The organism is Alloalcanivorax xenomutans, assembly GCF_900217905.1.
GTDB classification, from domain to species: Bacteria; Pseudomonadota; Gammaproteobacteria; order Pseudomonadales; family Alcanivoracaceae; genus Alloalcanivorax; species Alloalcanivorax xenomutans.
Window position 1 is genome coordinate 57,450 of record NZ_OBMO01000001.1, and the last position, 56,373, is coordinate 113,822.

Here is a 56,373-nt window from a genome sequence, read left to right on the forward strand (position 1 = left end):
TGCGTGGTTTCCCCTTCGCTTTTCCAGTAATCACGAACGGAACCAGTGAAATACATCGCCCCCAAACCGGCGCCCAGGGTCTGATTCACGGTGAGCTGGAATTCACTGCGCTGACGACGCACCGCATCGAAGCCCAACTGACGATCTTCGTAATCGTGGGCGATGATGGCGTCACGCAACCCGAGGTAACCGGAGGTGGAATAGCGGTAGGCCGCCACCGTCACATTGGTGCCGGTATCGGGCATGAATTTGCTGTAGCCCAGTTTGTAGCTCTGGCCATTGCGATCGCCATAGCGATCGAAGCCGGTACGGGCATGGGTGACATCGGCGGAGAAGGCGCCAACGGGCGTGCCCACCGCGACACCGGCCAGATAAGCCTGGTAGTCATCACTGAACGTGGCCCCGGTGTAACCCGTCAGCCGGTTGGTCAGGCCCTTTTGGTAGGTGGCCTGCATCAACCAGGGATCATCATCCAGGCTGGTTTCGCGCACCTTGCCGGCGGTGACGCTGTACCGGGATATGCCCGGACGCAACATCTGCGGCACGGAGGCGAAAGGCAGACTGAATCGACGAATACGGCCATCCGCTTCGGTAACGGTGACCTCCAGGTCGCCGCCATAACCGGTGGGGTACAGATCATCGATGACGAAGGGCCCCGGCGGCACCGTGGCCTGATAGATCACCTGACCGTTCTGGCGTACTTCCACCACCGCGTTGCTTTCCGCCACGCCACGAACGGTGGGCGCATAGCCGCGCAATGAATCCGGCAGCATGCGATCATCGGACGCCAGACGGGCTCCACGGAAGCCCATGGAATCGAACAGGTTGCCTTCAGTGTAAGCGTCGCCCACGGTCACCATGCCACGGATCGACGGAATCGGCCGGCGCAGATAGGTAGCGGTGTTCTGCCAGTCAGTGCCCTGCCCATCACGGCGTGACACATTGGAATCATGCCGCAATTGCCAGGCACCGATGTTGATGCCGCTGTTGAGCATCAAGTAGGCATTGTCGTAGGTGCTGTCATTACCGCCGTAATGGGTTTCGGTACGCAGCGCGTTGAAGTTGTAACTCAGGAAACCGGCATTGATACCCGGATCCCAGAATGCCGGATCCACATAGCCACGCGCGCTGCGGCGCATATTGGCTTGCGGGATACTGATATCCAGACGCATGTTGCTGCTGTCGAAACGGGCCTGGGCGCCCGGCAACCAGCCTTCCAGGGAACGGCACTCATCGCTCAGCGCGTCACCGACCCCCTCAATGGTGCTGACGTCCACGCCATAACCGGACAGCATGCTCAGGGTAAAACAGGTGTGCGCGTTGATTTCACCGGGGGCGGCTCGAAACGCCAGTTCATTACGGCCCTTCCAGGAACCGTTGACGTAGACATCCAGATAGTAGTCACCCGCCAGCGTCGGATTGCCCTGGGCATAACGGGAAACGTCCATATCCTTGGCGGCACCGCGAAGGAAATCACTGTTGAAGGAGGCCGCCGCCACCTGAGTCCCGGTTTGAGCCAGCACGGCCTGCGTCCAGGTCAGCAGAGCCAGACCACCAAGCAATTGGACACCGGCACTCAAACTGACCGTCCGGCGTGACACAACGCACTTTTGATTCATGAGACACCCCGCGTCCATGGTTTTTTTGTTCAGGCGTTTTTTGATCAACGGCCCACCGGCACATCCCGAGCCACCCGACCACCGAAGTCATTGATAGTGGTCATACGTACCTGGCCAATCGCGGCCGGCGCATTAGCGGGCAAGGGGAATTCCAGGCTGCCACCGGGGGCGATCATGCCTTCGTCCACGGGCACCGGGACCAGCGCGCTTTCTCCACGGAGGATTTCCAGACGGCTGACGGTGACGTGGTAAGGCGTGGGGTTTTTTGCTTTGAGTACCGCTTGTCCGCCGGAGCGGGACAGATACCATTGCAGTTTTTCCGGAGCGTCGTTGGCTTTACCGCTCAACCCCTTGGGCCGGTAAAACAACTTGATGCGCGAGCGAACCGCCAACTGCAGGAAATTCTGGGGAATCCCTTCTTCGGCTTTCGGTGCCGGCGGAATGTCGAGCACATTCAACCAATACACGGACTCGCGGTCTTCCGGCGGCATCTTGCCACCGGTAAAGGAAATTCGAAGAACCTGACCGCTGCCGGCTTCCACACGGGAAATCGGCGGCAGCACGATGAAAGGCACATCGCTTTGTTCCGGAGCGGCGTCGGCGTCGCCGGCGTCGATCCATACTTGCACCAGGGCCGGGTTTTCGCCGTCATTGGTCAGTTGCACCGAGACTTCACGATCGCCACCGGGATAAATCACCCTGGTACCGCCGATCACCACGGCGGCCTGCGCGGCTACACCCGCGGCCAGCAATGTGAATGACAACAAGCAAAGGAGAAAACGCTGCATAGCCACCACCCGAAACCTGGAAGGACAAACAAGAAAGTGTCCGGGGCCGGCAAGCCGGCCCGCGGAAACCATGGGGATTACTGATAGATAATGGTGTACTGAACGCTGGTGGAGACGTCGCCAGCGCCAGCGGCGGCGGTAGCGTAGTACTCGGCGTAGTAGTTCAGGTCAGCGCCGTCACCTTCGTTGGCAACCGTCACCCACTGGGAGTTGGTTTGCGCACCGTTGGCACCAGCGGCCAGCACCGGCAGGAAGCCGTTGTTCTCACCCAGCAGCTGGATTTGAACGTTGGTGGCACCATTGCTGGCGGCGTCGATCTGGTTGTTCAGACGGCCGGTGTTGTAGTCCACGGTGGGACCCGGTTCGAAATAGGTCGCCACTTGCCCGGCGGAGCAGTTGGACAGGTTGATGGCGAAAGGAGTACGACCAGCAACTTCACCGGCGGCGGCCAGCGTCTGAGCGGACACGGTCGGCAGGGTTACGGTGAAATCGGTGCCACCCGGGGTGGTGATTTCACAGGTTTGGTCGGTGATTTTACCGTTGAAGGTAATGGTGCCGTCCGCGGCGAGAGCGGAACCAGCACCGGTCAAGCCGAAAACTGCCAGAGCAATAGCGGTTTTATTCATTTTCATAACAGATGCATCCCATCCTGATAACGTATTTTGGGACCGGCACGCCTGTTCGGGAGCCGTTCCGCGGCCTTGCGGCCTACCGCCCTGGCACCTTGCCCACTGGGCCCGGCATCAGATGCCGCCAAGAAATGCGATTGTGTGACGGGGTCGGTAGACTACGGGGAAGGAGAATGGCGAGGAGCTAACAAACAAACAACAGTCCGAAACCATTGTTCATATTCCGTTGACAGTTATTTTATATTTTCCACCAAAAGTACGACCAAATGACCAAAACCGTTAATTTATTTAATACTTTTACATTAGACAAATTGTCTTCATTTATTTAAATAAGCACGAAATGCGTTAACAATTTTTGCCTTATCGTGGATGACTTTGCCGGTTCACCGCCCTAACATTCCGCCCGGGCAAAGGCGCCCCGAACACGCCTGATCCCGCCCTGCCGCGAAGCGCGGCAAAAGGGCGCGGATGCAAAACATTAATAAAAATAACGTTCCGATTCCCCCGCCGCGGCCCGGGTCGGATAACAATCCGTACAGGCGTGCCGGAAATTTTGTCAACGCCTTGGAAACATGACTCCATAAAACAATGCGCCGTGTCACTTGAGAGGGAACTGGGACCATGCATATCGCCATACTGGATGACGAGCCTGCCGTACTGGCCCAGGTCAGTCAGGCCCTGACTGGCCCATGGGGACGACATAAAGTCACACTGAAGATTTCCACCTTCTCCACTTGCAAGGAATTGATCCAGGCGACCAAACGCCACACCTTCGATCTGGCCATTCTCGATTGGGAATTGCCGGACGGCAGCGGGGTGGAAGTACTGACCTGGTTCACCTCCTACCTGGAGTCGCCCCCTCCGGTGATCATGCTCACCGTGCGCAATAGTGAACAGGATGTGGTCGAGGCCCTGACCAGCGGTGCTGAGGATTTCATTAACAAGCCCTTCCGGGCGCGGGAACTGAAGGCCCGGGCCATCGCCGTGCTCCGCCGCCGCAATGGCCCCTTGAGTGTGGAAAAAGGGAGAGAGGAAGACCCCAGCCACGGCAACATCGTGTTTGACGTGAATCGTCAGACCCTGCATCGCGACGGCCAATCGGTCAAGCTGACGCATCAGGAATACCGGCTGGCCTTCCTGCTGTTCAGCAATCTTGGCCGCCCATTGGCCCGGGCGTATTTATACGAGTATGTCTGGGGTAAAGACGAACAATTCTCGTCACGCACTCTGGATGTACATATTTACCGTGTCCGCCGCAAGCTGGGACTGACCCCGGACCACGGCTGGCAGCTCAATGCCGTTTACGGCTACGGTTACCGCCTGCAGGAAACCGACCCTTCTTAGCCCTGGGACAATGGCAAGCCGCTGCCTTCCCACTCCGTGTACACCAGCACCGCCCCGCCCGTCGTCAGCGCCCGCTCGAACGCGTCACGCACCGCCGGCCGGGCCTGGTGCAACTGCCCTTCGATGAGAACCCCATCCCGGGCGACAAGAACCTCGACCCACCCATGTTCCCTGGCCACCCGCTCCATGCGCGAATAGTCGTGGTATCCACAGAGACGGTATTGGCGGGAGAACACCATCAACGGCTGCCAGGCCCCCACCCAGCCCTCTTCCATCGCCTCACCGACAGCGAGAGCACAACCAATGAACACATGGATCTCGTAGGTGGAATTGGCGCCCACCATTGCTCAGCCCCTCTCTTATTATTGTTTACTGCCGGCCAGGCCGACTTTTCTATCGAAAGGGAACGGCGGCGGGAAATAAACAGCCTGAAATAAGGGGACAGATAAAAGATGCAAAATGACCCGAATGAACCGGCATCTGGGGTCCAGAGAATACAGCGGGGAGGCAACACAACAAGCGGGGCAAGAGCCCCCGCCGGTACCGCAAGCGAGACGCCATAGGGAAAGGAGATCAGAGGAAGAAGCGGCTTGCGGCGGCCGGCGGGCATTTCACTATAGGCGCCCCATCGGAGCCCCGGAAGCCCCCTGTTAGACCTATTTGGAATCAATGACGCCTGCTCATTCCCGGCCCCGGCGAGGACATTCCAGAAGCTCTCCAACTGCATTGAATTTAAAGGAAAAAACCATCCTCCCACTAACCCACGAGCTGCCTCTTGAGAATGCCTCTGAAGCGCGGGATAGTGATTGCCACGGCATCTTGTGCCAGCGTTCAATAGGCCATAATTCGCTTATCAACCATCACCGGGGAACACCATGACAAGCTATCAGGGCCGCTGCCTGTGTGGGCAGGTCCGCTTCCGGATTTCCGGCCCGTTCAAGCAGTTTCACCTTTGCCACTGCAGCCGCTGCCGGCACGCCACCGGAAGCGCCCATGCCTCCAACCTCTTTATCGGCAATGACCAGATCGAATGGCTGGCCGGCGAAGAGCGGATACAACGTTTTGACTTGCCGGAGGCACAGCGTTTCGCGCGCGCCTTCTGCCGCCACTGCGGCGCGCCGGTGCCGCATCAAAGCCGGGACGGCAACGGCTTCATCGTCCCCGCCGGCAGCCTGGATCAGGCTCCGGACCGGCAGCCGGACGACCACATTCATTTCGACAGCCGCGCTCCCTGGTATAACGGCACCTTGCAGGCCCCCCGATTCTCCGCGGCGCCGGGCTCGCCACCACCAATTGACCCGGCCTGACGCCTCCGTTAACGTTGCGCCGCCCACGGAGGAAAACGATGGCCAAGCAAGTCCCGCAATTGGAAGAATCCCTGGATAATCTGGAAGCCCTGGTGGAACGCATGGAATCCGGCGAGATGACTCTGGAAGAGTCGCTGCGCGCTTTCGAGGAAGGGGTAAAACTCACCCGCCAGTGCCAACAGGCGCTGTCCCGGGCCGAACAGAAAGTACAGATCCTCCTGGAACAGGACCCGGACGCCGAACCGGCCCCCTTCGAGACCCCCGATGGCCAATGACAATCTGGGCCTGGGGTCTTTCGCCGACGACGCCCGCGCCCGCCTGGAACAGGCACTGCACCGCTATTTGCCGGAACCCGCCGCCTGCGATGCACCGCGCCTCGCCGAAGCCATGCGCTACGCCGCCCTGGCCGGCGGCAAGCGGATCCGTCCATTGCTGGTCTACGCCGCCTGCCAGTTAAGCGGCGGCACGCCGGAACAGGCCGATGTCCCAGCTACCGCGGTGGAGCTGATCCACGCTTATTCGCTGGTACACGATGATCTGCCGGCCATGGACGACGACGACCTGCGCCGTGGCCAACCCACTTGTCACCGTGCCTTCGACGAGGCCACCGCGATTCTCGCCGGCGACACTTTGCTCACGCTGGCCTTCGAGCTGCTTGGTGACGCCGGCGATTACCCCGCCGCCACCCGGGTCGGCATGGTACGCACCCTGGCCGGGGCCGCCGGGGCCACCGGCATGGCGGCAGGCCAGATGCAGGACATGGAAGCCGAGGGCCGCTTGCAGCAAGTCAGCGCCCTGGAACGCATGCACTATCTGAAGACCGGCCGCTTGATCACCGCTAGCCTGCATCTGGGTTATCTGGCGGCGAACCGTCCGGATCCGGCCCTGGAACAAGCGTTATTGGGCTTCGGTGATGCCATCGGTCTGGCATTTCAGATTCAGGACGACATCCTTGATGTCACCGTGGATACCGCGCAATTGGGCAAACCCAGCGGTTCGGATGAAAAACAGGGTAAAAGCACCTTCCCCACCCTGATCGGCCTGGAGGCCAGCCGCGAACGGGCCCAAACCCTGTGCCAGCAGGCCCGCGGGCACTTGCAGGGTCATGGTGAAGCGGCCCGGCCGTTACTGGATCTGGCCGACTACATCGTCCGCCGCGGTCACTGACGGGGTTGCCACAACCCCGTTATAATGACGTTTTTCCGCACCCTCGGCCTGGACCGGCCGCCGGCGGCGGAACATCGCAGCTCCGTTCAGAGGCAGTTATGCCAAAGACCTTTACCGACATCCCGCTCACCCGCCCGGCCACGCCGCTGCTGGACAGCATCAACGCACCGGCGGATTTGCGCCGGCTGGCGCCACACCGGCTCGAACAACTGGTGGACGAACTGCGTGCCTACCTGTTGTTCGCGGTGGGCCGCAGCGGAGGCCACTTCGGCGCCGGCCTCGGCGTGGTGGAGCTGACCGTGGCACTGCACTATCTGTTCGATACGCCCCATGATCGTCTGGTCTGGGACGTCGGCCACCAGTGTTATCCGCACAAGATTCTCACCGGCCGCCGCGAGGCACTGACCTCCATTCGTCAGCAACACGGGCTGTCCGGCTTTCCCAAACGAAGCGAATCCCCCTATGACACCTTCGGCGTGGGCCACTCGTCCACCTCGGTCAGCGCGGCTCTGGGCATGGCCCTGGGCGCCCGTCAGGGCGATAAGGACCGGCGCACCGTGGCAGTGATCGGCGATGGCGCCATGACCGCCGGGCAGGCGTTCGAAGCCCTCAGCCACGCCGCGCACACCCGCGCCAACCTGCTGGTCATCCTCAACGACAACACCATGTCCATCGGCCACAACGTGGGCGGTCTGGCCAACTATTTCGCACGCATCTGGGCCTCCAAGACCTATATCGCGCTGCGCGAAGGGGGCAAGAAGGTGCTGTCGGCAATGCCGGCGGCCTGGGATTTCGTGCGTCGTACCGAGGAGAGCATGAAGAACATGGTGAGCCCGGACATGCTGTTCGAGGCCATCGGTTTCAACTACATCGGCCCCATCGACGGCCACGACCTGGACGAGCTCACCGCCACCCTGGAGAACATGCGCGACCTGGAAGGGCCGCAGCTTCTGCACGTGTACACCACCAAGGGCAAGGGCTTCGCTCCCGCCGAGGCGGACCCGGTGGGCTACCACGCGCTCAACAAGATCGAACCCAAAGCCAAGGTGGAAGTAGCCAAACCGGCCAAGGCCAAGGGCCCGAAGTATCAGGACGTGTTTGGCCAGTGGCTGTGCGACATGGCCGAGCGAGATCCGCGCGTGGTGGGGATTACCCCGGCCATGTGTGAAGGCTCGGGCATGGTGGCGTTCCGTGACCGTTTCCCGGACCGCTATCACGACGTGGCGATCTGCGAACAACACGCGGTGACGTTGGGCGCCGGTCTCGCCTGCGAAGGTCAGAAGCCGGTGGTGGCGATCTATTCCACCTTCCTGCAGCGGGGCTACGACCAGTTGATCCACGATGTCGCCCTGCAAGAGCTGGATGTGACCTTCGGCCTGGATCGCGCCGGCATCGTCGGTGAGGACGGCGCCACCCATGGCGGCGTTTTCGATCTGGCCTACCTGCGCACCGTGCCCAATATGGTGATCGCCGCGCCCAGCGATGAAAATGAATGCCGGCAACTGCTCTACACCGCCTGGCTGCACCAGGGGCCGGCGGCGGTCCGCTATCCACGCGGCACCGGCCCCGGCGCCGTCATTGAAGACACCATGACGCCGCTGCCGCTGGGCAAGAGCCGGGTGCTGCGGGAAGGCAAGGGACCGGTGGCGATTCTGTCCTTCGGCGCTTTGGGCGAAGCCGCCCGGGAAGCCGGCGAGGCCCTGGACGCCACCGTTCTTGATATGCGCTGGGTCAAGCCACTGGACCGCGACGCGATCCTCGAGGCCGCCGCCAGCCATACGTTGCTGGTCACCTTGGAAGATCATCAACGCATGGGCGGCGCCGGTTCGGCGGTTAACGAGCTGCTGATGGACGAAGGCGTGGTGATGCCGGTGCTGAATCTGGCGTTACCGGATGAATTCGTCCACCACGGCAAGCGGGAAGCGTTGCTGGCCGACCATGGCCTGGATGCCGCCGGGGTCGAGCGCCGGATTCGGGACCGCTTGCAGCGGCTGGACGCGGCCCTGCCCAACCGGGCGTAAGCGCGGCATTCGCTGCCAAGGCAGCTTCCCACAGAGGGGGCTAGGGATCCGCCGCGGGAGCCTGCCTGCAAGCGAATGCCCCAGTGCCCCGGCCCATTAACGACCATGCTCCCAGGGTAATGGCCGCGACACCGCGATCACGGCGACGGGGAACGCAGCCGCCAGACACACCGGGCCACCATCAGCACGAGCAAGGCGTACAAGCCCGCCACCAAATCGTCCAGCATGATGCCCAACCCACCCGTCAGGTTCTGGTCCACCCAACCCACCGGCCATACCTTGAGCACGTCGAAGAAACGGAAGCTGGCCAAACCAAGCAGCCCCCAAAGAGGATGCCGGGGCACTACCGACAGCGCCAGCAGCAGTCCTCCCAGTTCATCCCAAACGATGGCGGGCGCATCCTCAACGCCGATCACGTCGGTCGCGAAGCCACACAGCGGTATCCCCACCACCACCACGCCGCCCAGAACCATGGCATAGAGTCGCCGGGAACAGGCCGCCAATGGCCACCAGAACAGCATGAACAATACACAGCCCATGGTTCCGGGCGCCCAGGGCGATAGCCCGGCCCCCATGCCAATAGCCAGCAGAAACAGGATGGAAGACGGTGTCATGGGCTCGACCTCGCTACCCGAAGTGACGCCAGCCACCGGGTTCCGCGTCGCTCACGCGCCCATCGGGATAATGCAATCGTACCCCCGGGCCATCGGTGACCCGGCCGATGGCCCGGGCCCCTGCCGGGACCGCGACACCGGCCGGCCAGGTAAACAGCAGACCATAATCATCGCCGCCGGACAGTTGCAGCGCCCAACGGTCTTCCGCCTCCAGCGCCGCCAGCTCGTCGTTCACCGGCAGGTCCGCCAGCACCAGCTCCGCCCCCAGGTCGCCGCTGGCGCGCAGAATATGCCCCAGATCCTGCAACAGGCCGTCGGACACATCGAGAGCGGCACCGGCACGCCCGGCCAGCGCCGCGCCCCACTCCAGCGCGGGGCGCGGGCGGGCGAAATGCCGCGCGCTTTGCGAATCGCGAACACCGGCCCGCCAGTGACGCAGCCCCAACCCACCCTGCCCGGGCACGCCGGTGACCGCCAGGGTTTGGCCCGGCTGGGCGCCATCCCGGCGCAACGCGCGCCCCGGCAATACCGAACCGGTGGCTTGAATGGCAATGTTCAAGGGCCCCCGGGTCACGTCACCGCCCACCAGAGAGATGCCGGCCTGATCGGCCAGTTCGAACAGGCCGGCGCTGAAATCGCGCAGCCAGTCGGGATCGGCTTCCGGCAAGGTCAGGGACAACAGAAACCAGCGGGGCGTGGCACCCATGGCGGCGAGATCCGACAGGTTCACCGCCAGGCAGCGGTAACCGATATCGGCGGCGGGCATATCCTTGGGGAAATGACGGCCGGCGACACTGGTATCCAACGTCATCACCAGTTGCTCACCGGCCGGGGGCGACAGCAGGGCGGCGTCATCGCCGGGGCCGAGGACCACGTCCTCGCCCTGGCGATGATGAAAGTAGCGGCGGATGAGAGCGAACTCGTCCATGCCAGCTCCTGTTCATGAACGAAAGGTCGGGAAAAGCGCGTCAGGAAGGCGGCGGATCGTCGGGCGCGGCGCCGCCGGGCCGGGTTTCCGCCGCGCGCGCCCGGCGGGCCAGCTTGTCCAGAACCCCATTGACGTACTTGAAGGAATCATCGGCACCGAACACCTTGGCCAGCTCGATACCTTCGTTGATCACCACGCGATAAGGCACATCCAGGCGCTCCCGCAGTTCGAAGGCGCCGATTCGCAGGATCACCTTCTCCACCTGGGACAACTCTTCCACCCGGCGGTCCAGAAAGGGCCTCAGCGACTCGTCCAGATCAGAAACCCGGGCGGGCACGCCGTGGAGCAGATCATGAAAATAGCTTCGATCGACCTTGCTCATGTCGTTCTGGGCCAGAAACTGAGCCTCGATATCGCTCAGCGTGGTCCCCGCCAGTTGCCATTGATACAACGCCTGCAAGGCGTAACGCCGGGCTTTGCGACGGGCGGCGGGGGTGGAGGACGAAGCGGGAGTGGTCATTAAAGGGCCTTGAACAGAGAAACCATTTCCAGAGCGGACAAGGCAGCTTCCGCGCCTTTGTTGCCCGCCTTGGTACCACTGCGCTCGATGGCCTGTTCGATGCTGTCCACGGTAAGGACGCCGAACGCCACCGGCACACCGGTGCTGTTTTGTACCGCGGCGATACCTTTGGCGGCTTCACCGGCGACGTACTCGAAATGCGCGGTACCACCGCGAATCACCGCGCCGAGGGCGATGACGGCGTCATAATCCCGTTTCTCCAGCACTTTCTTCACCGCCACCGGCAGCTCCCAGGCCCCCGGCACGCGAATGATTTCAATATCCGCGCGTTCCACGCCGTGCCGCACCAGAGTGTCCACGGCGCCAGCCAGCAGCGCTTCCACCACGAAACTGTTGAAACGCGCCACCACCAGGGCGTAACGGCCGCCCACATTGCTCAAAGTGCCTTCAAAGGTTTTGATGTCTTGCATGATCCCATCCTGCTAACCCACCGCACCAGGTAACGCCAGTGCTTACGGTGGTGTCTACTGATGGCCAGACGCTGGACGCCCGGCGCCTGACGCTTTTGGGGTTCAGCGTCTCGCGTCCGGCGACTCGCGTCCAGCGTCTACTGTTCCGCGTCCACGTATTCCACGATCTCCAGGCCGAAGCCGGACAGCGCGTTGAACTTCATTGGCGAGCTGAGCAAGCGCATTTTACGCACCCCCAGCGCGGTGAGAATCTGTGAGCCGGTGCCGATGTTGCGGTAGGCCCGGGACTGTCCCTTTGGCTGCGTGGCGGTGCCGTCGAAAAACGCCTCGATCCGATTCAGGGTCGGTGCCGCCGCCTCGTCGTCCTGACCAAGGATGATTACCACCCCGCACTCCGCGCGGGACACGGCATCCAGCACCCGGTGCATGTTCCAGCCGGTACGGCCGTCGATCTTGGCGCTCATCAGGTCCCGCAGCGGGTCCACCTGATGCACCCTCACCGTCACTTCCCGGTCCTCGGTGATCTCGCCTTTCACCAGCGCCACGTGTACGTGCCCGTCCACCGTGTCGCGGAACGCCACCAGGCGGAAGTCGCCGTACCAGGTCTCCAGCGGGTGCTCACTGACCTGTTCCACGGTCTGTTCATTGAGGGCGCGGTACTGGATCAGGTCGGCAATGGTGCCGATCTTGAGGCCATGCTCCTGGGCGAACGCCTCCAGATCCGGCCGCCGGGCCATGGAGCCGTCTTCGTTCATCACTTCGCAGATCACCCCCGCCGGCTCGCACCCCGCCATCATCGCCAGATCACAGGAGGCCTCGGTGTGACCGGCACGGCGCAACACGCCGCCGGGCTCGGCCATCAGCGGGAAGATATGCCCGGGCTGGACGATATCGGACGCCTTGGCATCACGGGCGGCGGCGGCCTGCACGGTGCGCGCCCGGTCAGCGGCGGAAATACCGGTGGTGACGCCTTCACGGGCCTCAATGGAGACGGTGAACTTGGTGCCGAAACCACTGCCGTTGGCGCGCACCATCAGCGGCAGATCAAGTTGCTCGCAGCGTTCCTTGGACATGGGCATGCAAATCAGCCCGCGCCCGTACTTGGCCATGAAGTTGATCGCCTCGGCGGTCACATGCTCGGCCGCCATCACCAGGTCGCCTTCGTTTTCCCGGTCTTCATCGTCCATCAGGATCACCATTCGGCCCTGACGGATATCCTCGATCAGTTCTTCAACGCTGTTGAGCTGCATAATTCAAACCTGCCTGCGGACCGGCGCCGGGCCGGTCCCTGATGAGTCGTCGCTGATGCTTTACTTCACGAAACCATGTTCCGCCAGCATCGCCATGGTGATGCCGCCGGAACCGGGCTCCGCCGCCCGTTCGCCGAGCAGTAACCGTTCCAGGTAACGGGCAATGATATCAACTTCCAGATTCACTGGCGTGCCCGCTTTCCAGTCCTGAATGGTGGTCACGTCCTGGGTGTGGGGAATGATGTTGAGAGAGAACACCCGGCCATCCACCTCGTTGACGGTGAGGCTGATGCCATCCACGGTAATCGAACCCTTCTTGGCGATATAACGGGCCAGTTCCGCCGGCGCTTCGATGTCGATGCGCACGGATCGGGCATCGGGGGTCAGGGACACCACCTTGCCGAGACCATCCACATGACCGCTGACCAGATGACCGCCCATGCGCGTGGACGGAGTCATCGCCTTCTCCAGGTTGACGCGGCTGCCCGCCTTGAGCTGCCGCAGCGAGGTCAGCGCCAGGGTCTCACCGGAGACGTCGGCGGAAAAGGTGTCGCCGCTGGCCAGCTCGGTCACGGTCAGACATACGCCATTGACGGCGATGGAGTCGCCCAGCCGCACATCGGCGAAATCCAGGTCGGCGCTCTGGATGCGCAGGGTCACGTCACCGTTGCTGGGAATCAGGGCGTCGATATGGCCCTGGGCCTCGATAATGCCTGTAAACATGGTGGTACCTCTGAATGGTCCGGGCGGACAGGGACAGACCGCCGCGAAGGCGTAGAGCCCCGAAACAGGCTCTCAGGCGCGGCAAATGATAAACGTCCAGGGGGCTGGAGCCAAATCCGGCGCGCTCAACGCCGCCCGGGGTAACCTTCGGGATAGCAGGGCAGATCGTCATCGATCGGCCACCAGTTGGCCTTGGAGGCGGTGTAAGCATGCCAGACAGGGCGCACATCCAGCGGCTCGTTGATCAGGCCGGCGCGGATCCGCACCACATCCGGCAGATCGGCACGCCGGCTGAACAGCGGCGAACCACAGTGGCCACAGAACACCCGCTCCTTGCCCGGAGTGGACTCAAAGCCCTTCAACAGCGCCTCTCCGGCATCCAGGTGAAAAGCGCTGGTGGACACCGGAATATTGGTGGCGAAGGGCGTGCCCTGAGCGTGCCGGCATTGAGAACAATGGCAGACCTGCACCGGAGCCAGTTCCCCCTCGATGCGGAAGCGCACCCCGCCGCATAAACATTGTCCCGTGTACATTGCCGCTCCTCATCTGATGGCCGTTGCTGGTAATCGCCAGCTACAAGGCCGGCGCCAGTGTTACCGCGCTCCGCTCACAACACAAGGAGAGGATACAAGAACATCGGGACCTTCTCTCTTAGTCAGGCGCAGGCCGGCACCGGCTCCTGGATTCGCCGCAGCTCATCCACCAGGGCATCCACCCGGGACAGCGCATCGGCGATGGACGCCTCCAGGCGCTCGCCGCCCTCCTCCTGGTGCTCAATGGCGATCTCGTGGAAACGTTCGATGCCAATGAATTCCAGCGCGGTGCGAATGCTCGCTTCCAGATGATTCACATGTGCCAGCGGTCCACCGGGATTCATGCCGAACCCGCCCCGCGAGGACAGAATCACCGCATGGCGGGGCCGGTCGGCAAGCAGCGGCGTGAACGGGTCTTCCGGATTGGACGGGTCAAAATCCACGGTACGCCCGACCCGCACAATATTGTCGATCCAGGCCTTGAAGGCGGCGGGATAGCTGAAGTTATACATGGGCACCCCCAGCACCAGAATGTCCGCATCCAGTACTTCCTGAACCAGGGCATCGCTTTCCGCCAGCACCTCCTTCATCCAGGGCTGATGACGGTCGGGGGCGGTGAACGCGGCCTGAATCCACTCCACAGTGGTCAGCGCCGGAGGCCGGGAGCCGATATCCCGGCGCATCACCGCGTCTCCAGGCCGCAGGCGCCGCCACTGCGTGACGAAATGATCGGTCAGACGGCGTGTATGGGAGCCGTGCTCGTCAGTCCCTGAACGGCCGGGACGGGGGCTGGCGTCGAGATGCAATAACGTGGTCATGGCTCTGCTCCTTATTGAATGAGATTAATTCAATCGTTGTTGACATGAACCCCATAAAGCCAGAGCCTGACAACCGCGACAAACGACGTTTTTTTGTCGATTCCGGAAAATAAAACTCATCCATATAGGCAACATCCATGAGTGCCCGACGCCTGCCCCCGCTATCCGCCCTGCGCGCCTTCGAAGCGACCGCACGCCTGCGCAGCGCCAAAAAAGCCGCCGAGGAGCTGTCGGTAACTCCCACGGCGATCAGCCACCAACTGCGGCAGCTGGAAGAGCATCTGGGCGTCCCCCTGTTCATACGCCGCCCACGGCAACTGACTCTCACCGCCCAGGGGCAGGCGCTGCGAGCGGTATGCACCGACGCCTTCGACGCCATCGATGACGTGGCGTCACGACTGAGACAGACACCTCAGCGACAAAGCGTCACCCTGTCCACCATTCCGTCGGTGGCGGCGCGCTGGCTGCTGCCCAATGTCTGTTATCTGAGAGAAGAACAACCGGACCTGAATCTGAGCCTTCAGGTGACTTATGACGTACTGCCACTGGACGGCATCGCCGCCGACATGGCAATCCGCTATGGCCACGGCCCGTGGCCCGGACTGGAATCGGAAAAGCTGTTCGATAACGTCTTCGTTCCCGCCTGCAGCCCGGCGCTGGGGATCAGCCAGCACAGCGACCTGCATCACCACACCTTGCTGCATTACCAACCCGCCACCGCTTCCGGAGCGGCGCTGGGCTGGCCCGCCTGGCAAAAACTGGCCAGGGTAGCGGGGTTGGATATCGATGCCGGCCTGGCACTCTCGGACGACACCCACATCGTCAGCGCCGCCCTGGACGGTCAGGGTATAGCGCTGATGAGCCGGGAGTTGATTCGGGATGAACTGCGCAGCGGCCGCCTGGTGCAACCGTTTGGACCGGAACTGCTGGCGCAGCCATTCCACCTGGTCTATCCAAAGGAACGGCTACGGGAGCAGGGTATCGCCGCGGTGCGGGACTGGGTGATGGGACTGGTTAGATGATCGCCGGATAAGGGCGAATCGCGCCCCCCGGCACTACCTCGGTAACAGACGAATACGATAATCGTGACTGACGGAGGACGGCTGGGTTCCCGTTGCGCGTTCGTAATCCGGATGAACTCGCAGATAGTACAATCCGGTTTCCCCCGCGACGATATCATGACGAATCCCTTCGCAGTTCCGGGCTCCCGGGCTCGATGCCACCGTTTCATAGCCCTGCCCACTGACCTTCGCCAACAGCATTTCCATGCCCCATGCCGGCGGCAACGCCTCATCGCCACAGAGGAAATTATCCACCACCAGGGTTTTGCCCCCCACGCCGACATAAAAGAAGTAGTGCGAGAAGCTGTTTTCCGTGGCATATGCCGAGTGTGTCAACGGCGGTGTACTGCTGCCATCACGGATTCCCGCTTTGCCATGGTGTGGCACACGATCCGGGGCAATCACCATCGGTTGCTGCGGGTGCCCGTCTCCCAGGCGCTCCACATAAACACGTACTTGACGAGCTTCGCCCCCGGTTCGGATGCGAAAATACATCCGACTACCTTGTCTTCTGGCCGAGGTCGCCACCGAGCAATTGCCGTGGTTTTGACACTGCTCATAAAGACTGGCATTGCCATTACCGGCGGAAACGCTCTCCAGATAGACAGGCGCATCATTCGGAACGGGATCGGACTGCTGCACGACAACCCGATAACTGGCGTCCGTCGGCGCATCCAGATAGAGCCCGGCTTGCCCATACTCACCGCCGACCATCAACGACTGCCCGTCGCCACCAAGACACAGGCGCCGGTTATGCTCCGAATGACTTCCGTCCGGCCCCGGCGAGCAACTGGGCGCGTACCCTGCCAACAGGCTCTGAACACCGCCCAAATAAGGCGGAAACGCCTCCCCCGAGGCGTGCGGATATTGCCCCGACAGATGTCCCTGGAGATGGGTCAGAAGCGCACTCTCGTCATTATGCTCCGCTATTAGTTCGGCATAGCCCGTCCACATGGTCTGCCAGAACGTGCGGGCCTCTTCATTCTCGGCGCCACCGGCGGCAAAGCCTTCCCGCGCCGCCGCCAGCCCTTCCATGCCCCCCTGTGCCATTGCCGACAGAATCATCGGCAAAAGGCCGATTTCCTGATAGTAGGCCACATCCAGCGTCTCGCCGACGATAAACCCTTTCAGCATGTCCAGTGCCCCCGGCGGCATGCGCAGCCCCGTCAGCGCGTGGTATTCCAACAGGGTGCTTTGCAGCGCCGCCGGATAATCGTCATCGTGCTCCGCCAAAGCCGCTTGCAAGCGCGCGCTGATCAAATCCGTGAGCGGATTAATGTTGCCCTTGCCGTCCGCCACGTTCACCACCGCTCTCAGCGTTATCGGCTCCGAACTGAACTGGCCGTTACGCTCGTCGAACCAATAGCCCTGAACTTTCAGCAATGCCGGGCCGCTCAGCCCGGTCGCCGCAAACGCATAGCGGCCTTGCTCGTCCACCGTGGTTTCCAGAACTCGCGCACCTTCATCCACGGCCCCCAGAATCAATGGCACCAGCGTTACCTTGGATCCCGCCTGAAAAGGCCCTTTTTGCACCACTCCCGCCAACGGCCCACCCTCCGGCGGGGACGGCTCTTCCGGGGGATTGTCCTGCTCGGGATCTTCCAACGGAGGCTCGTCATGATCCGGTAAAGCGCCTGACGAAGCCGGCCCGCTGGATGATGAACCACCACAAGCGACCAGTAACATCAACACTGGCAACATGGCCCAAATACGCAATGTCATTATTTTCCCCTCCCAGGACCGCCCGCGGCTTGCCCCACTCACCCGGGTATTGAGACCATGGAGCAAGAACCAGCAGGCTTATCCGGCTTGTTATACCAAGGTGGTTGAATTAGAAGCCCGTGACCGGACGCTGCTCGCCGGTGGGATCGTCAATGACTTTGCGCAACGAACCCTGCTCACGGGTGTTGGCGTAATACACCTCGGTGGTGTCGTCATCCCGCTGTACCTGAATCAGGCGGTGCGGGCCAGGGGCCAGACCGTACATGGAAGCGGAATAGCAAACGCCGGCTTCACACTGGCCGTTATGCTGGCCCAGCACCACATATCCCGCCTTGGGATCGGCGGCGCTGACGGCGGCGATTTCCCTGTCATTGGTTTCCAGAAACACCTCGCTCAGCTCTGTCATATTGCTGATGGCGTCGCCGTTACCGCTGAGAGAAGCACCGATCCAGCGGGCGTCCTCGATCACCACGGCATCACTGCCGTCAATCTTTCTGGCCACCGCGTCATCACGACCGGTGATGTGCGCACGGGTATAGAAGATCCAACCGTCGCGGCTGCCAAGCACCTCGCTCTGGATACTGCCGCTCCAGTCCGCCTCGGTGGTATCCAGCACTTTTCGATCACCGCCCTGGCTGTTCCAGCTCACCACGCCATTGCCAGCCGAAGCCACCACCCGCCCTTCATCAGCAATGATAAAACCAAGCTCCCAGCCAAGCGGTTGTTCCTGTTCGGACAACACGGACCAACCCTCGCCTTCCACCCGGTAGATATCTTGTGGGGTCATACCGAAAAGTTCAGCGATACCGAAATACAGCACGCCGCCCTCCCGGGCCAGATGCCGTTCCTGAGGCACTACCGCCCCTCCGGCAATGCCCTCGGGGAAAACCAGAGGTTCATTGCTTTCATCCAGAACCTGAACCAATTTTTCAAATGGCTGAGTGGCGTCGTAACGCCATAAAGTGCCGCCTTCGGAAAGACAAGGGCGCCCGGCAATACCCGTATCAATAACCGTATCAATGATCAGATATTGGGAGCCATCGTTCAGCGGACCACCCAGCGGAACCGCTCTTTTTGCTTCCCTGCCGCCTGGCAGCAGGTTTGTATTGGAAATACTGTTACCGCCTTCGGGGTACATATGATCCATGGCCAGCCGATAGCCCCCATCACATTGAGTGCCGCCATAGTCACTGAGAACAAGATAGGTCTGTCTGTTCAGTGAATCATTTGCACCAAAGGCATCAATATCAACAACATGATGGACCGTTCCTCCGCCACTTGACCCTGGCGCATCGCCAGGCCCAAAGGTCATCCGCACGCGCTTTTCATTACCTGGCAAGCCATACACCACCGCCGCATCGCCCGAGTCCGAGTAATTCTGGCGAACCAGGGTGCCGGCGCCGGTCACCGCCGCGCCGAGATAGGTTTCCGACGACACCCGAACCGGGTCGGGTGCCCCCACCTCCGCGCCCACCCGGGCAAAGCCCTCGGAGGTTTCGCTGCCGTTCAAGCGGTTATGCAGAAACAGCACGTCCGCCACACGGTAATCGCTGACGCTACCATCGCTCGCATCAATGTTCGCTTCATAGAGCGGCACATAGTGGCTTCGCCCCATATCATCACCCTGTGCGGAATCCCGGGTATCCAGCGGCAGCGCTGTCGGCATCTCGGGGTTGGCCGGGTCCAGGGCGTAAAGCACCGAACGATACATGGTTTGGCCAGTGCCCGGGTTCTCTCCGGTCTCGTAAGAGTGGCTGAAGTACAATAGATCCTGATTGTCGGCATCACCGGTCAGGCCGGACAGCGTTCCGGCCCCACCATCAGAGCCATCACCGGGATCATCACCTCCTGAAACATTCCCGCGACTACCCGAACCGCCACCTCCGCCGCCACAGGCGGCAATGGCAATACCCAGCGCCAATACGGCCGCACCCTTCCATACCTTTCCGTCATTATTCATAGCTTTATTCCTTATATTCCCCTGTTGATATGAACCCGGCCTTTTTCCATCGGACGATTTCCAGTTTTCTCGTGGCGACCGCCCCAGGCGGGGCCACACGAAACGCCTCTCACTCCTGCTCATCCCCCGGCCGTAGACGCACATCAAAGAACAGATCCAGCGTCAGCGAATCGCCGCCGGAGGCGTCTTTGCCGATGCCTTCCAAACGCTCCAGGGAGCCCTGGTAGCGCCCTTTGAGCACCACCGTGTCCTCTCCACTTTTCAGATGCTCAAGAGTGAGCTTTCCCCCGCCTTGATTGCTATACACCGGGAAAAGACTGTTTTCGGGAAAGTAGGACACTTCCGGAGTGCCAATAAGGCGGCCGTTCATCGCGGTGAAGGAAAGCGCCACGGATTCCGCTATCGCGAACTTTTCCTCCGCATGGCCCTGCACCTGGTACACCACCACCCCGGGCGCAACATTTGAAAAGCGGGCAGTGGATGTTTGACCGTCACGCAACACATGCCAGGAGCGGGACTCTCCGCCCAGTTCTCCCTCCAGAGTATCAGCGCCCGCCGACTCAGCTTTCGCCGTGAGCAATACGACCAAGACCGCGCCCTGAATCGTACACATCAACAGATCAGTCCCTTTCTGTTTCATCAAACCTCTCCCTTAATGCCACTCTCACCACAAGAGGAAGGGACGGTGCCAAGGACGTCCTGCCCTTCATGGTCATCGGTCATGGCAGCATAGAGAGACACCGCCGCAAGCCCAATCCCACAAACGGGTACCCTCAAAGGGGGGATGGGCGGGCAACGGGGCCGCCGATACGGTTCCCGATCGATGTGAATGAATGGAGTGCGATGTGGTATATGTGTTCGGGTAACCGGGGAGAGGGGAAAACCAATGAAAACGGCGCTCATTGTTGAAGATCACCGGGAAAGCAGGGAATGGCTCACTGACCTGCTTCGGCAGGCATTCCCCGGTATATCCGTGGTAACGGCGGATACGCTATCCAATGCCAGCGCGAAGGCCAGCAAGGAGAATTTCAACCTGGCCGTGGTTGATATCAGCCTGCCCGACGGTAGCGGCGTGGATTTGGTAACCGAGTTGCAGGCCACGGCACCGGACACCTATATCGTCATGGCAACGATCTATGATGACGACAATCATCTTTTCTCCGCTCTGCAAGCCGGGGCCCTGGGCTATATCCTGAAAGACCAGCCTCGAACCCGCTTACTGGCTCAACTGCAAGGTATCGCCCGTGGGGAACCGCCCCTTTCTCCCAGCGTGGCCCGCCGAATTCTCCGGCACTTCCGGCGCACCTCCCTGCCCGAGGAGGTCCCCGATCTGACCCAGAGAGAAACGGATGTACTGCGTTTACTCGCCAGAGGCTTTACCCGCGGAGAAATCTCAGAAGCGTTGGATATCACCGCCAACACCGTAGCCAGCTATACCAAGACTATTTATCGGAAGCTGGGCGTTTCCGGCCGTGCCGAAGCCGCGCTGCAAGCGGCACGACTGGGGGTCATCAACAATGATCTCTGACACGTCACGATGGAGGCTTGCCCCCCTTCAGACGCTTTTGATAGCCAGTTTCCTTCTCCTCGCAACCATAGCACTTGCCGCCTGGCTGGCCACACGCGGGCCTTGGCTTGGCGTGAAGCTAATACCCGCTGACACTGAAGGACTACAGGTAACGAAGGTCGATCAACGGGGCCCCTTGGCTGGACGACTGCATCCCGGCGACCACATACGCGCTCTGATCATCCACGGCCGCCCGTTTTCGCTAAAAGGTTATGATCACCATCTCCAACCCCACGCCGAGCCCACCTTCCATCACTACAACACCTATCTCGACGTGGAAAACCAGATAGCACAAGCCCTCCGCGCACCCACCGTGACATTGATAGTCAACAACGACCAGCCTCTGACGTTTGAGCCCGCGCTTCATCGCCCACTGTCGTCCCTTCCGTGGACGTTCTGGTTGCTACATACCTATGGCTTGATTGCTTTTCTGGTCGGCCTTTCAGTATGGGTTTTTTTACCCGCCAACTGGCCCCCTCGCCTGCTCGCCATTTCCGGCTCAGGCATGTTCCTGGCCACTTGGCAACATAGCTTGTGGGAAGTCCGCGAACTCGCCTTGCCCGCATGGCAATTCGATGCCTTGATGAGACTGAACCATATTGGCGTTCACCTTCTTCTTGTTGCCTTTCTTGTGCTGTTGATCATCTACCCAAAGCCCTTGAAACATGCTTCGAAGCTCATTTTCCTTATCACCACCGCGGTCGTGCTCCAGCAAATCAACGAAAATACCCAGATGCTGGATCTTCCTCTACACAGCTTCTATTTGCCTCTGGTGCTCTACTATCCCCTTGGCATAACTCTCGTTGTATCCCAGTGGCGACGCGCCAGGAACAATCCGCTGGACCGTGCCGCGCTGCGCTGGGTTTTCCTTTCAATCCTTATCGCCATGGGGGCAGGGTTGGTGGTGTATTTCCTGCCCGTGGCCTTCAAGGTAAGCCCCATCGCCAACCCCGCCACTATGGTAGGACTGGTGGTCACCTTATACCTGGGTTTCGCACTGGGCATTCTCCGTTACCGGTTATTCCAGTTGGAGCGATGGTGGTTTACCGCCTGGGCCTGGTTTCTCGGTGGTCTCACCGTGGTTCTGGTGGATATCCTGGTGATTTCCGCCTTCGGCCTGAATCATGCCCATGCACTTGCCTTCTCCGTCATCGCGGTGGGTTGGGTTTATTTCCCCGTTCGGCAGTGGCTGTGGCGGCGGCTGGCCGCTTCCTCGGAAGTAAACATGGAGCGTCATCTTCCGGACTTCGTCGAAGCGCTATACAGCAATCCCGATGATCGCGCCTTCCCGCTTTGGCAGGAGCTACTCCGGAAAGTATTCCAGCCCCTTTCTCTCGACCGGATCGACGAAACCATTGAAAAGGCACGCCTTGCCGGAAATGGTTCCCGGCTTCTCCTTCCCTCGCCAGGCACGCCTTCAGGTGGGCTCTGTCTGCTCTATGGGCAAGGAGGCCGCCGGCTCTTCGGCAAGCGGGATACCGAGATCGCTCAAGCGCTGGTTTCAACCGCGAAGCGGATCAACAATGTAAGGCAAGCACGCGAAGCCGGCGCCATCCAGGAGCGCCAAAGGATCATGAGGGATTTACATGATGATGTTGGTGGGCGTCTTCTTACCCTGATACACACCGCCCCCAACGAACATAACGAAGAGTTGGCGCGCAACGCCCTAACCGCCTTGAGAGAGGCGATTCACGCTCTGGATCACAGGCACTGCTATGATCTTCAGGCGCTACTCGAGGACTGGTACGGAGACCTTCGGGAGCGACTGGGGCCGCGCTTCGACCTCAACTGGTCAATATCAGGCGATATGGATAAAACCTCCCTGCCCCCGCGTCACTACATAAACCTGCGGCGTATCCTGGACGAATCGGTCACCAACGCGCTCAAACATGGCGTGCCAAACACGCTGACCTTTAATGCTCAGTTGGACCAGCAGGGAGAGCTCTGTTTACTGCTGTGCAATGAAGTGAACCGCTTTTCTTGCTCTGAATGGAGCGACGGCCTACCCGGCCGTGGACTCAGCAACATGCGCACACGCATTGAAGAGATCAGTGGAGAGCTGTCACTTTACTGTGTACCTGGGAGTCCACGGCAGTTTTGCATGGAAGCACGCATTCCCCTACCAAAGGCCGACGCGAGGTACTTCATTACCGCCAAGTGAACCAGCCTTTCTATCCCACGCCGGCTTTTCGAGGCGCCTGAATCCCCAGCGCCCCTCCTCAGGTTCCCCCCCTATTTCAGACGCCGATCAAACACATGCTTGGCCTTGCCTTCGGAACGCGCCAGCGAGCCGGTATCGGCCACCTCCACCTTGGTGCTGATACCGATGTGGGTTTTCACCCGCTGCTGCAGCGCCCTGGCCACATCCGCCGCTTCGGCGGAGGACTCCGGTTTGCGCTCGACCCGCACCGTCACACAGTCCAGATTACCGTCCTTCTCCACATGAATTTCATAGTGCGGAGCCAAATCCTCGATCTTGAGAATCTGCTCCTCCACCTGGGTGGGGAAAACATTCACGCCACGGATAATCAGCATGTCGTCGCTGCGGCCGGTGATTTTATCGATGCGTCGCATGGGGCGGGCCTGGCCGGGCAACAGCCGGGTCAGATCGCGGGTCCGGTAACGCACGATAGGCAGTGCTTCCTTGGTCAGGGAGGTGAAAACCAGTTCACCGTATTCGCCGTCCGGCACCACTTCTCCGGTTTCCGGATTGATGATTTCCGGATAGAAGTGGTCTTCCCAGATGGTCGGGCCGTCCTTGGTTTCGATGCATTCCATGCCAACGCCCGGCCCCATTACTTCGGACAAACCGTAGATGTCCAACGCACTGATACCGAGACGGCTTTCCAACTCCTCGCGCATGGTCTGGGTCCACGGCTCGGCGCCGAAGATACCCAGCCGCAAACTGGACTCGCGCGGGTTCATGCCTTGCCGTTCCATTTCGTCGGCGATGTTGAGCATGTAGGACGGTGTCACCATGATGATGTCCGGCTCGAAATCGCGGATCAGTTGCACTTGCTTCTCGGTCTGGCCGCCGGACATGGGAATCACTGTGCAGCCAAGGCGCTCGGCACCGTAATGGGCGCCCAGGCCACCGGTGAAAAGGCCATAGCCGTAGGCCACGTGCACCTTGTCGCCGGCATGACCTCCGGCGGCACGGATGGAACGTGCCATCACATCCGCCCAGTTATTGATGTCGTTCTGAGTATAGGCCACCACCGTGGGCTTTCCGGTGGTACCGCTGGAGGCGTGCACCCGCACCACTTCCCGCATGGGCGTGGCGAGCATGCCGAACGGATAATTGTCGCGCAGATCCGATTTGGTGGTGAACGGGAAATGACGCAGGTCGTCCAACGATTTCAGATCGTAAGGATGAACACCGGCATCATCGAACGCCTTTCGATAGAACGGCACATTGTTATAGGCATGCGTGAGGCTCCAACGAAGACGCTCCACTTGCAGTTGCTTGAGCTCATCCACGCTGACCCGCTCCACCGGATCGAAACGATTCTCCAGGTTGAATGGCATGTTCATGCTCCGCCTCTCGTTATTCTGTCGTTGAGTCTGTCCGCGTTGCTTTCTGTTCGTTTAAAGCCGCTCGATCACCACGGCAATGCCCTGTCCCACGCCGATACACATGGTGCACAGCGCATAGCGCCCCTGACGCCGCTCCAGCTCGCACAAGGCGGTGGCGATGAGACGGGCGCCGCTCATGCCCAGCGGATGCCCCAGCGCGATGGCGCCGCCGTTGGGATTCACGTGTTCGGCGTCATCCGGCAGCCCCAGTTCCCGCAGCACCGCCAGGGACTGTGACGCGAACGCCTCGTTCAATTCGATGACATCCATATCGACCAGATTCAGGCCGGTCTGCGCCAGCACTTTCCGCGTCGCCGGCGCCGGACCGATACCCATGATGCGCGGCTCCACTCCGGCGGTGGCCATACCCACCACCCGGGCACGGGGTTTCAGGTTCCAACGGCACGCCGCCACTTCATTGCCGAGCAACAGAGCGCAGGCGCCGTCGTTGACACCAGAGGCATTGCCGGCGGTGACCGTGCCGCCTTCCTTGCGGAACGGCGTTCCCAGCTTGGCCAGTGCTTCCGCCGTGGTATCCGGACGCGGATGCTCATCTTCGCTGACGATCAGTGGATCGGCTTTGCGGCGCGGCACGCTCACCGGCACGATCTCGGCGTCGAACACGCCGGCGGTCATGGCACGGCCAGTTCTCTGCTGGCTGCGCAGGGCAAAAGCGTCCTGATCCTCACGGCCAATTTTGAATTGCTCCGCCACGTTCTCGGCGGTTTCCGGCATCGAATCGACGCCGTACTGTTCTTTCATCAGCGTGTTGACGAAACGCCAGCCGATGGTGGTGTCGAATATTTCCGCCCTGCGGGAGAACGGCTGCTCCGCCTTGCCCATCACGAACGGCGCCCGGGACATGGACTCCACCCCGCCGGCCAGCATCAGACTCCCTTCACCACATCGCAGAGCGCGGGCGGCGGTACCCACCGCGTCCATCCCGGAACCGCAAAGACGGTTCAGCGTCACGCCCGGCACACTTACCGGCAGACCGGCCAGCAACGCGCTCATTCGCGCCACATTGCGATTGTCCTCGCCGGCCTGATTGGCGCAGCCATAAAACACATCGTCCAGCTGCGACCAATCCAGATGCGGATGGCGCGCCATCAACGCCTTCATGGGCACCGCCCCGAGATCGTCGGCGCGCACCGTCGCCAGAGCGCCGCCGAAGCGTCCCACCGGGGTGCGCACGGCATCAAAAATCAGCGCTTCATTCATGCCTGGCTCTCCTCATCGTGAATCACCGGCCCGCGAACGCGGTAGGATTTGCCGCGAAACAAGGCCACTAACTGGCCGTCACCGCCGGTGACACGCACGTCGTAAACACCGGTTCGCCCTTTGCGGGTCAGCTCCCGCGCTTCCGCGGTGAGCACATCACCGCGCAATCCCGGCGACACATACTCAATGGAACAACCGGAAGCCACGGTGGTTTCGTTATAGGTGTTACAGGCAAAGGCGAAGGCGGAATCCGCCAGGGCGAAAATAAAACCGCCATGACAGGAGCCGTGCCCCTGGATCATGTCATCACGCACCGGCATGCACAGTACGGCGCATCCCGGAGAAACCGTTTTCAGCGTCATGCCCAGTTCGCGGGTAGCGGTGTCCCGCTGGTACATGGACTCGGCACAACGGCGGGCCAAAGCAACACTGTCCAGCGCCGCGGCGGCGGTATTCGAATCGGCCATGCAAATCTCCAAACGGGAGGACAGCCTCAGCGGCCTTTGAATTGAGGTGCGCGCTTTTCCATGAACGCGGCGACGCCTTCGCGGTAATCCTCGGTACGGCCCGCTTCACGCTGCAAGTCCCGCTCCACGTCAAGCTGCGTATCCAGATCGTTGTCAAAGCTTTGGTTCAATGCCTGTTTGATCAAGGCAAGCCCCCGGGTCGGCTGAGTGGCCAGATGGCGAGCCAGGTCCGTGGCGGTGGAACGCAGCGCGTCGTCATCCACGCACTGCCAGATCAAACCCCAGGCGGCCGCCTGCTCGGCGCTCAGCTTGTCACCCAACATGGACAGCCCCTTTGCACGGGCCATACCCACCAGGCGCGGCAGCTGCCAGGTGCCACCGGAGTCCGGAACCAGACCGATCTTGCAGAAGGCTTGAGTGAAGCTGGCGGAACGGGCGGCGATGACCAGGTCGCAGGCCAGGGCGATATTGGCGCCGGCACCGGCGGCGACACCATTGACCGCGGCGATCACCGGCATCGGCAAACGCTGCAGGGTGCGAATCAGCGGGTTGTACCAGGTTTCAATGGAAGAGCCCAGGTCGGGCACTTCGGCGCCAGGCGCCACGCTTCGGTCGGACAGGTCCTGGCCGGCGCAAAAGCCACGGCCATTCCCGGTGATCAGCAGAGCCCGCACGGCTTGGTCCTGCTCCACCACGGACAGGGCTTCCCGCACTTCTTGATGCATCTGCTCATTAAAACTGTTCAGCCGTTCCGGTCGGTTCAGTGCCAGGGTGGCGACACCGCCTTCCAGATCAAACTCAATAGTGGCGAACTCCATAATCCGGTCCTGCCCTTTTCTTGGTATCGATGATCAGACCTGCCGGACCGTGATCCGCCGAGCAGTTCCGACGCCAAACTATGGTTGGAAAGCATAGCTCAGACATGACACAAGTCAACACAGCAAATCCATATTTATGTATCGAATTAGGAAGGTAAAACAAGAACAGGATCCGTAATAAGGCATTTTTTTCTTTTAATTTCAGAAGGATAAGCTCAGAATTCAGGTCACCCCCGTTGTGTTACCAAAATTCTCACAAGAAAACTCAATAAGGAATCAGGGAGGACTACGAAGCCGCTGTAGGAGCTTGCCTGCAAGCGAATGCCCAGGGCCCGAAAGCACAATTCGCTTGCAGACAAGCTCCTGCAGCGGCCTTGTGGCCAGCAGCGTTTTTCAGTCAATCCAGCCCGCCAAAACGCTGATAGAAACCATCCCCCGGCTCAGGCAAAGGCCCCTCCGCGGTTTCCGTACGTTCGCTCATCCAGGCTTCCGCGCCACGGTAAGTGAGGCGGTAGAGATTACGGCAAAGCTGGCGCGCGGCGCGGCCCTCCCAGTCCGAAGGCAGAAGCTCTTCCGGCAATAGCGGATCACGCAACAGCAGTTTGCGATATTCGTGAATCAATAACGTCCGCGCCAGAAAACATTCCATCGGCGGTGGCGTCTCCAGCTTGCTCATCTCCTGCCAGAGCGGACGAAACTGATCGAGAAATTCCCGGTACCCTTCCGAGAGCTGCTCCAGATTCCAGGCATCTTTCACCTGCAGGCGCAACGGCCGTGAAGCGAAACTGTCCTGGGCCCGGGTCTCGAAGATGATCGTATCGTCCAGCGCATTCTGTTCCTGGAGCGTCGCGTTCAGCTCGGCCCGGTCCACCATCGGGTGGGCCACCATGCCCGGCGTCAAACCGCCAAACCCCATCCATTCCAGTTCCTGGCGCACATCGCGGCGAGTGTCTGGATCCAATTGATTGAGGATGACCAGCGTCCAGGCGCCGTCCCAGGTCGGCTGCACACCGGAATACACGCGCTTGAAAGCCTTCTCGAAACGGCGGCGGCCGGCGGCGGTGAGTCCGTAATAGCTGCGGCGGCCTACTTTCTCCGCGATAAGCCAGCCCTCGCGGGTCAAACGGAACACCGAGGTACGCACCAGACGCTGATTGATGCCCATGGGTTCGAGCAGATCGATCAGGCTGCCCAGCCACACCGCGCCACCTCTGGGCACGATGGCGTCACCGAACAGAGTAATGATCAGGGAACCGGTACGCAGCGGCCGACGCTGCTGAAAACGTTCTATCAAGCGTTCCAATTGCTCACATTGCAAATCCACTGGGCGACCTTCCTATCTCCGAGCCCTTTCCGGGGCGTCCAAATCAGCGTGATACCGGCCTTTCCGGCGGCGCGACATGCTACCAAACCCTCCTGTCCGGAGACATAAAAGGCCAATGAATAGCACCATAAAACAGCCACTTGGGCCAATATAGCAACCTTTATGACACATTAAATTTGATCTTGACTTAAAATTCGTATCGCTTTATACCTGGAAAAACAAGGACGCTGATGGGACGTCCCGCGCCACCGGACTCCGGCCAGGCGCATAAAAACAAAAGCCCCTCCGGGGGCATACGCAGATAGGTGTGATAATGAAAACAATGCTGAAGAACCTGGCCGTGGGCGCCGTGGCGGCGCTGGGTCTGGCCTCCTTGTCCCCGGTCGCGAAGGCGGAAGACCCCATTCGCATCGGATCCTTCCTTTCCGTCACCGGCCCGGCCGCGTTTCTCGGCGACCCGGAACTGAAAACCCTGGAACTGTATGTACACCAGTTGAACGAAAACGGCGGCCTGCTGGGGCGTGAAGTCCAGCTGGTTCACTATGACGACTCCGGTGACGCCTCCAAAGCCCGTACCTTCGTCACCCGGCTGCTGCGGCAAGACAAAGTCGATCTCATCATCGGTGGCAGCACCACCGGCGCCACCATGGCGGCGGTGCCGGTGATCGAGCAAGCGCGGGTGCCATTCATCTCCCTGGCCGGCGCGGAAACCATCTCCACCCCGGTGAAGAAATGGGTGTTCAAGATGCCGCAATCCGATCGCCAGGCCGCCCGACGCGTACTCACCGACATGAGGGAACGCGGTCTCACCCGGATCGGTCTGATCTCCGGCACCGGCGGCTTCGGCGCCTCCGGACGTAACGTGACCCTGGAGGAAGCCAAGGCCATGGGGATCGAGGTGGTGGCCGACGAGACCTACAACCCGAAAGATACCGACGTCACCGCCCAGCTCACTCGCATCCGCAATACCGATGGCGTGCAGGCGGTACTCAACTTCGACTTTGGTCAGGGCCCGGCCATCGTCACCAAGAACTACAAGCAACTGGGCATTGAACTGCCCTTTTACCAATCCCACGGTGTCGCTTCCGACAGCTTCCTGAAACTGGCCGGCGATGCCGCCAATGGTCTGCGCCTGCCCGCCACCGCCCTGTTGGTGGCCGACACCATCCCCGACAGCGACCCCCAGCATGGCGTGGTCACCGGCTACAAAAAAGCCTATGAGGACCGTTACAACAGTTCGGTGTCGACCTTTGGCGGCTACGCTTACGACGGCTTCCAACTGGCGGTGCAAGCGATCAAGCAAGCCGGCTCCACCGATCCGGCGAAAGTGCGCGACGCTCTGGAAAGCATCCAGGGTTATGTCGGAGTCACCGGCACCTACAACCTCAGCGCCAAGGACCACATGGGGCTGTCCTATGATTCCTTCCGCATCCTGGAAGTGAAGGACGGCCACTGGACGCTGGTGGAGTAATCCACTCTCCGGGCGCCATGGACGGCATCCCGAACGCTTGCTCTCACCGCCCTCTTTCCAGGCAGGACCGAACATGTTCAGCGAGTTTTTTCAGTTCACGTTCTCGGGGATCACCCTGGGCGCCATTTATGCCTTGGTGGCGCTGGGTTTCACCCTGATCTACAACGCCAGCCATGTCATCAATTTCGCCCAGGGCGAATTCCTGATGATCGGTGGCATGGGCACGGTGGTACTGGTGGGAACCGGCCTGCCGTTGCCGGCGGCCATGGTGGGCGCTCTGGTGCTGGCCACGGTGGCGGGCATTTTACTGCACCGCCTGGCCATCGCTCCGGCGCGGGACGCCGACGTGGTGACGTTGATCATCATCACCATCGGCGCGTCCATCTTCCTGCGGGGCCTGGCCCAGTTTTTCTGGGGCAAGGAGTATCATGCGCTGCCCCGCTTCAGTGCCACCGAATCGCTTTCCATTGGCGGCGCTACTCTGCTGACGCAAAGCCTGTGGATCCTGGGTATCGCCGTGGTGCTGGTGGTGGCATTGGCGATGTTCTTCAGCCGCAGCAAACTGGGCAAAGCAATTCTCGCCACCTCCATGAACAAGGACGCCGCCCGGCTGGCCGGCATCAAGACCCAGGTCATCCTGGGTGTGGCCTTTGGTATTTCCGCACTGCTCGGCGCCGCCGCGGGCCTGATCGTTACCCCGATCACTTTCACCGCCTATGACGTCGGCATCATGCTGGGTCTGAAAGGCTTCGTCGCCGCCGCCATAGGCGGTTTGGGCAGCAGCACCGGCGCGGTGGTCGGCGGTCTGTTATTGGGCCTGAGCGAAGCCTACACCGCCGGTTATATCTCCTCCGATTACAAGGACGCGGTGCCGTTCGTGATCATCCTCGCCATTTTGTTTTTCCTGCCCAACGGCTTGTTCGGCAGCCGGGCCGCGGAGCGGGTGTGATGAAGGAAGCGCGCGCGATGAAGAAGAATATTCTGATCTCCCCTTATGGGGGCTTGCTGCTGCTGGCGCTGATCCTGGCACTCATGCCATTGGCGGTCAGCAACGATTTCCACTACGACCTGCTGACCAAGATTTGTCTGACCGCCACCGTGGCCGTGGGGCTGAATCTGCTGGTGGGCTACGCCGGCCAGGTCAGCCTCGGCCACGCCGCCTTCTATGGTGCCGGCGCCTACGCCAGCGCTATTCTCACCAGCCAATACAATCTGAGCCCGATGGTGGCCCTGCTCAGCGCCGCCGCCGGCGTTGGCGTAATGGCCTGGCTGGTGGGGCGGCCGATTCTGCACCTGAAAGGTCACTACCTCTCCATGGCCACACTGGGCCTGGGCGTGATCGCCGCCATCGTACTCAACAACGAAGAGCAACTTACCGGTGGCCCGGACGGCGTCGGTCTGCCGCCGCTGTCCCTGTTCGGTCACGAACTGAGCGTATTCGGCGAATATCAGTTCGCCGGCCTGACATTCACCGGCGTGGAACTGTGGTATCTGCTTGCCGCCGCGGTCCTGGTGATCGCGGTCCTGCTGGCGCTGAACATCATCGACTCCCCGTTGGGCCGGGCGTTGCGTGCCCTGCACGGTTCCGAGATCGCCGCCCAGGTGGCCGGCGTGGACACCGCCAAATACAAGCTGCGTGTGTTTGTGATATCCGCTGTCTACGCCAGCGTCGCCGGCAGCCTTTACGGCCACTACAGCGGCTTCATCACCCCCACCGTGGCGTCCTTCGAACATTCCATCGAGCTGATTACCATCGTCGTACTTGGCGGAATGGCATCCACTTTCGGTGTCATCATCGGCGCCGCGATCCTGGTGCTTATTCCCCAGTTCCTTACCGATTTTCAGGAGCTGGAGATGGTGGTGTTCGGCGCTATTCTGATGGCGGTGATGATCTTTCTGCCGCGGGGCCTGCTGCCCAGCGTGCTCCAGCGACTGCAGCGAGGTGCCCAATGAGCGCTCTGCTTTCCGTCACCAATCTGAGCAAGGAATTCGGCGGCGTGCATGCCATCGAGGATCTGTCCTTCGAGGTACAACGTGGCCATGTGCACTCGATCATCGGCCCCAACGGCGCCGGTAAAACCACATTGTTTAATCTGGTGACAGGTCTGTACCAGCCCAGCGCCGGCGCGGTCACCCTCGGAGGCCGCGACATCACCGGCCGGGCACCCCACAAGCTCTGCGAAATGGGCATGGCCCGGACGTTTCAGAATCTGCAGATCTGCATGAACATGAGCGCGCTGGAAAACGTCATGCTGGGCCGTCACCGCCATCTCGGCAGCGGCGCGCTCGCCGCCATGCTCAAACTGCCGGGACTGAGAAAGGCGGACCGGCACTGTCGCGAACACTGCCGGGAACTGATGACCTTCGTGGGTTGTGGTGATTATCTGGATCACGCGGCTTCCGCCATGCCCTACGGCGCGCTCAAACGCCTCGAAATCGCCCGAGCCCTGGCGGCGGAGCCCGACATTCTGCTGCTGGATGAACCCGCCGCCGGTCTCAACGCCACCGAAACCGAGGCCTTGAAATCGGTGATTCAGAAGATCGCCGGTAAAGGCATCACCGTGGTGCTGGTGGAGCACGACATGAAATTGGTGATGAACGTATCCGATCATCTTTTGGTGATCAGCTACGGCCGCAAACTGGCGGAAGGCACTCCGGAGCAGATTCGCGAGCACCCCGAAGTCATCGCGGCCTATCTCGGCGGGGGAACTCGCGAACGTCAGGCACAGGAGGTTCCGGCATGACCAGCGCCGCCCCCTTCACTCCCCGCCCCGAACCGACGCCGTTGTTGTCACTCAACAACATCACCAGCGCCTACGGTCGCATCGAGGTGCTTCACGAGCTGGCATTGACCATCGCCCCGGGAGAAACCGTGGCCTTGGTGGGCGCCAACGGCGCCGGCAAGAGTACCCTGCTGCGGGTGATCTCCGGCCTGCAACCCGCCAGTGGCGAGATCCGCTTCGACGGCGGCGATTTGTCGCGCGGTGACGCCGCCGATCGCGTTCGTCGCGGCATCGTTCAAGTACCGGAGGGGCGCCAGGTGTTCTCCGGACTGTCGGTGGAAGACAACTTGATGCTCGGTGCCTATACCCGGAACGACAAAGCCGCTATCGCCGAGGACCTGGAAAAACAATATCAACGCTTCCCCATCCTCAAGGACAAGCGGCGTCAAACCGCCGGCACGCTGTCCGGAGGCCAACAGCAAATGTTGGCCATGGGCCGCGCCCTGATGGGACGGCCAAGGCTGCTATTGCTGGACGAACCGAGCATGGGCCTGGCGCCGCTGATCATCGAGCAGGTTTTCGACATCGTGCGCGAGTTGAAAGCGGAGGGCATTACCCAGTTCGTGGTCGAACAGAACGCCGCCGAAGCGCTGGCGGTGGCCGACCGCGGTTATGTACTGGAAACCGGGCGCATCGTCGCCAGTGGAGAAGGCACCGCGCTGCTGGATAACGACAGCGTCAAGGCCGCCTATTTGGGCGGGTAAGTGATTTGAGCGGATGGTTTTTCGAGCAGGCGCCGTGCTGGCAGGCGCGGCGCTTTTTTTTGCTCTCCCCTGATCACCAGCTCAACACAATTTTGCCAGCCATGTTCGCGGCGGGAATCATGCCGAGGTAACGGCTGTCACGGCTGTTGTCGCGGTTATCACCCATGACGAAAAAGTGCCCTTCCGGAATAACGTAATCGAATCGGCGCCCCGGCCCGTCCGTCATCAAATACTGCACCGAATAGCGTTGGCCACCGAGTGTTTCGTCGGCGAGTCCCTCTCCGTCCCGAAAGACCGTGAGTACCGGCCCGCCGTTGATGACCAGTTGCTTGTTCGCGTACTGGATATGATCCCCCGGCAAACCGATCACCCGCATTACAAACAACTGCCCGGCCATTTCCGGCGGCCGGAACACGAACAGCTCTCCACGACGTGGCGGTGTACGTTCAGCCACTTCGGTTTCGTGCAGAGTCAGACCGAAAGCACCATAGACGCCGTACCCCCAGCGCTGCATCACCGCGTAACCGCCCGGTTGCAGCGTTGGCGCCATGGAGGAAGACGGAATCCGGAACAGGTCGAACAGAAATGCTCTCGTGATGAAGACAACCAGAACGAAGGCCAGCGGCAGGCTGAGCGTGCCCCACCAGGTGTTGAACCAGCGTCGCCGGCCATCGAAACAAACGCGCCCGGCAAGAACAAAGGCGTGCACCGCGGCGGCGATGGACACCAGCAGCCCGATACCGGATGGAGCCCCCTGGCCGGCCAAGGCCAGATCCGCCCCACCGGCCGCCAGCATTGCCAGCAAATACACCAGCACCCACCACCAACGTGACAGATAAACAAAGGCCAGAGGCGGCACTAATACGCCCATCACGGCGGCAAACCAGCGGTCCGGCATGATCCTTCCTTTATCAAAAGTGCCTTGAAAATACGGCTGTCTGCCGTCAAGGGCCAATCACCGCTACCGGGGTAATCGCCAGTGCAAGACGGTGGACATTGTCAGCGCATAGAGATCACGGCCCTGCGGGGAGAATGCCAGCGCCAACACGGATACGCCGGACGGTACCTTGAGCGCCACCGGTGTGCGCCCTGTACGCGCTTCGCGAAGCTGCACCTGGTTGGCCACCGCCATGGCCAGCCAATGCCCATCCGGCGACGCCGCGGCAGCCCTGATCTGGTCCCTTCCATCAAGCACCGCGGAATACAGATACTCCCCTTTTTCCGTATCGAATACATGCATGCCCGCCACTCGCTCACGCTCCGGTGCTGGACGCAACTGGAACCCGCTGGTCACCCATTGGCCCCGGGATGAGCCCACCGCTGTCCATGACGAGGGATGATCACGTAGATCCGGGCTGGGCGGTGGCCCTTCATGCGGGAAAACACCATAGCGTTGCGGCGCTTGAATTACTTTTCGTACCCGGCCATTTGCGGGGTTCAGCTCCGCCACCCCGTAGAGATCCTCTACCCACAAGGCATCGCCAGCCCAACGCACCGGTCGCAGCGGCTGCGAAAATAAAGCCGCGCGCGGCACTTCGACAGCGTTGTAATGCCAGCGCCCGCCTTCTTCACGCTGATACCGATAAATCCGGTCCACCCGATAGCTGTACAAGCGAGGACGCCCCTGAGCATCCAGTTGCCAGCGTGGAACGTTGCCCGGGCCGGGCAGACTTGACGGCGTTGCCAACGTCACCGCCTGCGGCGCTTTCTCATTTCCGCGATAGCGGAATAATGTCCCGTCGCCCCCGTTCAGCGGGCGCCCCCAGAACCACAACGTATCGGCGCTCTCGTCCAGCAGTATCGAGTCCGCCCCGTCCAGCCCCTGCCACAAGACCGATAGCGAAGCCTCTTCCGGTTGCAGTCGCCAAACCTCGGCAATCCACTGGCGCTCACCATCGACCTGAGCCGGCCGCTCGACGCCGATGGCCAGACTGCCATCGGACATCACCTGCAACGTTCGAGGGTCCAATGGATCGTCACTGGTCAGGGTGTAAATTTCGGGGATCACTTCACTATCGGCTTTTCCGGCCTGTTGAAGTCGTGGCGCGGGAGGCTCTGGTGGTGCCTTCACCGGCGCTTGCCAACGCGCCGGATCCTCACTGATTTGCCAGTCGCTATCAGGAAGATGTTCTTCCAGTGCGCTCATTACCGCCTGAAACAGCTCTGCGGGCACCAGTGACTGAGAGAGCGTGGTGGGCACACCATCCGCCACCAGAATCTTTCGGTGCGCCGGATTGGGAAAGGATTGGCGACGATGGATGTCGATTACCGTCGCCGGTGAGCCCAGCAGCGGCTCGGCATCAAATACCGTCACCGTTTGCTTCACATGATATTGCTTGCGCCACCCTTGCACCCATTCACGGGATGATTCCGCTCGCGAATACAAGGACTTCATCCGGGGCAGGGAAAGCAGTCTCTTCGGCGAAATATCCAAGCGTGCCAGGGCCTGGTTTCGGCGCCAGTCCCGCTCTTCCGGCATCAAAGCCCCTTCACGCACCGCCGCGTCCAGATCCGGTTCAGAGCCACTGTGCGCCAGTATGTCCCGCCACTGAGGGTGCCGGGATAACATCACTCGCCGCCAAGGCTCATCCAGCGTGAGCAAGGGCAATGGTGTTTCCACCAAGGTGACTTTACCCGCCAGCGCCTCGGACACCACCGGCCGAACCTGTTCATAAGAGGCCCTTACCAGAAGATAAGCACGTTCCGCCCCCATCGCGTGTTGGTCCCCCAGCACTACCACCGGAATACGTAATGCATCGGGCGTATGACGGTGCAGGCCGTCTTCAACTATCCGCCAGTCGCTCCCCTCGGATTCCGGAAACGCTTTCATGGCTTCCTCCCCTTGGGCAAGCGATGTCAACAAGACCACCATCAAGGCCACAGCCGGGTTTACAATGTTTCGATCAAGCATGGCCCATCCCGCTCAATGTAAATGAACCGGCAGTGGCGGCCGGCCCGGTCGCTGCCAGCGCCCCACCAGATCCCCATCATCGGTCCACCGAAGCGTAAAGGTCTCGGTAGTCTCACCCTCATCGCGACGAGTCAGCACCAGGACTCCATCCCGGCTCGCTTCCCGATGCAATCGTATCGGCACTTTATACTTGTCATAGGCATACCAGGCCGGGCCGGACCAGGCTCCCAGAACCAGTGTTACAGGAAAACGGCCATCCATTTCTCCCATGAAGACGCCCTGGTAGCCGGGTTGCGGCGGCGGACAGTCGGCCCGCTTCTCCACCAACAGACAGCGACCGTATTCACTCAACCAGGGCGCCAATGTGTCGTAATCGAATCGACTTTCCTCAATACCCAGATCGTCCAATGCCCGAACCGCATGGGGAAAGCCGCAGCCCCGGGTCATCACCAAGGCATCGGCTCGCAACTGCCACTCCCTCTCATCGTACAAACCGGTCCGCACGTTCTCGCAGCACTCCCGGTAAAGATCAGCCTGGATTTTCGCCTCCTCCTGATCCAGGCCGTTTGGCTGGGCGGCCTGCAAAAAAGCGTCGATATCATGAACCTGCATCGCGTCGACCCGACTCTGGAGCTCCTTCACACCGTCTTCGGTAAACAGTGTTGCCAGGAACAAGGGCTGGCCGGTCCGGGTCTCAAACTGATAACTCTGGGAAAAAGCCGAAGGATAGGCACCGGTGTACTCGCCATTGAAAACGACGGAGAGAAATCCGATGGCGTTGGTCACCACTTGATAGTCCAGGTAAGTGACCCCGGTCCATTCCCCCTCCTGGGGCCATACGGCATCGAATGGCGTCTCTCCCGGGCCGCCAGGAAAGCGCTCCAGCAAGCTGACCTGAAGCCACGTATTGATGCGTCGCGCCGTTTCAGTGTCTCCTGGCACCAGAGGGAAACGAAACTCAGTGTGATCTCCCAGCGTCCTGTGCTCAGCGGACAATTCCTCAACAGCAACTTGAGACCAGGCCGCCGGCGCCGCGCCCGCCAAAGCGGCCAACGCGACATAACCCAACCCCTTGATCATCGCGCCATACAGGCCACCCATCCCGCCACCATCCCAAGCAGAAAGTGTTTGAAGGCGTCGCCAATGAATATTAAATCGAGGAGAAGCAGCAACCAGAGCCATGACCACATCCTGTGCCGGAAGATTATTCGAGATCCAGCCCCAACCTTAGCATGTCCTTATGCTGGATCCCCATTTCCATCACCGGTTCATCATAATGGTCAAGAAAGAAATCGCGGACCACACGCTCTACCCGAAAACCCAGGCGTTGGTAGAACGCCAGCTGATAACCAAAAGTACCGGTACCCAGCTCAATACGGCGCACGCCTTCAGACCGGCACCGGTCGATCACATGGCGCAGCAGGGCCGATCCTACACCCTGACCCTGCATGTCGGGCGACACCGCTATGTTGAATAACTCCAGGGCACCGTCGCCGATGGTATTGAGCACACAAATACCCACCGTAGTGCCCTTATCCTCGACGGCAACGCACCGGGCACCTCGCAGGTAAGCACGCACATTCGTTTCCGATGGATCAGCGATCAATAAGAGTGACATGGGTACGGAATCGGGATCCAGGGAATGGAAGGTCATCATTCTTTCAGGCTCTCCGCACAGGTATGTCCCATTGTATTGAACCCTGGAAGAATTCACACATCACGGCACCGCCCTAACAACCATACCGCTGGCAATATCGCGACCGCCTTATCGTTGCCGACCGCCATATCCCGTCCACAAAACGGCCACCAGACTGTCATCACCACGTCCTAGGATGCGCACCGACTTGTCTTCCTTTTATCCGAATCGGAGTTGAATCGTGGCTATTTCCAGAACTCTTCCGGCCCTCACATTAGCCGGCTACGCTCTATTACTAGCCGGCTGCGGGAGCGACAGTGACAATGACAACCCGGCACCAGAGGCCAAGCCGCTGCGGCTGCAGGTGCTGCACACCAATGATCATCACTCCTATTTCGAGGGACAGAGCTACGACCTGAGCCTGGACTATGATCCAACGCTGACCGGTGCTGAAACCGTGCGTGTTGACCTCGGCGGCTTTCCACGTATCGCGACCGCTATCGACGAATACCGCGACGATCACACCCTGGTCCTCAACAGTGGCGAGTTGAACGGCACCCTCTATTTCAGTCTGTTCAAGGGAGAGGTGGATTTCAAAGTGTTCAATGCCATCGGCCTGGACGCCTACGAGTTGGGTAATCATGAGTTCGACGAGGGTGAAGCGCATCTCGCCGAGCTGTTGAAGACGGTCAATTTCCCGGTGATCGCCGGCAACGTTCATCCGACCACGGACAGCCCGCTGTTCGGTTCCGATATCGCACCTTATGTGGTCAAGGAAATTGATGGCGAGAAAGTGGCGGTGATCGGTGTTCTCAAGGTAGAGAAGACACAAGAATCCTCCCTGGTTACCGATGCGGTGGAATTCGATGACGAAATCACCTCGGTGCGTGAGCATATCTACGCTCTGAAAGACGAAGGCATCAACAAATTCATCGTACTCAGCCATCTGGGCTATGACTTCGATCAGGAACTGGCCGCCAGCGTCCGTGATATCGATCTGATCGTCGGCGGTGACACCCACGACGTTCTCGACGCCACCGGCGAGTTCGAAGCCATTGGTTTGGATGTGGACGGCGACTACCCCACGGTGGTGAACAACCCGGACGGACAGCCGGTCTATATCGTTCAGGCCTGGGAGTACGCCAAGGGGCTGGGCAAGCTGGAAGTCAACTTCGACGCCGATGGGGTTATCACCGACATCGGCGGCAATGTGGAACTGCTGGTTGGCGAGAACTACCAGGTGCAGGATGCCAGTGGCGCCTGGGTGGCGGCCAGCGGCGAACAGACGGCGCAAATCAACGGTGTGATCGATGGCTTGACCACGGTGCGGGTCGCGGAGGAATCCCAGGCCATTCTCGACATTCTCATGCCATACAAGGCGGAAATGGAAAGCTTCAAACAGGAAGCCCTGGGACAAGTGACGCAGTACATGCCGTTCGAACGCATCCCCACACCGTTTCAGGCTGGAGAAACCCCTACAGGCAGCTACGCCGCCCAGGTCGTGGCCGACGCCTTCCTCACTTACCTGCCCAAGGCCGATGTAGCGATTCAGAACGCCGGCGGCGTGCGCGCCCCGCTCGAGGATGGGGAATTCACCGTGGCGGACGCCTACAATATCCTGCCGTTCTCCAACACCGTGGTCACCATCGATATGACCGGCGCGGACATCGTCAAAGTGCTCAACGAAGCACTCGACTACGCCCAGGGCATCTCTGCCTCCACCGGCGCCTTCCCCTATTCCGCCAACCTGCGCTACGACGTGGTGCTCGGCGCGCCGGCCGGCACCGGTATTCAGAACGTGGAAGTCAGGGATGAAGGCGGAACCTGGGGCCCCATCGACAACGGCGCCGTCTATTCCGTGGCCACCAACTCTTTCACCGGGCTCGGTAAGGACGGCTACGACACTTTCGGTGAAGTGCAAGAGGCCAACCCGGAGGCTTTCGAGAATTCCGACGTGGCCTATGTGGTGCCACTGCTGGAGTACTTCCGTGAGGAACTGCCGGACAACACACTGCCGGCGCTGGATCCGGAGCTCTACTGCCTGAAGTCCGTAACCCAGCAATAAGCATCAAACCCGGAGCCGGGTGCCCGCTGCCCGGCTCCATCAATCAAGAGAGGTACCCGTAAGCTTCCGCCTGAGCCGACAGCCAGAACAGCAGACCAACCCCGGCGGCCAGTCCCAGCGCCACGAATATCAGAAAACCCACCCGCTCACCCGGCGTCATATGCCGCACGCCTTCCAACGTGCCAGGCCGCACCAGGACATAAAACAGCCCCATCCCCGCCAGGAAAGGTCCACCGACGGTCTTCCACCAGGAATAGGACACCACGGACGCGCCGGCGGCAAGCGCCTGCAACGTATCGCGAACGTAATAGACGCTCCACCCCAGCCCTAGTGCCAGAAACACCAGACCGACAATCAGAGCGCCCGTTTTCGGATCCGGCGTCTTCGCCTGCACCGGTGTTTCTGGCACGTGACGGGCCGGATCCTGGGCGATTTCCATGGCCCGTTCATGAGCCTTCTGGCGACTACGATGGCGCACCAGGGAGACAACTCCCGAGAGCAGCATCAACGCCCCCATCGTCAACATACCGAGCACCACGCCCTGGTCTCCGAAACGCTGATACAACCAGCCGGTACGCTCCTCCGCGGTGGCCGGCTCGCCCCAATGCATCAGGGCAAACGCCATACAGACCACACCAAAGACGGACAAAATCAGGGATCGGGCTACCGCCAACATGAGCAAACACCGGGAAGATCAGACAGGGGGGCTCAACCTACCCAGCGCGACGGGCCGGGTCAACGGCGAACGCCACAAATCAGGCGGAAGTCGGATGCCGGCAGGCACCGGCTCCGAGTCTAGAAGCGCGGCTCCGTCACCACCTCGGTGAGCACCGAGCTGGCAATGAAGCACTCCTCATGGGCCAGATGATGCAGTTTTTCGATCTGCTCCGGCGAAGGCCGGCGATCGCCGGAGAACACCACCCGGGGACGCAACGTCACCCGGGTCACCGCCAACTTGCCGGCCTCATTCTCCGCCATCACACCAATGGCCTCATCCTCGTAGCGATCCACCACATAGCGCCGCTTGGCGGCGATGCCCAGGAACACCAGCATGTGGCAACTGGACAACGACGCCACGAACGCCTCCTCCGGATCCACGTTCTCCGCCACCGAATACGGCAACGGCACGATGTGCGGCGACGCCGATGCCGGCACCGTCACCCCGCCGTCGAACAGCCATTCGTGAGCCCGGCTATAACGGTTATCGCTGAAGGCCTCCCCCTCATGGCGGTGCCATTGGATAGTGGCGGTGTATTCGGCCATCTCTCCTCCTGACAGGATTATGGATACTCGCTCTTACCCGGCACTGTATTACTCGACACACTCGAACGACGATGCCGACATCGGGTCACCGCCCTCCACATAACGGGGCCACGCCGGGTAGTCGCATAGCGGCCGGGTGCGGCCCGGTGCGCCGATCAGGTCCATGGTGACCTGATCTTCGGGTGCCATATCCTGCTCCACCCAATTTTCCAGGGCGGTCAGGGAATCCCAGGTGGCGTGAAAATGCGAGCTGGCGCCGTGGCCGAATCCCGGGATTTCGTAATAGCGCACAAAGGAATCCACCTTTTCCTGCCCCATCTGCTCCAACAGCCGCTGGTAGTAAATTTCCGTGGCCCGGGAGCTCACCAGCACATCCGACAGCCCATGCGCCAGCAACAGCTTGCCGCCCCGGTCGGCGAAGGCCGAGATATCGGTGCCGGAATTAAGCATACCGCTCAGCTCGCTGATCCGTTCCGCGTACTGCGGCTCCGGGTTGACCGGGTCCAACTCGAAGGAATTGAAATCCGCGTCACCCGCCACCGAATACTTCACCCACTGATCCACCAGCACGCTCAGGTATGGCGCGTTGCGAGGCATATCCGGCTGCACCGGCTGCGCGGTTCCCAATGCGAGAAAGACCACCGTGGGCTGCACCGGCGTATCGATGGTGGTGATGCCAAGATCCGCGCCCCAGACGTTGCTGCCGGGATAGCCGGTTTCACCGCTGGCCAGCGGAAAATTGAAGTCGACGCCGTCATTCATGGCGTTCAACGCCTCGATCTGAGCGTCGGACAGGCAATGGTCGCCGTCGTCGGCGCCCCCCGGACAACGCAGGTTATTGCCATCCACCAAGGCGGTCGCCGGATCAAAGGTCTCGTTGCATTGGCGCTGATCACTGATCAGGCCGTCCTCGACCCCATCCATCGCATCGCAGGCTTCCAGGGCCGCATCGAGTAACTTCTGGCGCTCGCCGGAATCCGGGTAAGCACCGGGTTCCGCCAGAGCGCGGCTGAGGTATTGCCCGGCAAGCAGCGCGGCCACGTTGTTCCAGGCCGGATACCAGGCGATGGCGCCATCCCAATCGTCGGGCCAACGTTGAATATTGGTCAGTGCCTCGCGGCCGCCAGTAGAGCCGCCAGCGAAATAACGATACGTCGGTTCGTCGGCGTAGCGCTTCTCGATTACGAAGGTGGCGGCGTCACGGGTTTTCTTCAGCGCCTCGCCGGAAAAGTTGCACACCGCTTCGTCATTCAGACCCCAGCGACCATCCTGGGAGCCATACTCATTGGCCTGGTGCCCGGAATCGCTGGCGAAGGTGGCGTAGCCCCGGCCCAGCGGCGTCGGCTGATCCGGCGCGCCCTGGGATATATCACCGGTGATCGCCGGAATGGAGCCATTGAAACCGCCACCGCCAAACATCAGCACTTTCGAATTCCACTCGGTGGGCAACGCCACCTTGAATTGAATGTCCGGCGCCTGCGGATCCACCGGCGCAATGCGCCCGGATACCAGACAATGCTCCGGCACCGCCGCCGCGCCACTGCCGCTGGCCTCGACCACTTCCGCCGCCGTTACCTCACCGCCGGAGGTGGATAATTCCATGGCGTCGGCCGGAATCGCCAGGCCGACCAGCTGATCACAGGACATCGGCCGTTGCGCGTGCGAACTGCTACTGTCACCTCCGCAGCTCACAAGAGCGACGGTGGAGATCCCGAATAGCGCCATACCCAGCCTTGTCAGGCCATTTCTTGTTTTCATGCTGCTCTCCCGGTTTTATCGTTATTGGATGGGTGCTGCTTTTGTTGCTTATACCGCCCCGGATGGCTTATCCGATGATGCTGCCGGACAGCAAGCCGCGAACAGAGTGTCTGGGGATCATAGGTCTTTTTCGTCGAGTGTTCACTCGGGAGTGGAGGCATCAAGAGGCGGAAGCGCTACCGCGGCCTCCGCAGCTTTCACAATCTCCACCAACTTGGCATTAAAGCTGGCAGCATCCTTAGAGTAATGCGCGCGTCGATGACAGTTCGGGCACAGAGCGACCACATTCTCCGGATGGTCCGGCCCGCCATCAGCCACTCGATGAAGATGGTGACACTCCAAGTATGGACCTTGTGCAGAGGAAAACGGCGCCGCCTGGGTGCAGCCCTCGCAGTGACCATTGGCACGAGCCAACGCATAGCGGCGGATGGCTTCAGCCCGATAATAAGCCACTTGCATTCGGGCCTGGGGCTCGGCCGTGCTCACAGCTTTCGGGAGCGCCGCATCTCGAAGCTGCACCAGCGAATAGCGCTTGAGCCGATTTGTATCATCCGGGTCATAGACCGGGGGCACTTCCCGCACCGAAGAGGGAACAGGCGACGAGTTCACATCAAGATGAAACACTAGCGCCTTACTCAGCTTGCCATCCCGGCCGGGCCGCTCTTCCTGGTGGTAACCGATGCAGTCCGCCTGCCCGATATAGCGAACATAGCCGCGGCGCGTGTATTCGAAGAGATGCAGAGTCTTGCCATCCTGCTGGTGGCGGGCAATAGCACGATTACCTCCCGTAAGTGCCATATGCCCGACTTGGCCTGCCCCAGTTTAGAAGAAAACGCCCTCCTTGAATTCGTCCGTGTAACCATGCCGACTGCCCGTCTCCGAGATGAACAGAAATACATAGGGATTATCTGGAGCACGATGAATCCAAGCCGTCCGATGCACTTCGGCAAACCACTTAGCCTCCAATTATAGGCACAGTGACGGGCAGCAAAGGCGTACACGCTTCACCCTTCGACATATCGATGTTTGATAAGAGCAAGCACGACCGCAGCCACCTCGCTCATCGGCCACCTCGCGGCGTGCCAGCCGTTTCGAGCCCAGGGTCTAGGCAAAGCGCTGATCGCAGACGCCATCAAGTGACTGGTCACACTAAGAGAATCGCTGAGAGTGTCGCTCATCATTGCCGACCCGTTGGGCGAGGATGTGGTCGCGTTCTATGAGTGATTCGGCTTCGAGGAGGCAGACGCAGGGTTTCTGTATCTGCCAATGAAGACAGCTGTGGCCGCCATGCCGAAGGCGGCGAGGCGCTAGTCGCCCCAAATACCCAGCCAACGAAGGTGGGAATTCGGCTCACAAGGAAAGGCCGCCCCACAAGGAGCGGCCACACCAAAGAAGCCTTGAAGTAACGAATAATGACTAACTTACCGCACGGTAGTTATGCGTCCCCTTTCTTCTTCGCCACCAGCGTCAGGATGTCGTAGCTGGCAACCAGTTCGTCGTTCTGGTTGGTGACCTGCACGTCCCAGACCACCACGCCTTGCGGCGTGCCGTCGGGGCCGGCTTTGCCCTGGTCGATTTTGCGTTTGCAGGTGAGGCGGGCGCGGATGGTGTCGCCGGCGCCGACGGGGGTGATAAAGCGCAGGGTGTCGAGGCCGTAGTTGGCCAGTACCGGGCCGGGGGCCGGGGAAACGAAGAGGCCGGCGGCGGCGGAGAGGAGGAAGTAGCCGTGGGCGATGCGTTTGCCGAATTGGGAGTCTTTCGCCGCGATTTCGTCGAAGTGCATGTAGAAGTGGTCGCCGGAGAGGCAGCCGAAGTTGACGATGTCGGCCTCGGTGACGGTACGGCGGTGGGTGAGCAGGGATTCGCCGATGGCGAGGTCGTCGAAGTGGCGACGGAAGGGGTGCACTTCGGTTTCGAGCACTTCCGCGCCACGCACGTATTCGCCGGTGACGGCGGCGAGCATGGATGGAGAGCCCTGAATGGCGGTGCGCTGGAGGTAGTGGCGCACGGCGCGGATACCACCGAGTTCTTCACCGCCGCCGGCGCGGCCGGGGCCGCCGTGTTTGAGCATGGGGAGCGGCGCGCCGTGGCCGGTGGATTCCTTGGCGGATTCGGCGTTGAGCACTTGCAGGCGGCCGTGGCGGGCGGCAAGCACGGGGATGGCGCGGGCAGCGTTTTGCGGGTCTTTGGTAGCGAAGGTGGTGACCAGACTGCCTTTGCCTTTGTCGGCCAGGGCGATGGCTTCGTCCAGGTCGCCATAGCCCATCAAGGTGCTGACCGGGCCGAAGGCTTCGATGTCGTGGGCGCCGCCGTCGGCGTGGGGGTCTTTGCTGCGCAGCAGGCGCGGACCGAAGAAGGCGCCTTTGTCGGTGCCTTGGCCAATGGGCCGCGGGTCACCGTTGCCGCCAAAAATACATTCGCTGGTGTTGAGCAGGTCGTTAACGGCGGCGGCCACGTCTTCTTTCTGGTCCAGGGAGGCCAGCGCGCCCATGCGCACGCCTTCTTCGTCCGGGTCACCCATGGTGACTTTTTCCAGGCGCTGAATCAGGCGGTCGGCGAAGGCATCCAGGTGCTGCCGGGGCACCAGGATGCGGCGGATGGCGGTGCATTTCTGGCCGGCCTTGACGGTCATTTCGCGGACCACTTCCTTGGCCAGCAACTCGAATTCCTCGTCGTCCGGGGTGACGTCCGGGGCGAGGATGGCACCATTGAGAGAATCTGCTTCCGCATTGAAGGGGATGGAGCGGTTAATGATGTTCGGGTGCGCGCGCAGTTTGCGGGCGGTGCTGGCCGAGCCGGTGAAGGTGACCATGTCCTGTTCGTCGAGCTGGTCGAGCAGATCCCCGGTGCCACCGATGACCAGTTGCAGAGCGCCGTCCGGCAGCGCGCCGGAGTCCTGTATCAGGCGCACGCAGGCCTCGGTGAGGTAACTGGTGGCGGTGGCCGGTTTGACGATGCAGGGCATGCCGGCGAGGAAGTTACCGGCGAATTTTTCCAACATGCCCCAGACCGGGAAGTTGAAGGCGTTGATGTGCACGGCGACGCCACGGCGCGGCACCAGAATGTGGGTGCCGGCAAAGTGGTTGTTCTTGCCGAGGGGCATCACCGGACCTTCATGGAGGACATTGCCGGAGGGCAGTTCCTTACGGCCCATGCTGGCGTAGGCGAACAGGGTGCCGAAGCCGCCGTCGATGTCAAAGGCGTTGTCGCCTTTGGTGGCGCCGGTGTGGCGCGAGAGTGCGTAGAGTGCTTTTTTGTGCTCTTGCAGGTAGAGCGCCATGGCCTTGAGGCGGGCGGCCCGTTGCTGGAAGTCGAGCTTGAGCAGTTCGCGGGTGCCGGTGGTACGGGCATAGTCCACGGCGGCGGCGAAGTCGGGGGCATCGTCATGGGTGTGGGCAACGATTTCGCCATTGATGGCGCTGGCCAGGGGTTTGGCGGCCTGGCTGCCGAACCATTGGCCGGCAAGGTAGCTTTGGAGGACGGTCATGGCGTGGCTCCTGTTTTGTCTGCGTATACATGGCGGCTATTCAGCGAACCATGGTGAATGGTCTGTAGCGATCCGGAGCCTCCGGGCGATGCCGGCGTCGCCCGGAGGCTCCCTATGGCTGATCGAAGTCGAGGACGACCTTGTCGGTGATCGGGTAGCTCTGGCAGGAGAGCACGTAGCCGGCGGCGACTTCGTAGTCCTCCAGAGCAAAGTTGTTGTCCATTTCCACTTCGCCTTGCACCACCTTGCAACGGCAGGTGGAGCAGACGCCGGCCTTGCAGGAGAACGGCAAGTCCGCACCCTGCTCGTTGGCGGCATCAAGGATGTTCTTGGAGTCACGGGGCAGTTCAACGCGCACTTCGCGGCCGTCGGCGATGATGGTGACTTCCGTCCTGGCCTCGTGCGCGGAAACCTCCTCCGGACGCCGGTGCGGACGTTGCGTCCGCCCTTCCACGCCGAACAGCTCAAAATGCACCCGGCTTTTTTCCAGACCATTGGCGACAAGACGGTCGCGCACGGTTTCGGTCATGGATTGCGGGCCGCAGAGGAAGGCGGCGTGCAGGTTCGGGGTGTCGAGCCAGCGGGAGAAGATGGCATCGCATTTGTCGGCGTCGAGGCGGCCATTGTAGAGATCCACATCCTGTTGCTCGCGGCTGAACAGATAGATGATGTTCAGGCGACCAAGGTAGGCGTTCTTCAGGTCGCTGAGCGCTTCCCGGAACAGGGTGGAGTTACTGGAGCGATTGCCATAAAGCAGCGTGAAGCGGCTTTTCGGTTCGGTTTCCAGGGTGGTTTTTATGATCGACAGAATCGGCGTGATGCCGCTGCCGGCGGCCACCGCCAGGTATCCGGCTTCCCGCGCCGGGTCCAGATCGATGTAGAAGTGGCCACTGGGCGGCATGACCTCCAGAGTGTCGCCTTCTTTAAGTTGGCCATTGGCGAAGGCGGAGAAACGGCCACCGGGCACTTTCTTCACCGCCACACGCAGGTCTCTGTCGTTGACACCGGTGCAGATCGAGTAAGAACGACGCACTTCCTCACCGTCCATATGGGTACGAACGATCAGGTGCTGGCCCTGGGTGAAACGGAAAGCGTCGCTCAGTTCCGGCGGAATATCGAAAGCGATGGACACCGCCTCGCGGGTTTCCGGCCGCACCTCGCGAATTTTTAATGAATGAAATTGGTTCATGTCAGGCGCTCTTCTTTTAAAGGCACTTGAAGTAGTCGAACGGTTCCAGGCAATCGCGGCAACGATAAAGCGCCTTGCACGCGGTGGAGCCGAATTCGCTGAGTTGCTCGGTGTCGATGCCGCCGCAATGCGGGCAGGCCGCCGGCCCCGGGTCCCGCAGCGTATCCCGGCCCTGCCCTCTCGGCGGAGGCGCGATGCCATAGGCCTTGAGCGCCGCACGGCCCTGGTCGGTAATCCAGTCCGTGGTCCAGGCCGGGGCCAGCACTCGCTCGATTCGCGGGCTGTGAAAACCAAAGTGCTCCAGCGCGTCTCTGACATCGCGCTCGATCACCTCGGTGGCCGGGCAGCCGGAGTAGGTGGGCGAGACTTGCACGTGCAAGTGGCCTTCTCGCCACGCCACCGCGCGGATCATGCCGAGATCGACGACGCTGACCACCGGCACTTCCGGGTCCATTACCTGCGCCAGACAGTCCCAGGCGCGCTCGAGATCCGCCTCACCAAGGGGCGTTCCGGTGAACGCGGCCCGCTCACGGAAGATCAACTCACCAGATTGCATCGGGGTACGCCCGTTGCAGGTACTGCATCTCGGCCAGCAAAAAGCCAAGGTGCTCGGTGTGCTTGCCGTTTTTGCCGTCCATGTAGAAGTGACGTGCCGGCTCAGGCTGCTCCAGGCCGGCTTCACTGAACACCCGAGCCACCTCGGTGCGCCAGGCATCGCCCACGTTGCCGGCGCCGATGCCCGCTTCGGCGAGCCGGTCTTCAAGGGCATCGGTGTCGGTGAGTTCATAGGTGAAGCGCCACAGGTTTTGCACCGCATCGGAGAGACGGCGATAGCTTTCCTCGGTGCCCTGCCCCAGCCGCAGCATCCATTCGGTGGAACGGCGGCGGTGGTAGGTGGCTTCCTTGAGGGCCTTGGCGGCGACCGCGGCGATGCGTTCGTCACCGGATTCGGTGAGCCGGGAGAGCACCAAGTGGTGCCAAACGTCGAACAGGAACTGCTTGGCGGTGGTGACGGCGTAGTCGCCACGGGGTTGCTCCGCGATCAACAGATTGCGGTATTCCCGTTCATTGCGGCGGAACGCCAGATGATCGGCATCGCGGCCGTCGTCGAGCAGTTCGGCGGCGTAGTCATACCAGTTGCGCGCCTGGCCGAGCAGGTCCAGACCCACATTCATCATCGCCACTTCTTCTTCCAGCGCCGGGGCGTTGCCGCACCATTCGCAGAGCCGCTGCGCCAATACCATATCGGTGTCGGCCAGGCGTAACAGGTATTCGGCCAGCGCGTTCCGGGTGTCGGAGAAAGCGTTTGTCATGGTCGCGCTCCTCACATCTGATCCACTTCAGGGGGCAGCTTGTAGAAGCTGGCGTGGCGGTAGACCTTGTCGTCGGCCGGGTCGAAGAAAGGTTCTTTCTCGTCGCCGGCGCTGGCGGTGATCTGCTCGGCGGGTACCACCCAGAGGCTCACGCCTTCGCTTCGGCGGGTGTACAGCTCACGAGCATTTTCCAAAGCCATTTGGGCGTCAGCGGCGTGCACGCTGCCCACGTGTTTGTGATTGAGGCCGTGCTTGCTGCGCACGAAAACTTCGTAGAGGGTCCAGTCAGCCATGTTCGTCTCGATGGGTTGATTCAGTTCAGGCGGCGCTTTTCGCTTTCTGTTCTTGCTTCCGGGCATAAGCCACGGCGGCGTCACGCACCCACCGGCCTTCGTCGATGGCGCTTTTACGTTGTTGGATGCGCTCGATACCGCAAGGGCTGTGGCCCTTGAGCACGTCGAAGAACTCCTGCCAGTCGATCTCACCGAAGTCGTAATGACCGGTTTCCTCGTTCCATTTCAGATCCGGGTCCGGCGCGGTGCAGCCGAGGAATTCAAGTTGCGGTACGGTCTGGTCAAGGAAACGCTGGCGCAGTTCGTCGTTGCCGTGGCGTTTGATTTTCCAGGCCATGGATTGGGCGGAGTTCGGCGAATTGGCGTCGGAGGGACCGAACATCATCAGCGATGGCCACCAGAAACGGTTGATGGCGTCCTGCACCATGGCTTTCTGCTCGTCGGTGCCCTCGCGCATCATGGTCAGCAGGATTTCGTAACCCTGGCGCTGGTGGAAACTCTCTTCCTTGCACACGCGGATCATGGCGCGGGCATAGGGTCCGTAGGAGCAACGCTGCAGCGGCACCTGGTTGACGATGGCAGCACCGTCCACCAACCAGCCGATGGCGCCCATGTCGGCCCAGGTCAATGTCGGGTAGGTGAAGATGGAGGAGAATTTCACCTCGCCGCGATGCAGCTTTTCGATTTCCTCGTCGCGGTCGGCGCCGAGGGTCTCCATGGCGCTGTACAGATACAGGCCGTGACCGGCTTCGTCCTGGATCTTCGCCATCAGCTGCAACTTACGCTTCAAGGTCGGCGCCCGGGTCAGCCAGTTGCCTTCCGGCAGCATGCCGACGATCTCGGAATGGGCGTGCTGCGAGATCTGCCGGATCAGCGTCTTGCGGTAGCCTTCGGGCATCCAGTTCTTCGGCTCGATGCGCACTTCCGCATCCACCTTCTCCTGGAAGTGCCTCTCTTCCGGACTCATCTCCTCCAGGTTTTTCAGGCGCTTGGCGCCGGTATCCACCTGCTGTGCGTACATGAGGTTCTCCCTGCTCCGTCGTGGCGGTGGTGCCACCCATAGGGGCAGTATTATATGACACATAAATTTATGTCAATAACAAGTTTATGTGTCATGTTTTGATATCCCTTTTCATTATTTCACTATATTTTATTTATACCTTTATTAATCAATAAGTTAAGGAACATTAAAGCCAACACCCCATACCTGGGAAAGACATATTCAGAGCCCTGTCTACCATCAATCCGATACGGTAGTACCGAGCACGAGGAGTCAAATCGCGGACTCTTTGGGGAGCTTTCCGCGCATGACAAAACGCCGGTCGGGCATGCGGACCGGCGCGGCCATATGAATCAGGAAGGACTTAACCGGCGGGCACCGGCTCCACCCACTCCTCGGTGCCATACCGGGGAGTGACGAACAGCACCTTGATGGAAGGGGTATGCAGAGTGGCCGTGTGCGGCAGGCCACGGGGGATCAACAGCGCATGCCCTGGAGCGAGCTCATGGGCCAGCAAGGCGCCATCCGGCTGCCGCACCCGCATGGTCATACGGCCGTCCAGGATCACCAGCAGCTCATCGCCACGTGGGTGGCGCTCCCAACTGCCATCGGGACGGGTATTGTGAATGGTGATCACCCCGACCATGGACTCCTCGTCGCAGCGATGGTGGCCGAGCAGGGAAAAAGGCTGATCGTCGGGAATGGTGTCCAAGGCTTGTCGCAGATTGACGGCGACGGAGGACATAGCGGGCTCCTTGTTTGCAGTAATGGATGACAGTGGTTCGAAGCATGGCGATGTTGTTGCGCTTCAAAAATTATGCGAGTGTTTCCTCATATTTCCCATTCGCATTCCGAGCCCCGCCATGCCGCCCTCACCGATACCCACGGAACCCCGTAAACAGCCGCGTCAGGCCCGTTCCCGCGCCACCGTGGAGGCCTTGCTGGAAGCCACGGCTCAGGTTTTGGTGGCCCACGATTACAAGGGCAGCACCACCGCCCGCATCGCCGAACGGGCGGGCGTCAGCATCGGGTCGCTGTATCAGTACTTTCCCAATCTGGAATCGCTGGTGGCGGCGCTGGTGGATCGCCATGCCCAAGGCCTTCTGAAGGTGATGGACAGGGCTTTGGAGGGCGATGAAGCGGCCAGTCTGAAGGATGGCCTGCGGGCATTGATTCACGCCGGCCTGGACATGCAACGCCTGGACCCGGCGCTGCACCGGGTGTTGATGGAGCAGCTCCCCAACGTGGACCGCCTGCGCCGGGCGCGTGACACCAGCCGCCGCCTCACCGGCCTGATCGAGGCCTTTTTATGCCGTCACGCCAGTCAGCTGGCTGCCGGGCGCGAACCGGCGCTGGCCGCCGTGGTGGTGGAAACCAGTCTGGAGGCGGTGGCCCACCGGGCAGTGAGTGATTACCCATCAGCGCCAGAACAACAACGGCTTCAGGACGAGCTGTACGATCTGCTGCTGAATTATTTGACCGGTCCATCCATTGGTTAGTCCCGATCCGGCGCGCCCAAGGGGAACAAAGGCCGATAAGGCCTGGCCTCTTCCACGGCGCGGGCAAACGCCGGCCGCGCCAGCAGGCGCCGCCGGTAGGCGGCCACGCGGGGAAAGCGGCCGTCCATCGGGTGAGTCCAGTCCGCATAGAACAATGACGGCGCGGCGGCGCAATCCGCCAGGGTGAAGGCATCCCCCATGGCCCAGGGGCCTTTTCCCAGGTTGTCTTCCAGCCATTGATAGGCGATATCCAGTTGCTGCCGGGCCAGGGTAACGCCGTAAGGATCCCGGTCACCCGGCGCGCGCAGGGCATCGAACACAATCCGCATCTGCGGTGCGCTCACATAGTTGTCGAAGAACCGGTCCAGGAAACGAACCTCCAGGGCCACATCCGGCGACGCCGGAATCAGTGAAACCGGGCCGGGATAATGGACTTGCAGATATTCGATGATCACCGTCGCCTCCGGCACCGGACGATCCCCCTCCACCAGCAGCGGAAACCGCTTGATGGGCCATAGCTCAGCGAACGCCGCCTGATTAGCTTCATGCTCCGGCGACAACATGCGCAACTCAAAGGGGACATCGTTTTCGTAGAAGGCGATTAGCGCCTTTTGACAGTAGGACGAGAAAGGATGGGCATAAAGGATCAGCGGCATGTTCGGCTCCCGTTCGGACCACAGCTACCTTGTGGTCGAACGGAAAAGCCGGGATTCGACAACCGCCACGGCTTGCGAAGCGGTCCACCCTGAGAACTCAGGATCACTCGCCCTCAGGGGCGTCCCGGAGCCACTGCAGACCGGGGTACGGTTTCATCCCCCCTTGCGGGGAGCTGGGAAGCGAATGCCATGAATCGCTATCACCTCAATATCCTGGCACCAGCGTCAGCCGCAGGTCGTTGCCCAGTTGCCGCACATCGGCCCAGCGCAGGGATACTTTTTCCGCCATGCGTACCAGCGGCAAGGTGAGCAGGCCACGGGCGTCGGTGCCGAGCAGCGCCGGTGCCATGTAGACAATCAATTCGTCGAACAGCGCTTCGCGGACGAAGGCCCCGGCCAGGGTGGCGCCGCATTCCACTAGGATTTCGTTGCATTCCTGCCGACTCAGGTCCGCCAGCAACGCTTTCAGATCCACGCCGGAGCCGGAGCTGGGCAGGTGCATGACTTCGGCGCCGGCCGCTTCCAGGGCACGTTGCCGTTCGGGATGGGCTTCGCCGCCGACGACCAGGCAGGGCCCGGCGGCGGTGACCACGGGGACATCCACCGGCGTGCGCAGGCGCCGGTCGAGGATCACCCGCAAGGGTTGGCGTACCTGATCGGAGCCGTATTCGCCCAGTCGCCACTGATCCGCGCGTACGGTGTAGGAGGGCCGGTCCGCCAGCACCGTGCCGATGCCGGTGATCACCGCCGAGCTGCGCGCACGCAGCCTCTGCACGTCCTCGCGGGCCTCCTGGCCGGTGATCCACTGGGATTCGCCGCTGGCCATGGCGGTGCGTCCGTCCACACTGGCGGCCACCTTGATCCTCACCCAGGGCCGTTCGCCGCGCATACGGCGGATGAAGCCGGGGTTAAGCGCCCGGGCTTCACTCTCTTGCAGACCCACGTCCACCTGAATGCCGGCGGCGCGCAACGTGCTAAAACCATTACCGGCCACTTGAGGATTCGGGTCCTCCATGGCCGCCACCACCCGGACCACGCCAGCCTCGATCAGAGCATCGGCGCAGGGACCGGTACGGCCGGTGTGGGAGCAAGGTTCCAGAGTGACATAGGCGGTGGCGCCGCGCGCTCCGGCGCCAGCGGCGGCGAGGGCATGACGTTCCGCGTGAGGTTCGCCGGCGCGGGCATGGAAGCCTTCGGCGATGATCCGCCCGCCCTTGGCCAGTACACAGCCCACGCGCGGGTTGGGGTCGGTGGTATAAAGTCCTTGCCGGGCCAGTTGCAGGGCCCGGATCATGCAGTGCTGATCAAAGGCCGGATCGCTCATGCACCGTCCTTGCCGTCCTTTTTATCACCAGCCCGGCTTCGCAATCGATCCACTTCGGCGGCGAATTCGGAAATATCCTGGAAGCTGCGGTAGACCGAGGCGAAGCGCACATAGGCCACGTCGTCCAACTGTTGCAACGCCTCCATGACGAATTCCCCCAGCTCCCGCGCCGGCAATTCCCGCTCACCGGTGGCCCTCAGTTGATGACAAATGCGACTGATGGCGGCTTCCAGATCCTCCACGCTCACCGGACGCTTCTCCAGTGCCCGCTGCATACCGGCACGAAGCTTGTTCTCATCGAACGGCTGACGGGTACCGTCGGACTTGATCACCCGCGGCATCACCAGCTCGGCGGTTTCAAAGGTGGTGAACCGCTCATTGCAGCTCAGACACTCACGGCGACGCCGCACCTGGCCGCCATCGGCCACCAGCCGCGAATCGATCACCTTGGTATCTTGCGCGCCGCAGAAAGGACAGTACATGGGAAGACCAGTTGACAGTTAAAAGTGAACAGTGAATAGAGGAAACAAGCTCATTATCGCTGACTTTTGGCGGTTTTGATAATGGCGATCAAGATCCGTAACAGTTCCTGACAGTCAGCGCGCATGGACAGACCCGCGTCCGGGCCAAAGTAGCCTGCTTCCGACAACAGATCTATCCAGTAGTCCGTTTCATTGGCCTCTTTCAGAGCCATATGCATCTTGTGTATGAAGTCAGCCCGGCTCTCCGCGTACTCGGCCTCCCGAACCAGGGCGCCAATAGCCGTGCCGCTACGCAGCAACTGTTTACTGAGTACGTACTCGCTTTTCCGAGTCCTCAGGTATTGGCAGCTTTTCACCACCCTCAACGCAAAAGCGCGGGATTTCCCCCGCGCCACATGCCGGTCCGTCATCCATGACCCCCGTTTTTCGCTGTTAACTGTTCCCTGTTAACTATTCACTTTGTTACCGCTCATAGACCGGCAACCGCGCGCAGATCTCGGCGACCTTCCCGCGCACTTCATCAATGACGCTCTCGTCGCCCATGTTCTCCAGGATGTCGCAGATCCAGCCGGCCAGCTCGGTGGCGTCCTGCTCGTTGAAGCCGCGGCGGGTGATGGAGGGGGAGCCGATGCGCAGGCCAGAGGTGACGAACGGGGAACGCGGGTCGTTGGGAACGGCGTTCTTGTTGACGGTGATGTGGGCGCGGCCGAGGGCGGCGTCGGCATCCTTACCGGTAATGTCCTGCTTGATCAGGCTGAGCAGGAACAGGTGGTTTTCGGTGCCATTGGAAACCACATCGAAGCCACGGTCGATGAACACCTTGGCCATGGCCTGGGCGTTCTTGACCACGTTCCGCTGGTAGCTCTTGAAGGATTCATCCATGGCTTCCTTGAAGCAGATCGCCTTGGCCGCGATCACGTGCTCCAGAGGACCACCCTGGCCGCCGGGGAAGACGGCGGAGTTGATCTTCTTCTGCAGGTCTTCGTTGGCTTTACCCATGATCAGGCCGCCACGAGGACCGCCCAGGGTCTTGTGGGTGGTGGTGGTGGTGATGTCGGCGATGCCCACCGGACTCGGATAGACGCCGGCGGCGACCAGACCGGCCACGTGGGCCATGTCCACCATCAGCACCGCGCCCACCTCATCGGCGATGGCACGGAAACGCTGCCAGTCCACCACCTGGGAATAAGCGGAGAAGCCGGCGACGATCATTTTCGGCTTGTGCTCGCGGGCCAGCTCTTCAACTTGGTCGTAGTCGATCAGGCCGGTGTCGTTGTCCAGACCGTACTGGATAGCGTTGTACATCTTGCCGGAGAAGTTCGGCTTGGCACCGTGGGTCAGGTGACCGCCGGCGTCCAGGCTCATGCCCAGCACGGTGTCACCGGGGTTGAGCACCGCCATGTAGACGGCGGCGTTGGCCTGGGAGCCGGAGTGCGGCTGCACGTTAGCCCAGTCCGCGCCGAACAGCTGGCAGGCGCGATCGATGGCCAGTTGCTCCACCACGTCCACGTGCTCGCAGCCACCGTAGTAGCGCTTGCCCGGATAGCCTTCGGCGTACTTGTTGGTGAGTACGGAGCCTTGGGCTTCCATCACCCGCGGAGAGGCGTAGTTCTCGGAGGCGATCAACTCGATGTGCTGCTCCTGGCGCAGACGCTCGGCGTCGATGGCGGCCTGGATTTCCGGGTCGAACTCGGCGATGGACATGGATTTGGGGAACATGGGCTACCCTCTACGGTACGGTCTGGTTGGGGATTCAGGGGCGCGTATTCTAACCAAAACCCCGCCCTTTGGCACTTGAATGGCGCTCATGGGGACTTGAAGGGCGGCCATGAGTGCTCGCCCCTTCTATCGGCCGCTAGAACGACAGACGCATATCCACCATATAAGCCCGTCCCGGGCCGGGCAGACGCCCCACCGGGCTGACATCCACACCACGGAAGTAGTAGGCCTCATCGGTCAGATTGTTCACCGCCAGGCCGATCTCCGCGGCGCGGCCCTGCCCCAGCGGCAGCTGGCGGGCCACCCGGGTGTTGACCAGCGTGTAGGCCGGCAGCTTGCCGGCGGCACCGTTGGCGGTTTCCTTATGGGTGTT

At 61.2% G+C, this 56,373-nt stretch carries 56 protein-coding genes and 1 pseudogene (2 of these 57 running past the window's edge); 15 read left to right on the forward strand and 42 right to left on the reverse strand.

The window, feature by feature from the left end; translation table 11 throughout:
* The 3 genes from CRO06_RS00270 to CRO06_RS00280 all read right to left on the reverse strand — a co-directional run.
* Positions 1-1,580, reverse strand: partial view of a fimbria/pilus outer membrane usher protein gene (locus CRO06_RS00270; protein WP_244902744.1) — the 5' portion only. Its footprint begins 931 nt before the window's first position; the window shows 1,580 of its 2,511 coding nt (coding positions 1-1,580); it begins with the start codon at positions 1,578-1,580; its stop codon lies beyond the left edge, outside the window.
* An 83-nt stretch (positions 1,581-1,663) separates the two neighbouring features.
* Complete coding sequence (locus tag CRO06_RS00275) at positions 1,664-2,407, reverse strand: fimbrial biogenesis chaperone (protein ID WP_097057442.1); 744 nt, start codon at positions 2,405-2,407, stop codon at positions 1,664-1,666.
* A 77-nt stretch (positions 2,408-2,484) separates the two neighbouring features.
* Positions 2,485-3,039, reverse strand: coding sequence for a fimbrial protein (locus tag CRO06_RS00280; protein WP_097057443.1), 555 nt, complete (start codon positions 3,037-3,039; stop codon positions 2,485-2,487).
* Between the two features lie 618 nt (positions 3,040-3,657).
* Between CRO06_RS00280 and CRO06_RS00285 the strand changes: the two genes are divergently transcribed.
* Entirely contained in the window at positions 3,658-4,380 is a 723-nt protein-coding gene (locus CRO06_RS00285) for a response regulator transcription factor (protein WP_097057444.1), read from the forward strand.
* On the opposite strand, the gene CRO06_RS00290 is transcribed toward CRO06_RS00285, so the two are convergent.
* Positions 4,377-4,724, reverse strand: a complete 348-nt coding sequence (locus tag CRO06_RS00290; RefSeq protein ID WP_097057445.1) for a hypothetical protein — start codon at positions 4,722-4,724, stop codon at positions 4,377-4,379. The two genes, CRO06_RS00285 and CRO06_RS00290, sit on opposite strands and share 4 nt — an antisense overlap.
* A 531-nt stretch (positions 4,725-5,255) precedes the next feature.
* On the opposite strand from CRO06_RS00290, the gene CRO06_RS00295 reads away from it, so the two are divergent.
* The 4 genes from CRO06_RS00295 to dxs all read left to right on the forward strand — a co-directional run bounded on the left by CRO06_RS00295 (position 5,256) and on the right by dxs (position 8,875).
* Positions 5,256-5,687 carry a GFA family protein gene (locus CRO06_RS00295; protein WP_097057446.1) on the forward strand — a complete coding sequence of 144 codons (432 nt, stop codon included), beginning with the start codon at positions 5,256-5,258 and terminating at the stop codon, positions 5,685-5,687.
* A 38-nt stretch (positions 5,688-5,725) separates the two neighbouring features.
* Positions 5,726-5,962 (forward strand): exodeoxyribonuclease VII small subunit, encoded by a 237-nt coding sequence (locus CRO06_RS00300; RefSeq protein ID WP_022993771.1) that lies wholly within the window; start codon positions 5,726-5,728, stop codon positions 5,960-5,962.
* Entirely contained in the window at positions 5,952-6,854 is a 903-nt protein-coding gene (locus CRO06_RS00305) for a polyprenyl synthetase family protein (RefSeq protein WP_097057447.1), read from the forward strand. Before CRO06_RS00300 ends, CRO06_RS00305 begins: the two co-directional genes overlap by 11 nt.
* Positions 6,855-6,952: 98 nt before the next feature.
* Complete coding sequence (gene dxs / locus CRO06_RS00310) at positions 6,953-8,875, forward strand: 1-deoxy-D-xylulose-5-phosphate synthase (RefSeq protein ID WP_063140328.1); 1,923 nt, start codon at positions 6,953-6,955, stop codon at positions 8,873-8,875.
* A gap of 137 nt (positions 8,876-9,012) precedes the next feature.
* On the opposite strand, the gene CRO06_RS00315 is transcribed toward dxs, so the two are convergent.
* The 8 genes from CRO06_RS00315 to CRO06_RS00350 all read right to left on the reverse strand — a co-directional run bounded on the left by CRO06_RS00315 (position 9,013) and on the right by CRO06_RS00350 (position 14,731).
* Positions 9,013-9,489 (reverse strand): phosphatidylglycerophosphatase A family protein, encoded by a 477-nt coding sequence (locus CRO06_RS00315; RefSeq protein WP_097057448.1) that lies wholly within the window; start codon positions 9,487-9,489, stop codon positions 9,013-9,015.
* Between the two features lie 13 nt (positions 9,490-9,502).
* Positions 9,503-10,417 (reverse strand): thiamine-phosphate kinase, encoded by a 915-nt coding sequence (gene thiL / locus CRO06_RS00320; protein ID WP_097057449.1) that lies wholly within the window; start codon positions 10,415-10,417, stop codon positions 9,503-9,505.
* 40 nt (positions 10,418-10,457) lie between these two features.
* On the reverse strand, positions 10,458-10,937 hold the full coding sequence (gene nusB, locus CRO06_RS00325; protein ID WP_026949478.1) for a transcription antitermination factor NusB: 480 nt from the start codon (positions 10,935-10,937) through the stop codon (positions 10,458-10,460).
* Positions 10,937-11,407 (reverse strand): 6,7-dimethyl-8-ribityllumazine synthase, encoded by a 471-nt coding sequence (ribH, locus tag CRO06_RS00330; RefSeq protein ID WP_014993227.1) that lies wholly within the window; start codon positions 11,405-11,407, stop codon positions 10,937-10,939. The genes nusB and ribH overlap by 1 nt, the downstream gene beginning before the upstream one ends.
* Positions 11,408-11,544: 137 nt before the next feature.
* A complete protein-coding gene (gene ribBA, locus CRO06_RS00335; RefSeq protein ID WP_022993777.1) occupies positions 11,545-12,657 on the reverse strand; it encodes a bifunctional 3,4-dihydroxy-2-butanone-4-phosphate synthase/GTP cyclohydrolase II in 1,113 nt (370 codons plus the stop codon).
* A 60-nt stretch (positions 12,658-12,717) separates the two neighbouring features.
* Positions 12,718-13,380: a riboflavin synthase gene (locus CRO06_RS00340; RefSeq protein WP_097057450.1), complete on the reverse strand. Its 663-nt coding sequence runs from the start codon at positions 13,378-13,380 to the stop codon at positions 12,718-12,720.
* Positions 13,381-13,505: 125 nt separating this feature from the next.
* Positions 13,506-13,913 (reverse strand): GFA family protein, encoded by a 408-nt coding sequence (locus tag CRO06_RS00345; RefSeq protein ID WP_022993779.1) that lies wholly within the window; start codon positions 13,911-13,913, stop codon positions 13,506-13,508.
* Between the two features lie 122 nt (positions 13,914-14,035).
* On the reverse strand, positions 14,036-14,731 hold the full coding sequence (locus tag CRO06_RS00350; RefSeq protein WP_097057451.1) for an FMN-dependent NADH-azoreductase: 696 nt from the start codon (positions 14,729-14,731) through the stop codon (positions 14,036-14,038).
* Positions 14,732-14,868: 137 nt separating this feature from the next.
* Here CRO06_RS00350 and CRO06_RS00355 point away from each other — a divergent pair, with 137 nt between their 5' ends.
* On the forward strand, positions 14,869-15,753 hold the full coding sequence (locus CRO06_RS00355; RefSeq protein WP_097057452.1) for a LysR substrate-binding domain-containing protein: 885 nt from the start codon (positions 14,869-14,871) through the stop codon (positions 15,751-15,753).
* Between the two features lie 33 nt (positions 15,754-15,786).
* On the opposite strand, the gene CRO06_RS00360 is transcribed toward CRO06_RS00355, so the two are convergent.
* From CRO06_RS00360 to CRO06_RS00370, 3 genes are all read right to left on the reverse strand, one after another.
* Positions 15,787-17,514, reverse strand: coding sequence for a hypothetical protein (locus tag CRO06_RS00360; RefSeq protein WP_097057453.1), 1,728 nt, complete (start codon positions 17,512-17,514; stop codon positions 15,787-15,789).
* A 109-nt stretch (positions 17,515-17,623) separates the two neighbouring features.
* A complete protein-coding gene (locus CRO06_RS00365; RefSeq protein ID WP_097057454.1) occupies positions 17,624-19,474 on the reverse strand; it encodes a hypothetical protein in 1,851 nt (616 codons plus the stop codon).
* A 109-nt stretch (positions 19,475-19,583) separates the two neighbouring features.
* Complete coding sequence (locus tag CRO06_RS00370) at positions 19,584-20,114, reverse strand: hypothetical protein (protein WP_063140333.1); 531 nt, start codon at positions 20,112-20,114, stop codon at positions 19,584-19,586.
* Positions 20,115-20,360: 246 nt separating this feature from the next.
* Between CRO06_RS00370 and CRO06_RS00375 the strand changes: the two genes are divergently transcribed.
* The gene (locus CRO06_RS00375) at positions 20,361-21,002 is read left to right on the forward strand and encodes a response regulator (protein ID WP_097057455.1); all 642 of its coding nucleotides are present in this window, start codon (positions 20,361-20,363) and stop codon (positions 21,000-21,002) included.
* 175 nt (positions 21,003-21,177) lie between these two features.
* The gene (locus CRO06_RS00380; protein ID WP_143247694.1) at positions 21,178-23,202 is read left to right on the forward strand and encodes a sensor histidine kinase; all 2,025 of its coding nucleotides are present in this window, start codon (positions 21,178-21,180) and stop codon (positions 23,200-23,202) included.
* 71 nt (positions 23,203-23,273) lie between these two features.
* On the opposite strand, the gene paaK is transcribed toward CRO06_RS00380, so the two are convergent.
* The 5 genes from paaK to paaX form a co-directional block, all read right to left on the reverse strand.
* Positions 23,274-24,569 carry a phenylacetate--CoA ligase PaaK gene (gene paaK, locus CRO06_RS00385; protein ID WP_097057457.1) on the reverse strand — a complete coding sequence of 432 codons (1,296 nt, stop codon included), beginning with the start codon at positions 24,567-24,569 and terminating at the stop codon, positions 23,274-23,276.
* A gap of 60 nt (positions 24,570-24,629) precedes the next feature.
* Entirely contained in the window at positions 24,630-25,838 is a 1,209-nt protein-coding gene (gene pcaF, locus CRO06_RS00390) for a 3-oxoadipyl-CoA thiolase (RefSeq protein ID WP_097057458.1), read from the reverse strand.
* Positions 25,835-26,305 carry a hydroxyphenylacetyl-CoA thioesterase PaaI gene (gene paaI, locus CRO06_RS00395; protein ID WP_218839847.1) on the reverse strand — a complete coding sequence of 157 codons (471 nt, stop codon included), beginning with the start codon at positions 26,303-26,305 and terminating at the stop codon, positions 25,835-25,837. Before paaI ends, pcaF begins: the two co-directional genes overlap by 4 nt.
* Positions 26,306-26,331: 26 nt before the next feature.
* Positions 26,332-27,123 (reverse strand): 2-(1,2-epoxy-1,2-dihydrophenyl)acetyl-CoA isomerase PaaG, encoded by a 792-nt coding sequence (paaG, locus tag CRO06_RS00400; RefSeq protein WP_055099761.1) that lies wholly within the window; start codon positions 27,121-27,123, stop codon positions 26,332-26,334.
* 397 nt (positions 27,124-27,520) lie between these two features.
* Positions 27,521-28,447 carry a phenylacetic acid degradation operon negative regulatory protein PaaX gene (gene paaX, locus CRO06_RS00405; protein ID WP_022993792.1) on the reverse strand — a complete coding sequence of 309 codons (927 nt, stop codon included), beginning with the start codon at positions 28,445-28,447 and terminating at the stop codon, positions 27,521-27,523.
* A gap of 313 nt (positions 28,448-28,760) precedes the next feature.
* Here paaX and CRO06_RS00410 point away from each other — a divergent pair, with 313 nt between their 5' ends.
* The 5 genes from CRO06_RS00410 (at position 28,761) to CRO06_RS00430 (ending at position 33,405) form a co-directional block, all read left to right on the forward strand.
* The gene (locus CRO06_RS00410; RefSeq protein ID WP_244902745.1) at positions 28,761-29,918 is read left to right on the forward strand and encodes an ABC transporter substrate-binding protein; all 1,158 of its coding nucleotides are present in this window, start codon (positions 28,761-28,763) and stop codon (positions 29,916-29,918) included.
* Between the two features lie 73 nt (positions 29,919-29,991).
* On the forward strand, positions 29,992-30,867 hold the full coding sequence (locus tag CRO06_RS00415) for a branched-chain amino acid ABC transporter permease (protein WP_097057460.1): 876 nt from the start codon (positions 29,992-29,994) through the stop codon (positions 30,865-30,867).
* Complete coding sequence (locus CRO06_RS00420) at positions 30,867-31,871, forward strand: branched-chain amino acid ABC transporter permease (RefSeq protein ID WP_097057461.1); 1,005 nt, start codon at positions 30,867-30,869, stop codon at positions 31,869-31,871. The genes CRO06_RS00415 and CRO06_RS00420 overlap by 1 nt, the downstream gene beginning before the upstream one ends.
* Positions 31,868-32,662: an ABC transporter ATP-binding protein gene (locus CRO06_RS00425; protein ID WP_097057462.1), complete on the forward strand. Its 795-nt coding sequence runs from the start codon at positions 31,868-31,870 to the stop codon at positions 32,660-32,662. The genes CRO06_RS00420 and CRO06_RS00425 overlap by 4 nt, the downstream gene beginning before the upstream one ends.
* Positions 32,659-33,405, forward strand: coding sequence for an ABC transporter ATP-binding protein (locus CRO06_RS00430; protein ID WP_097057463.1), 747 nt, complete (start codon positions 32,659-32,661; stop codon positions 33,403-33,405). Before CRO06_RS00425 ends, CRO06_RS00430 begins: the two co-directional genes overlap by 4 nt.
* Before the next feature lie 73 nt (positions 33,406-33,478).
* Here CRO06_RS00430 and lepB read toward each other — a convergent pair whose 3' ends face one another.
* From lepB to CRO06_RS00450, 4 genes are all read right to left on the reverse strand, one after another.
* Positions 33,479-34,303, reverse strand: a complete 825-nt coding sequence (gene lepB, locus CRO06_RS00435) for a signal peptidase I (protein WP_097057464.1) — start codon at positions 34,301-34,303, stop codon at positions 33,479-33,481.
* A 63-nt stretch (positions 34,304-34,366) separates the two neighbouring features.
* Positions 34,367-36,235 (reverse strand): WD40 repeat domain-containing protein, encoded by a 1,869-nt coding sequence (locus CRO06_RS00440; protein WP_097057465.1) that lies wholly within the window; start codon positions 36,233-36,235, stop codon positions 34,367-34,369.
* 93 nt (positions 36,236-36,328) lie between these two features.
* Entirely contained in the window at positions 36,329-37,504 is a 1,176-nt protein-coding gene (locus CRO06_RS00445) for a hypothetical protein (protein ID WP_143247695.1), read from the reverse strand.
* A 16-nt stretch (positions 37,505-37,520) separates the two neighbouring features.
* Positions 37,521-37,973: a GNAT family N-acetyltransferase gene (locus tag CRO06_RS00450; protein WP_080530472.1), complete on the reverse strand. Its 453-nt coding sequence runs from the start codon at positions 37,971-37,973 to the stop codon at positions 37,521-37,523.
* A gap of 220 nt (positions 37,974-38,193) precedes the next feature.
* Here CRO06_RS00450 and CRO06_RS00455 point away from each other — a divergent pair, with 220 nt between their 5' ends.
* Positions 38,194-40,017 (forward strand): bifunctional metallophosphatase/5'-nucleotidase, encoded by a 1,824-nt coding sequence (locus CRO06_RS00455; RefSeq protein WP_022993803.1) that lies wholly within the window; start codon positions 38,194-38,196, stop codon positions 40,015-40,017.
* Between the two features lie 43 nt (positions 40,018-40,060).
* On the opposite strand, the gene CRO06_RS00460 is transcribed toward CRO06_RS00455, so the two are convergent.
* From CRO06_RS00460 to CRO06_RS00510, 12 genes and pseudogenes are all read right to left on the reverse strand, one after another.
* Positions 40,061-40,693, reverse strand: a complete 633-nt coding sequence (locus CRO06_RS00460) for a hypothetical protein (RefSeq protein ID WP_097057467.1) — start codon at positions 40,691-40,693, stop codon at positions 40,061-40,063.
* A 119-nt stretch (positions 40,694-40,812) separates the two neighbouring features.
* Positions 40,813-41,280 carry an OsmC family protein gene (locus tag CRO06_RS00465; protein ID WP_097057468.1) on the reverse strand — a complete coding sequence of 156 codons (468 nt, stop codon included), beginning with the start codon at positions 41,278-41,280 and terminating at the stop codon, positions 40,813-40,815.
* 48 nt (positions 41,281-41,328) lie between these two features.
* Positions 41,329-42,927 carry a tannase/feruloyl esterase family alpha/beta hydrolase gene (locus CRO06_RS00470; protein ID WP_097057469.1) on the reverse strand — a complete coding sequence of 533 codons (1,599 nt, stop codon included), beginning with the start codon at positions 42,925-42,927 and terminating at the stop codon, positions 41,329-41,331.
* A 252-nt stretch (positions 42,928-43,179) separates the two neighbouring features.
* Positions 43,180-43,497: an HNH endonuclease gene (locus tag CRO06_RS20410; protein WP_483392420.1), complete on the reverse strand. Its 318-nt coding sequence runs from the start codon at positions 43,495-43,497 to the stop codon at positions 43,180-43,182.
* A gap of 138 nt (positions 43,498-43,635) precedes the next feature.
* Positions 43,636-43,848, reverse strand: a pseudogene (locus tag CRO06_RS20415) (SRA domain-containing endonuclease); the annotation flags it as partial.
* A gap of 625 nt (positions 43,849-44,473) precedes the next feature.
* Positions 44,474-46,525, reverse strand: a complete 2,052-nt coding sequence (paaZ, locus tag CRO06_RS00480) for a phenylacetic acid degradation bifunctional protein PaaZ (protein WP_097057471.1) — start codon at positions 46,523-46,525, stop codon at positions 44,474-44,476.
* Positions 46,526-46,637: 112 nt separating this feature from the next.
* Entirely contained in the window at positions 46,638-47,714 is a 1,077-nt protein-coding gene (paaE, locus tag CRO06_RS00485; protein ID WP_097057472.1) for a 1,2-phenylacetyl-CoA epoxidase subunit PaaE, read from the reverse strand.
* 16 nt (positions 47,715-47,730) lie between these two features.
* Positions 47,731-48,270, reverse strand: a complete 540-nt coding sequence (paaD, locus tag CRO06_RS00490) for a 1,2-phenylacetyl-CoA epoxidase subunit PaaD (RefSeq protein ID WP_026949456.1) — start codon at positions 48,268-48,270, stop codon at positions 47,731-47,733.
* Positions 48,257-49,027, reverse strand: a complete 771-nt coding sequence (paaC, locus tag CRO06_RS00495; protein ID WP_097057473.1) for a 1,2-phenylacetyl-CoA epoxidase subunit PaaC — start codon at positions 49,025-49,027, stop codon at positions 48,257-48,259. Before paaC ends, paaD begins: the two co-directional genes overlap by 14 nt.
* An 11-nt stretch (positions 49,028-49,038) precedes the next feature.
* Complete coding sequence (gene paaB / locus CRO06_RS00500) at positions 49,039-49,320, reverse strand: 1,2-phenylacetyl-CoA epoxidase subunit PaaB (protein ID WP_014993187.1); 282 nt, start codon at positions 49,318-49,320, stop codon at positions 49,039-49,041.
* Between the two features lie 25 nt (positions 49,321-49,345).
* On the reverse strand, positions 49,346-50,341 hold the full coding sequence (gene paaA / locus CRO06_RS00505) for a 1,2-phenylacetyl-CoA epoxidase subunit PaaA (protein ID WP_026949454.1): 996 nt from the start codon (positions 50,339-50,341) through the stop codon (positions 49,346-49,348).
* 343 nt (positions 50,342-50,684) lie between these two features.
* Positions 50,685-51,065, reverse strand: coding sequence for a cupin domain-containing protein (locus tag CRO06_RS00510; protein ID WP_022993815.1), 381 nt, complete (start codon positions 51,063-51,065; stop codon positions 50,685-50,687).
* Between the two features lie 118 nt (positions 51,066-51,183).
* Here CRO06_RS00510 and CRO06_RS00515 point away from each other — a divergent pair, with 118 nt between their 5' ends.
* The gene (locus CRO06_RS00515; RefSeq protein ID WP_179746412.1) at positions 51,184-51,819 is read left to right on the forward strand and encodes a TetR/AcrR family transcriptional regulator; all 636 of its coding nucleotides are present in this window, start codon (positions 51,184-51,186) and stop codon (positions 51,817-51,819) included.
* Here CRO06_RS00515 and CRO06_RS00520 read toward each other — a convergent pair.
* From CRO06_RS00520 to CRO06_RS00545, 6 genes are all read right to left on the reverse strand, one after another.
* On the reverse strand, positions 51,816-52,475 hold the full coding sequence (locus tag CRO06_RS00520; RefSeq protein WP_022993817.1) for a glutathione S-transferase family protein: 660 nt from the start codon (positions 52,473-52,475) through the stop codon (positions 51,816-51,818). The genes CRO06_RS00515 and CRO06_RS00520 overlap by 4 nt on opposite strands.
* 205 nt (positions 52,476-52,680) lie before the next feature.
* The gene (gene ribD / locus CRO06_RS00525) at positions 52,681-53,799 is read right to left on the reverse strand and encodes a bifunctional diaminohydroxyphosphoribosylaminopyrimidine deaminase/5-amino-6-(5-phosphoribosylamino)uracil reductase RibD (protein ID WP_097057475.1); all 1,119 of its coding nucleotides are present in this window, start codon (positions 53,797-53,799) and stop codon (positions 52,681-52,683) included.
* On the reverse strand, positions 53,796-54,281 hold the full coding sequence (nrdR, locus tag CRO06_RS00530) for a transcriptional regulator NrdR (RefSeq protein WP_022993819.1): 486 nt from the start codon (positions 54,279-54,281) through the stop codon (positions 53,796-53,798). Before nrdR ends, ribD begins: the two co-directional genes overlap by 4 nt.
* A 53-nt stretch (positions 54,282-54,334) precedes the next feature.
* Positions 54,335-54,691, reverse strand: a complete 357-nt coding sequence (locus CRO06_RS00535) for a four helix bundle protein (protein WP_022993820.1) — start codon at positions 54,689-54,691, stop codon at positions 54,335-54,337.
* Between the two features lie 52 nt (positions 54,692-54,743).
* Positions 54,744-56,000: a serine hydroxymethyltransferase gene (gene glyA, locus CRO06_RS00540; RefSeq protein WP_026949451.1), complete on the reverse strand. Its 1,257-nt coding sequence runs from the start codon at positions 55,998-56,000 to the stop codon at positions 54,744-54,746.
* Between the two features lie 136 nt (positions 56,001-56,136).
* Positions 56,137-56,373: the end of a TonB-dependent receptor family protein gene (locus tag CRO06_RS00545; RefSeq protein ID WP_097057476.1), read on the reverse strand. It continues 1,818 nt past the right edge of the window; the window shows 237 of its 2,055 coding nt (coding positions 1,819-2,055); its start codon lies off the right edge, out of view; its stop codon occupies positions 56,137-56,139.

Excerpts from the sequence above, each read along its gene's own strand:
- CRO06_RS00275 (WP_097057442.1), bottom strand. The coding sequence starts at position 2,407 with ATGCAGCGTTTTCTCCTTTGCTTGTTGTCATTCACATTGCTGGCCGCG.
- CRO06_RS00280 (WP_097057443.1), bottom strand. The coding sequence starts at position 3,039 with ATGAAAATGAATAAAACCGCTATTGCTCTGGCAGTTTTCGGCTTGACC.
- CRO06_RS00285 (WP_097057444.1), top strand. The coding sequence starts at position 3,658 with ATGCATATCGCCATACTGGATGACGAGCCTGCCGTACTGGCCCAGGTC.
- CRO06_RS00290 (WP_097057445.1), bottom strand. The coding sequence starts at position 4,724 with ATGGTGGGCGCCAATTCCACCTACGAGATCCATGTGTTCATTGGTTGT.
- CRO06_RS00295 (WP_097057446.1), top strand. The coding sequence starts at position 5,256 with ATGACAAGCTATCAGGGCCGCTGCCTGTGTGGGCAGGTCCGCTTCCGG.
- CRO06_RS00300 (WP_022993771.1), top strand. The coding sequence starts at position 5,726 with ATGGCCAAGCAAGTCCCGCAATTGGAAGAATCCCTGGATAATCTGGAA.
- CRO06_RS00305 (WP_097057447.1), top strand. The coding sequence starts at position 5,952 with ATGGCCAATGACAATCTGGGCCTGGGGTCTTTCGCCGACGACGCCCGC.
- dxs (WP_063140328.1), top strand. The coding sequence starts at position 6,953 with ATGCCAAAGACCTTTACCGACATCCCGCTCACCCGCCCGGCCACGCCG.
- CRO06_RS00315 (WP_097057448.1), bottom strand. The coding sequence starts at position 9,489 with ATGACACCGTCTTCCATCCTGTTTCTGCTGGCTATTGGCATGGGGGCC.
- thiL (WP_097057449.1), bottom strand. The coding sequence starts at position 10,417 with ATGGACGAGTTCGCTCTCATCCGCCGCTACTTTCATCATCGCCAGGGC.
- nusB (WP_026949478.1), bottom strand. The coding sequence starts at position 10,937 with ATGACCACTCCCGCTTCGTCCTCCACCCCCGCCGCCCGTCGCAAAGCC.
- ribH (WP_014993227.1), bottom strand. The coding sequence starts at position 11,407 with ATGCAAGACATCAAAACCTTTGAAGGCACTTTGAGCAATGTGGGCGGC.
- ribBA (WP_022993777.1), bottom strand. The coding sequence starts at position 12,657 with ATGCAGCTCAACAGCGTTGAAGAACTGATCGAGGATATCCGTCAGGGC.
- CRO06_RS00340 (WP_097057450.1), bottom strand. The coding sequence starts at position 13,380 with ATGTTTACAGGCATTATCGAGGCCCAGGGCCATATCGACGCCCTGATT.
- CRO06_RS00345 (WP_022993779.1), bottom strand. The coding sequence starts at position 13,913 with ATGTACACGGGACAATGTTTATGCGGCGGGGTGCGCTTCCGCATCGAG.
- CRO06_RS00350 (WP_097057451.1), bottom strand. The coding sequence starts at position 14,731 with ATGACCACGTTATTGCATCTCGACGCCAGCCCCCGTCCCGGCCGTTCA.
- CRO06_RS00355 (WP_097057452.1), top strand. The coding sequence starts at position 14,869 with ATGAGTGCCCGACGCCTGCCCCCGCTATCCGCCCTGCGCGCCTTCGAA.
- CRO06_RS00360 (WP_097057453.1), bottom strand. The coding sequence starts at position 17,514 with ATGACATTGCGTATTTGGGCCATGTTGCCAGTGTTGATGTTACTGGTC.
- CRO06_RS00365 (WP_097057454.1), bottom strand. The coding sequence starts at position 19,474 with ATGAATAATGACGGAAAGGTATGGAAGGGTGCGGCCGTATTGGCGCTG.
- CRO06_RS00370 (WP_063140333.1), bottom strand. The coding sequence starts at position 20,114 with ATGAAACAGAAAGGGACTGATCTGTTGATGTGTACGATTCAGGGCGCG.
- CRO06_RS00375 (WP_097057455.1), top strand. The coding sequence starts at position 20,361 with ATGAAAACGGCGCTCATTGTTGAAGATCACCGGGAAAGCAGGGAATGG.
- paaK (WP_097057457.1), bottom strand. The coding sequence starts at position 24,569 with ATGCCATTCAACCTGGAGAATCGTTTCGATCCGGTGGAGCGGGTCAGC.
- pcaF (WP_097057458.1), bottom strand. The coding sequence starts at position 25,838 with ATGAATGAAGCGCTGATTTTTGATGCCGTGCGCACCCCGGTGGGACGC.
- paaI (WP_218839847.1), bottom strand. The coding sequence starts at position 26,305 with ATGGCCGATTCGAATACCGCCGCCGCGGCGCTGGACAGTGTTGCTTTG.
- paaG (WP_055099761.1), bottom strand. The coding sequence starts at position 27,123 with ATGGAGTTCGCCACTATTGAGTTTGATCTGGAAGGCGGTGTCGCCACC.
- CRO06_RS00410 (WP_244902745.1), top strand. The coding sequence starts at position 28,761 with ATGAAAACAATGCTGAAGAACCTGGCCGTGGGCGCCGTGGCGGCGCTG.
- CRO06_RS00415 (WP_097057460.1), top strand. The coding sequence starts at position 29,992 with ATGTTCAGCGAGTTTTTTCAGTTCACGTTCTCGGGGATCACCCTGGGC.
- CRO06_RS00420 (WP_097057461.1), top strand. The coding sequence starts at position 30,867 with ATGAAGGAAGCGCGCGCGATGAAGAAGAATATTCTGATCTCCCCTTAT.
- CRO06_RS00425 (WP_097057462.1), top strand. The coding sequence starts at position 31,868 with ATGAGCGCTCTGCTTTCCGTCACCAATCTGAGCAAGGAATTCGGCGGC.
- CRO06_RS00430 (WP_097057463.1), top strand. The coding sequence starts at position 32,659 with ATGACCAGCGCCGCCCCCTTCACTCCCCGCCCCGAACCGACGCCGTTG.
- lepB (WP_097057464.1), bottom strand. The coding sequence starts at position 34,303 with ATGCCGGACCGCTGGTTTGCCGCCGTGATGGGCGTATTAGTGCCGCCT.
- CRO06_RS00440 (WP_097057465.1), bottom strand. The coding sequence starts at position 36,235 with ATGAAAGCGTTTCCGGAATCCGAGGGGAGCGACTGGCGGATAGTTGAA.
- CRO06_RS00450 (WP_080530472.1), bottom strand. The coding sequence starts at position 37,973 with ATGATGACCTTCCATTCCCTGGATCCCGATTCCGTACCCATGTCACTC.
- CRO06_RS00460 (WP_097057467.1), bottom strand. The coding sequence starts at position 40,693 with ATGTTGGCGGTAGCCCGATCCCTGATTTTGTCCGTCTTTGGTGTGGTC.
- CRO06_RS00465 (WP_097057468.1), bottom strand. The coding sequence starts at position 41,280 with ATGGCCGAATACACCGCCACTATCCAATGGCACCGCCATGAGGGGGAG.
- CRO06_RS00470 (WP_097057469.1), bottom strand. The coding sequence starts at position 42,927 with ATGTCCTGTGATCAGCTGGTCGGCCTGGCGATTCCGGCCGACGCCATG.
- CRO06_RS20410 (WP_483392420.1), bottom strand. The coding sequence starts at position 43,497 with ATGCAAGTGGCTTATTATCGGGCTGAAGCCATCCGCCGCTATGCGTTG.
- paaZ (WP_097057471.1), bottom strand. The coding sequence starts at position 46,525 with ATGACCGTCCTCCAAAGCTACCTTGCCGGCCAATGGTTCGGCAGCCAG.
- paaE (WP_097057472.1), bottom strand. The coding sequence starts at position 47,714 with ATGAACCAATTTCATTCATTAAAAATTCGCGAGGTGCGGCCGGAAACC.
- paaD (WP_026949456.1), bottom strand. The coding sequence starts at position 48,270 with ATGCAATCTGGTGAGTTGATCTTCCGTGAGCGGGCCGCGTTCACCGGA.
- paaC (WP_097057473.1), bottom strand. The coding sequence starts at position 49,027 with ATGACAAACGCTTTCTCCGACACCCGGAACGCGCTGGCCGAATACCTG.
- paaB (WP_014993187.1), bottom strand. The coding sequence starts at position 49,320 with ATGGCTGACTGGACCCTCTACGAAGTTTTCGTGCGCAGCAAGCACGGC.
- paaA (WP_026949454.1), bottom strand. The coding sequence starts at position 50,341 with ATGTACGCACAGCAGGTGGATACCGGCGCCAAGCGCCTGAAAAACCTG.
- CRO06_RS00510 (WP_022993815.1), bottom strand. The coding sequence starts at position 51,065 with ATGTCCTCCGTCGCCGTCAATCTGCGACAAGCCTTGGACACCATTCCC.
- CRO06_RS00515 (WP_179746412.1), top strand. The coding sequence starts at position 51,184 with ATGCCGCCCTCACCGATACCCACGGAACCCCGTAAACAGCCGCGTCAG.
- CRO06_RS00520 (WP_022993817.1), bottom strand. The coding sequence starts at position 52,475 with ATGCCGCTGATCCTTTATGCCCATCCTTTCTCGTCCTACTGTCAAAAG.
- ribD (WP_097057475.1), bottom strand. The coding sequence starts at position 53,799 with ATGAGCGATCCGGCCTTTGATCAGCACTGCATGATCCGGGCCCTGCAA.
- nrdR (WP_022993819.1), bottom strand. The coding sequence starts at position 54,281 with ATGTACTGTCCTTTCTGCGGCGCGCAAGATACCAAGGTGATCGATTCG.
- CRO06_RS00535 (WP_022993820.1), bottom strand. The coding sequence starts at position 54,691 with ATGACGGACCGGCATGTGGCGCGGGGGAAATCCCGCGCTTTTGCGTTG.
- glyA (WP_026949451.1), bottom strand. The coding sequence starts at position 56,000 with ATGTTCCCCAAATCCATGTCCATCGCCGAGTTCGACCCGGAAATCCAG.